Source organism: Cupriavidus sp. SS-3 (assembly GCF_035818815.1).
Taxonomy (GTDB): domain Bacteria; phylum Pseudomonadota; class Gammaproteobacteria; order Burkholderiales; family Burkholderiaceae; genus Cupriavidus; species Cupriavidus taiwanensis_C.
Genome location: NZ_JAYLVT010000010.1, coordinates 108,409 through 165,075 on the forward strand (window position 1 = coordinate 108,409; position 56,667 = coordinate 165,075).

The 56,667-nt window shown below is 64.3% G+C and carries 49 protein-coding genes (2 of these 49 cut by a window edge); 30 read left to right on the top strand and 19 right to left on the bottom strand.

What is annotated here, in order from left to right:
- Nucleotides 1-207: the 3' portion of a DUF350 domain-containing protein gene (locus tag U9J39_RS17035; RefSeq protein ID WP_326347573.1), read on the top strand. Its footprint begins 192 nt before the window's first position; only the last 207 of its 399 coding nucleotides appear in the window; its start codon lies off the left edge, out of view; it ends in the stop codon at nucleotides 205-207.
- Between the two features lie 28 nt (nucleotides 208-235).
- On the top strand, nucleotides 236-838 hold the full coding sequence (locus U9J39_RS17040; RefSeq protein WP_326347574.1) for a hypothetical protein: 603 nt from the start codon (nucleotides 236-238) through the stop codon (nucleotides 836-838).
- Between the two features lie 272 nt (nucleotides 839-1,110).
- On the opposite strand, the gene U9J39_RS17045 is transcribed toward U9J39_RS17040, so the two are convergent.
- Nucleotides 1,111-1,893 carry a GntR family transcriptional regulator gene (locus U9J39_RS17045; RefSeq protein ID WP_326347575.1) on the bottom strand — a complete coding sequence of 261 codons (783 nt, stop codon included), beginning with the start codon at nucleotides 1,891-1,893 and terminating at the stop codon, nucleotides 1,111-1,113.
- Between the two features lie 95 nt (nucleotides 1,894-1,988).
- On the opposite strand from U9J39_RS17045, the gene U9J39_RS17050 reads away from it, so the two are divergent.
- From U9J39_RS17050 to U9J39_RS17060, 3 genes are all read left to right on the top strand, one after another.
- The gene (locus U9J39_RS17050; protein WP_326347576.1) at nucleotides 1,989-2,771 is read left to right on the top strand and encodes an SDR family oxidoreductase; all 783 of its coding nucleotides are present in this window, start codon (nucleotides 1,989-1,991) and stop codon (nucleotides 2,769-2,771) included.
- Nucleotides 2,772-2,841: 70 nt separating this feature from the next.
- A complete protein-coding gene (locus U9J39_RS17055) occupies nucleotides 2,842-3,774 on the top strand; it encodes a 3-keto-5-aminohexanoate cleavage protein (protein ID WP_326347577.1) in 933 nt (310 codons plus the stop codon).
- Between the two features lie 119 nt (nucleotides 3,775-3,893).
- A complete protein-coding gene (locus tag U9J39_RS17060; RefSeq protein WP_326347578.1) occupies nucleotides 3,894-5,201 on the top strand; it encodes an MFS transporter in 1,308 nt (435 codons plus the stop codon).
- A 122-nt stretch (nucleotides 5,202-5,323) separates the two neighbouring features.
- Here U9J39_RS17060 and U9J39_RS17065 read toward each other — a convergent pair whose 3' ends face one another.
- Together U9J39_RS17065 and U9J39_RS17070 are read right to left on the bottom strand one after the other, a co-directional pair.
- Nucleotides 5,324-6,358, bottom strand: a complete 1,035-nt coding sequence (locus tag U9J39_RS17065; protein WP_326347579.1) for an esterase — start codon at nucleotides 6,356-6,358, stop codon at nucleotides 5,324-5,326.
- Nucleotides 6,348-7,748, bottom strand: coding sequence for a 2-hydroxycarboxylate transporter family protein (locus U9J39_RS17070; protein WP_326347580.1), 1,401 nt, complete (start codon nucleotides 7,746-7,748; stop codon nucleotides 6,348-6,350). Before U9J39_RS17070 ends, U9J39_RS17065 begins: the two co-directional genes overlap by 11 nt.
- 118 nt (nucleotides 7,749-7,866) lie before the next feature.
- Between U9J39_RS17070 and U9J39_RS17075 the strand changes: the two genes are divergently transcribed.
- The 3 genes from U9J39_RS17075 (at nucleotide 7,867) to U9J39_RS17085 (ending at nucleotide 12,505) form a co-directional block, all read left to right on the top strand.
- Nucleotides 7,867-8,835 carry a LysR family transcriptional regulator gene (locus U9J39_RS17075; RefSeq protein WP_326347581.1) on the top strand — a complete coding sequence of 323 codons (969 nt, stop codon included), beginning with the start codon at nucleotides 7,867-7,869 and terminating at the stop codon, nucleotides 8,833-8,835.
- On the top strand, nucleotides 8,822-9,655 hold the full coding sequence (locus U9J39_RS17080) for a YdcF family protein (protein ID WP_326347582.1): 834 nt from the start codon (nucleotides 8,822-8,824) through the stop codon (nucleotides 9,653-9,655). The genes U9J39_RS17075 and U9J39_RS17080 overlap by 14 nt, the downstream gene beginning before the upstream one ends.
- Nucleotides 9,656-9,862: 207 nt before the next feature.
- Nucleotides 9,863-12,505: a bifunctional diguanylate cyclase/phosphodiesterase gene (locus U9J39_RS17085; RefSeq protein WP_326347583.1), complete on the top strand. Its 2,643-nt coding sequence runs from the start codon at nucleotides 9,863-9,865 to the stop codon at nucleotides 12,503-12,505.
- 163 nt (nucleotides 12,506-12,668) lie between these two features.
- Here the strand turns inward: U9J39_RS17085 and U9J39_RS17090 are convergent, their stop codons facing one another.
- Nucleotides 12,669-12,998, bottom strand: coding sequence for a DUF1484 family protein (locus U9J39_RS17090; RefSeq protein WP_116293920.1), 330 nt, complete (start codon nucleotides 12,996-12,998; stop codon nucleotides 12,669-12,671).
- Nucleotides 12,999-13,677: 679 nt separating this feature from the next.
- Between U9J39_RS17090 and U9J39_RS17095 the strand changes: the two genes are divergently transcribed.
- The 7 genes from U9J39_RS17095 to U9J39_RS17125 all read left to right on the top strand — a co-directional run bounded on the left by U9J39_RS17095 (nucleotide 13,678) and on the right by U9J39_RS17125 (nucleotide 25,224).
- Complete coding sequence (locus U9J39_RS17095; protein ID WP_326347584.1) at nucleotides 13,678-16,320, top strand: sigma-70 family RNA polymerase sigma factor; 2,643 nt, start codon at nucleotides 13,678-13,680, stop codon at nucleotides 16,318-16,320.
- A 32-nt stretch (nucleotides 16,321-16,352) separates the two neighbouring features.
- Entirely contained in the window at nucleotides 16,353-17,810 is a 1,458-nt protein-coding gene (locus U9J39_RS17100) for an ATP-binding protein (protein ID WP_326347585.1), read from the top strand.
- Nucleotides 17,807-20,716: a Z1 domain-containing protein gene (locus U9J39_RS17105; protein ID WP_326347586.1), complete on the top strand. Its 2,910-nt coding sequence runs from the start codon at nucleotides 17,807-17,809 to the stop codon at nucleotides 20,714-20,716. The genes U9J39_RS17100 and U9J39_RS17105 overlap by 4 nt, the downstream gene beginning before the upstream one ends.
- On the top strand, nucleotides 20,700-21,710 hold the full coding sequence (locus U9J39_RS17110) for a PD-(D/E)XK motif protein (RefSeq protein ID WP_326347587.1): 1,011 nt from the start codon (nucleotides 20,700-20,702) through the stop codon (nucleotides 21,708-21,710). Before U9J39_RS17105 ends, U9J39_RS17110 begins: the two co-directional genes overlap by 17 nt.
- A complete protein-coding gene (locus U9J39_RS17115) occupies nucleotides 21,707-23,524 on the top strand; it encodes an AIPR family protein (protein ID WP_326347588.1) in 1,818 nt (605 codons plus the stop codon). The genes U9J39_RS17110 and U9J39_RS17115 overlap by 4 nt, the downstream gene beginning before the upstream one ends.
- Before the next feature lie 54 nt (nucleotides 23,525-23,578).
- A complete protein-coding gene (locus tag U9J39_RS17120) occupies nucleotides 23,579-24,043 on the top strand; it encodes a very short patch repair endonuclease (RefSeq protein WP_326347589.1) in 465 nt (154 codons plus the stop codon).
- Between the two features lie 176 nt (nucleotides 24,044-24,219).
- Nucleotides 24,220-25,224 (top strand): DNA cytosine methyltransferase, encoded by a 1,005-nt coding sequence (locus U9J39_RS17125; protein ID WP_326347590.1) that lies wholly within the window; start codon nucleotides 24,220-24,222, stop codon nucleotides 25,222-25,224.
- 264 nt (nucleotides 25,225-25,488) lie between these two features.
- Here U9J39_RS17125 and U9J39_RS17130 read toward each other — a convergent pair whose 3' ends face one another.
- The 4 genes from U9J39_RS17130 to dnaA form a co-directional block, all read right to left on the bottom strand.
- Nucleotides 25,489-26,577 carry a restriction endonuclease gene (locus U9J39_RS17130; protein ID WP_326347591.1) on the bottom strand — a complete coding sequence of 363 codons (1,089 nt, stop codon included), beginning with the start codon at nucleotides 26,575-26,577 and terminating at the stop codon, nucleotides 25,489-25,491.
- Nucleotides 26,578-26,806: 229 nt separating this feature from the next.
- Nucleotides 26,807-29,332 (bottom strand): DNA topoisomerase (ATP-hydrolyzing) subunit B, encoded by a 2,526-nt coding sequence (gene gyrB / locus U9J39_RS17135; protein WP_326347593.1) that lies wholly within the window; start codon nucleotides 29,330-29,332, stop codon nucleotides 26,807-26,809.
- A gap of 253 nt (nucleotides 29,333-29,585) precedes the next feature.
- Complete coding sequence (gene dnaN, locus U9J39_RS17140) at nucleotides 29,586-30,701, bottom strand: DNA polymerase III subunit beta (protein WP_012351345.1); 1,116 nt, start codon at nucleotides 30,699-30,701, stop codon at nucleotides 29,586-29,588.
- Between the two features lie 368 nt (nucleotides 30,702-31,069).
- Nucleotides 31,070-32,815, bottom strand: a complete 1,746-nt coding sequence (gene dnaA / locus U9J39_RS17145) for a chromosomal replication initiator protein DnaA (RefSeq protein ID WP_326347594.1) — start codon at nucleotides 32,813-32,815, stop codon at nucleotides 31,070-31,072.
- Nucleotides 32,816-33,632: 817 nt separating this feature from the next.
- Between dnaA and rpmH the strand changes: the two genes are divergently transcribed.
- The 5 genes from rpmH (at nucleotide 33,633) to tam (ending at nucleotide 37,465) form a co-directional block, all read left to right on the top strand.
- Nucleotides 33,633-33,767 carry a 50S ribosomal protein L34 gene (rpmH, locus tag U9J39_RS17150; RefSeq protein WP_008650850.1) on the top strand — a complete coding sequence of 45 codons (135 nt, stop codon included), beginning with the start codon at nucleotides 33,633-33,635 and terminating at the stop codon, nucleotides 33,765-33,767.
- Between the two features lie 172 nt (nucleotides 33,768-33,939).
- On the top strand, nucleotides 33,940-34,404 hold the full coding sequence (gene rnpA, locus U9J39_RS17155; RefSeq protein WP_115679023.1) for a ribonuclease P protein component: 465 nt from the start codon (nucleotides 33,940-33,942) through the stop codon (nucleotides 34,402-34,404).
- A 10-nt stretch (nucleotides 34,405-34,414) separates the two neighbouring features.
- A complete protein-coding gene (gene yidD / locus U9J39_RS17160; protein ID WP_326347595.1) occupies nucleotides 34,415-34,696 on the top strand; it encodes a membrane protein insertion efficiency factor YidD in 282 nt (93 codons plus the stop codon).
- Between the two features lie 21 nt (nucleotides 34,697-34,717).
- Entirely contained in the window at nucleotides 34,718-36,388 is a 1,671-nt protein-coding gene (gene yidC, locus U9J39_RS17165; protein WP_326347596.1) for a membrane protein insertase YidC, read from the top strand.
- Nucleotides 36,389-36,694: 306 nt separating this feature from the next.
- Entirely contained in the window at nucleotides 36,695-37,465 is a 771-nt protein-coding gene (gene tam, locus U9J39_RS17170) for a trans-aconitate 2-methyltransferase (protein ID WP_326347597.1), read from the top strand.
- Between the two features lie 31 nt (nucleotides 37,466-37,496).
- Here tam and U9J39_RS17175 read toward each other — a convergent pair whose 3' ends face one another.
- Together U9J39_RS17175 and U9J39_RS17180 are read right to left on the bottom strand one after the other, a co-directional pair.
- A complete protein-coding gene (locus U9J39_RS17175; protein ID WP_326347598.1) occupies nucleotides 37,497-37,883 on the bottom strand; it encodes a VOC family protein in 387 nt (128 codons plus the stop codon).
- A 37-nt stretch (nucleotides 37,884-37,920) separates the two neighbouring features.
- Entirely contained in the window at nucleotides 37,921-38,358 is a 438-nt protein-coding gene (locus U9J39_RS17180; protein WP_062796033.1) for a PaaI family thioesterase, read from the bottom strand.
- Nucleotides 38,359-38,537: 179 nt separating this feature from the next.
- Between U9J39_RS17180 and U9J39_RS17185 the strand changes: the two genes are divergently transcribed.
- From U9J39_RS17185 to U9J39_RS17205, 5 genes are all read left to right on the top strand, one after another.
- A complete protein-coding gene (locus tag U9J39_RS17185) occupies nucleotides 38,538-39,353 on the top strand; it encodes a CHAD domain-containing protein (RefSeq protein ID WP_326347599.1) in 816 nt (271 codons plus the stop codon).
- Between the two features lie 91 nt (nucleotides 39,354-39,444).
- Nucleotides 39,445-40,872 (top strand): tRNA uridine-5-carboxymethylaminomethyl(34) synthesis GTPase MnmE, encoded by a 1,428-nt coding sequence (gene mnmE, locus U9J39_RS17190; RefSeq protein WP_115681351.1) that lies wholly within the window; start codon nucleotides 39,445-39,447, stop codon nucleotides 40,870-40,872.
- 147 nt (nucleotides 40,873-41,019) lie between these two features.
- The gene (locus tag U9J39_RS17195; RefSeq protein ID WP_326347600.1) at nucleotides 41,020-41,601 is read left to right on the top strand and encodes an OB-fold putative lipoprotein; all 582 of its coding nucleotides are present in this window, start codon (nucleotides 41,020-41,022) and stop codon (nucleotides 41,599-41,601) included.
- Nucleotides 41,602-41,632: 31 nt separating this feature from the next.
- Nucleotides 41,633-41,833 carry a hypothetical protein gene (locus U9J39_RS17200; protein WP_115711480.1) on the top strand — a complete coding sequence of 67 codons (201 nt, stop codon included), beginning with the start codon at nucleotides 41,633-41,635 and terminating at the stop codon, nucleotides 41,831-41,833.
- Between the two features lie 142 nt (nucleotides 41,834-41,975).
- Nucleotides 41,976-42,518 carry an Sbal_3080 family lipoprotein gene (locus U9J39_RS17205; RefSeq protein WP_115711478.1) on the top strand — a complete coding sequence of 181 codons (543 nt, stop codon included), beginning with the start codon at nucleotides 41,976-41,978 and terminating at the stop codon, nucleotides 42,516-42,518.
- Nucleotides 42,519-42,619: 101 nt separating this feature from the next.
- Here the strand turns inward: U9J39_RS17205 and U9J39_RS17210 are convergent, their stop codons facing one another.
- The 3 genes from U9J39_RS17210 to U9J39_RS17220 all read right to left on the bottom strand — a co-directional run bounded on the left by U9J39_RS17210 (nucleotide 42,620) and on the right by U9J39_RS17220 (nucleotide 45,786).
- The gene (locus tag U9J39_RS17210) at nucleotides 42,620-43,597 is read right to left on the bottom strand and encodes a M14 family metallopeptidase (protein WP_326347601.1); all 978 of its coding nucleotides are present in this window, start codon (nucleotides 43,595-43,597) and stop codon (nucleotides 42,620-42,622) included.
- Nucleotides 43,598-43,703: 106 nt separating this feature from the next.
- Nucleotides 43,704-44,690, bottom strand: a complete 987-nt coding sequence (locus U9J39_RS17215; protein ID WP_326347602.1) for a Bug family tripartite tricarboxylate transporter substrate binding protein — start codon at nucleotides 44,688-44,690, stop codon at nucleotides 43,704-43,706.
- Between the two features lie 130 nt (nucleotides 44,691-44,820).
- Nucleotides 44,821-45,786, bottom strand: a complete 966-nt coding sequence (locus U9J39_RS17220) for a LysR family transcriptional regulator (protein ID WP_326347603.1) — start codon at nucleotides 45,784-45,786, stop codon at nucleotides 44,821-44,823.
- Between the two features lie 93 nt (nucleotides 45,787-45,879).
- Here U9J39_RS17220 and U9J39_RS17225 point away from each other — a divergent pair, with 93 nt between their 5' ends.
- Nucleotides 45,880-46,713: a MerR family transcriptional regulator gene (locus tag U9J39_RS17225; RefSeq protein WP_115711470.1), complete on the top strand. Its 834-nt coding sequence runs from the start codon at nucleotides 45,880-45,882 to the stop codon at nucleotides 46,711-46,713.
- 21 nt (nucleotides 46,714-46,734) lie between these two features.
- Here the strand turns inward: U9J39_RS17225 and U9J39_RS17230 are convergent, their stop codons facing one another.
- The 6 genes from U9J39_RS17230 to U9J39_RS17255 all read right to left on the bottom strand — a co-directional run bounded on the left by U9J39_RS17230 (nucleotide 46,735) and on the right by U9J39_RS17255 (nucleotide 52,670).
- Nucleotides 46,735-46,899, bottom strand: a complete 165-nt coding sequence (locus U9J39_RS17230) for a rubredoxin (protein ID WP_062796017.1) — start codon at nucleotides 46,897-46,899, stop codon at nucleotides 46,735-46,737.
- Complete coding sequence (locus tag U9J39_RS17235; protein ID WP_326347604.1) at nucleotides 46,896-47,771, bottom strand: metal-dependent hydrolase; 876 nt, start codon at nucleotides 47,769-47,771, stop codon at nucleotides 46,896-46,898. The genes U9J39_RS17230 and U9J39_RS17235 overlap by 4 nt, the downstream gene beginning before the upstream one ends.
- Nucleotides 47,772-47,817: 46 nt before the next feature.
- Nucleotides 47,818-48,780, bottom strand: coding sequence for an alpha/beta fold hydrolase (locus U9J39_RS17240; protein ID WP_326347605.1), 963 nt, complete (start codon nucleotides 48,778-48,780; stop codon nucleotides 47,818-47,820).
- Nucleotides 48,777-49,667, bottom strand: coding sequence for an SDR family NAD(P)-dependent oxidoreductase (locus U9J39_RS17245; RefSeq protein WP_326347606.1), 891 nt, complete (start codon nucleotides 49,665-49,667; stop codon nucleotides 48,777-48,779). The genes U9J39_RS17240 and U9J39_RS17245 overlap by 4 nt, the downstream gene beginning before the upstream one ends.
- 60 nt (nucleotides 49,668-49,727) lie before the next feature.
- Nucleotides 49,728-51,323, bottom strand: coding sequence for a flavin-containing monooxygenase (locus tag U9J39_RS17250; RefSeq protein WP_326347608.1), 1,596 nt, complete (start codon nucleotides 51,321-51,323; stop codon nucleotides 49,728-49,730).
- Nucleotides 51,324-51,581: 258 nt separating this feature from the next.
- Complete coding sequence (locus tag U9J39_RS17255; RefSeq protein WP_326347609.1) at nucleotides 51,582-52,670, bottom strand: AraC family transcriptional regulator; 1,089 nt, start codon at nucleotides 52,668-52,670, stop codon at nucleotides 51,582-51,584.
- Nucleotides 52,671-52,795: 125 nt separating this feature from the next.
- On the opposite strand from U9J39_RS17255, the gene U9J39_RS17260 reads away from it, so the two are divergent.
- The 4 genes from U9J39_RS17260 to U9J39_RS17275 form a co-directional block, all read left to right on the top strand.
- Nucleotides 52,796-53,401, top strand: coding sequence for a hypothetical protein (locus U9J39_RS17260; RefSeq protein ID WP_326347610.1), 606 nt, complete (start codon nucleotides 52,796-52,798; stop codon nucleotides 53,399-53,401).
- Between the two features lie 7 nt (nucleotides 53,402-53,408).
- On the top strand, nucleotides 53,409-55,004 hold the full coding sequence (locus U9J39_RS17265) for a GMC family oxidoreductase (protein ID WP_326347611.1): 1,596 nt from the start codon (nucleotides 53,409-53,411) through the stop codon (nucleotides 55,002-55,004).
- A gap of 271 nt (nucleotides 55,005-55,275) precedes the next feature.
- Entirely contained in the window at nucleotides 55,276-56,244 is a 969-nt protein-coding gene (locus U9J39_RS17270) for a TetR/AcrR family transcriptional regulator (RefSeq protein WP_115711454.1), read from the top strand.
- Between the two features lie 176 nt (nucleotides 56,245-56,420).
- Nucleotides 56,421-56,667, top strand: the start of a protein-coding gene (locus U9J39_RS17275; protein ID WP_326347612.1) for a DUF1571 domain-containing protein. The gene runs 671 nt beyond the window's last position; only the first 247 of its 918 coding nucleotides appear in the window; it begins with the start codon at nucleotides 56,421-56,423; the stop codon falls past the right edge of the window.

Here is a 56,667-nt window from a genome sequence, read left to right on the forward strand (position 1 = left end):
TCGAGCATCCAGCACAACGCTACGTTTGCGATGTTCTTGCTGTGGGCGTTTGGGGCGTTTGCGGTGCAGGTGGTGGCTTACCTGGTGGTGGCGCGGGCGCTGGGGGGTGTCAGTGAGGCGATCTCAAGTGATAACCGCGGGGTGGGGGCGGTGATGGGGGTGATTTCGTTGTCGGTGGGGGTGGTGAATGCGGCTTGCCTTACCTGAGGCCAACTCGGTCGCCTCTCCTGACGCGATGGAATTCATCGACCTCTATGCGGTACACGAGAAGAAGGCCAGGAGTGGACTACTTACCATTCATCCTGCTCGGTGGCTCCATGCCGGTGGGGGCCTAGTTGGCTACGGCGTATTCGATCTTCTGTCGCCTGACTATCAAGCGATCCGCATAGAAGACCAACTAATATGCCATTTCAAAGAGCTGAGTCAGGTAAGTAGGGCGCGCCACAAGCATGCCCATTACTTTGCAACACCGGCGGTTGCCAAGCGGTACTGCAATTATTTGCCAAAGGGCAACATGGTCGAATGCGCCGTTCAGGACATACTTGCCATCCGAAACCCTGAAGGTCGCATTGAAGTGCATACGCCGGTTGGATTCATAGACTTGCTGCTTCCAAAAGCTATCATCGAGATCAAGAGACTCGAGAACTGGAAGCATGCGCTCGGCCAGGTGCTCGCATACTCCGCTTACTATCCGAACCACGCAAAGGTTATTCACCTCTACTCGCAAAGCCGGTCTGCGCCAGACTTGCAAGAGCCCACGCGAATTTGCCAGCAATTCGGCGTCGATCTTGTGCACTCAATTATCTATGCGAGCAATTTGGTTACGGATATCACATGATCCCGCGGGCTGACGCCCCGAACGAGGTCGTCCGCGAGGCAGGTCGGTGCCTGTGCTGCTGGGCGATGCTGTCGCACTAATTGGAATGGGCGTATTCGGCCTGATCGGCGGTGGCAGTGGCTCAGGCGTGCCGGATGGCCAAGCGGACCGTGGCGCCTGGCGCTCCCGTAAGATCATGCTGTGACTATCGCTTGCCGTCCTTAGATTGTCCAACGCCCGCCCGGACGCCTGTTCATCGTCACGGGGAGGGGCCTGCTCACCAAAAGCGCTGATCAGCGCTTCGCCCTCGCCCGCCCCGCCTTCGCGGCCCGTTTTAATGGCACCAGTGCGACGGCCGCCTCTTCGGCCTTATCCGCATTCACCAGCACCCCCGCCGAGACAATATAAGCCGCGGCACTCTCGATATCCCCACGCAGCGCCGCGCACGCCGCCGCACCGTCATGCTTGCGCAGCGCCTCGACCAGCTTGTCGTGATGCTTGACCGCGACGCGTTCCTCTACCCGTCGCGACCCCGAGCGCAGGTCATGGTTCAGGATCGGCCCGATGCGCAGCCACTGTGACTCGATCATCTGCAGCAGGATCGGCATGCGCGCCGCCGCGTACACGGCAAAGTGAAAGGCCTGGTTTGCGGCGATGACATCGGCGCCGTCTGGATTGCGCTTGGCCATCTCTTCGGCAAAGCGGCGGTGCAGGGTCTGCACCTGCTTCAGTTCCTCGTCGGTGATGCGTTCGGCCGCGGTCGCGGTGGCGAGCCCTTCGAGTTCGATCCGGATCTTGGTGATTTCCTCGAACTGGCTGACGCTCATGCGTGGCACGCGCAGCGCGCGGTTGGGCGTGAGTTCGAGGGCCTGCTCGGCGACCAGCCGGTGCACCGCTTCGCGCACCGGCATGACGCTGACGCCCAGTGCGGCAGCGATGTTGCGCAGGGAAATCTGCTCGCCCGGCATCATCTGGCCGCTGACCAGCAGCTCGCGCAGCTGCGTGTAGACGTCGCGGCTGAGGGTCTGGCGGACGAGAGGCGTCACAAGGTCATTCAGGCTCATGCCGCGAAGCATAGCACATAGGGTTATTCTCTATATTTGATCTGTGATCACAGTTTTAATCTTCGTCCGGAAGGCAGGCACCGGCCTGCCCTGAGGAGATTGAAACCATGTGGAAGGATGAATCGCTCGCCGGCAAGCGCGTACTGGTCACTGCGGGTGCCAGCGGCATCGGGCTGGAGATTGCACGGGCGCTGGCCGAAGCCGGCGCCCGCGTCGCGGTCTGCGACGTGGCCGGCGACGGACTGGAGCGCGTGTGCGCCGAATTGCCGGGCGTGGTGGCCGTCAGGGCCGATGTGTCGAAGGAAAGCGACGTCGAGGCGCTGTTCCAGGCGTTGGACCAGGCCTTTGGCGGCCTTGACGTGCTGGTCAACAATGCCGGCGTTGCCGGACCGACCGGCGGCGTCGAAACGCTGTCGCTGGCCGACTGGGAACGCACGCTGGCCGTCAACATTACCGGCCAGTTCCTGTGCGCCCGCGCCGCGGTGCCGCGCCTGCGGCAAGGCCGCTCGCCGTCGATCGTCAACCTGTCTTCGGCCGCCGGGCATCTCGGCATGCCGGGCCGTTCGGCCTACTCCGCCTCGAAATGGGCGGTGGTGGGCTTTACCAAGTCGCTGGCGCTGGAACTGGGCGCCGACGGCATCCGCGTCAACACGGTGCTGCCCGGGGCGGTCGACGGCCCGCGCATCCGCGCCGTGATCGCCGCGAAGGCCGAGTCGCTGGGCAAGACGCTGGAGGAAGTGACGCGGGACTACACCTCGCAGGCGGCGCTGGGCCGCATGGTGACGATGCGCGATATCGCCAACATGGTGCGATTTCTGTGCAGCGACCAGGCGGCCAGCGTGCACGGGCAGGAGATGGTCGTCGACGGCCTGACCCAGGCGCTCAGCTAGCGCGCCCCTCGCATTCCTTGCACCGCGGGCTATCCGCGATGCGGACCACCAACATCGACAAGGAACCACCATGGCCAAGCGAGCCAAAGCCATCATCACCTGCGCCCCGACCGGCGCGATCCACACGCCCAGCATGTCGCCCCATTTGCCGGTGACTGCCGACGAGATCGCCACCGCCGCCATCGACGCGGCACGCGCCGGCGCCGCCATCCTGCACCTGCACGCCCGCGATCCCAAGGACGGACGCCCGTCGCAGGATCCGGAGCTGTTCCGGCCGTTCCTTACCAGGATCCGCGCCGAGACCGATGCAGTGATCAATATCACCACCGGCGGCAGCCCGCACATGACCGTCGACGAACGCATGCTGCCGGCCACCACCTTCAAGCCGGAGCTGGCTTCGCTGAACATGGGTTCGATGAACTTCGGCCTGTTCCCGATGCTGGAGCGCTTCAAGGATCTCCGTCACGACTGGGAGCGCGAGCACCTGGAGAACAGCCGCAACCTGATCTTCAAGAACACCTACCAGGACATCGAGAACATCCTGCGCATCGGCAATGCCAACGGCACGCGCTTCGAGTTCGAGTGCTATGACATCAGCCATCTCTACAACCTGCGCCACTTCCTTGACCGTGGGCTGGTCAAGGGTCCGGTGTTCATTCAGTCCGTGTTCGGCATCCTGGGCGGCATCGGCCCCGACCCGGAAGACCTGATGCACATGCACCGCACCGCGCAGCGCCTGTTCGGCGACCAGTTCCGCTGGTCGATCCTGGGCGCCGGCCGCAACCAGATCCCGCTGGCCACCATCGGCGCAGCGATGGGCGCCAACGTGCGCGTCGGCCTGGAGGACTCGCTGTGGATCGGCCCGGGCCAGCTGGCCGCGTCCAGCGCCGAGCAGGTCACGCGCATCCGCACCGTGCTGGAAGCGCTGAACATCGACGTCGCCACGCCCGACGAAGCCCGCGACATCCTCGACCTCAAGGGCGCTGCAGGCACCGCGTTCTGAACCGCCGGGCCGCCATGGCGCGGCCCGGGCAGGCATCGATCACCGAAGACATCAACCAGGCCGAATGGCAGGCCCGTGCCACGGGCGCGGCGCCGTATCCGCCGATGGAGACTACGCACATGCAGACCGTACCCGCCTCGGGCGCACCGCCGCTGGCCGCGCCGACCGACCGCCCGCTGACCGCGCTACTGTTCCGCAAGCTCATGCCCTTGCTGGTGCTGTCGTACGTGATCAGCTTCCTGGACCGCACCAATATCGCGCTGGCCAAGACCCACATCGCGGTCGACCTGAACATCTCGGCCGCGGCCTACGGCCTGGGCGCCGGCCTGTTCTTCCTCAGCTACGCCTTCCTGGAAATCCCGAGCAACCTGATCATGCATCGGGTCGGCGCCCGCTTCTGGATCACGCGCATCATGGTGACGTGGGGCCTGCTGTCGGCGGCAATGGCCTTTGTCCAGGGCGAGACGTCCTTCTACATCATGCGCGTGCTGCTTGGCGCGGCCGAGGCGGGACTTTTCCCCGGCGTGATGCTCTACCTGACCTACTGGTTCGGCCGCGAAGACCGCGCGCGGGCGGTGGGCTACTTCCTGCTGGGTGTCTGCATCGCTAACATCGTCAGCGGCCCGCTGGGCGGCGCGCTGCTGGCCATGGACGGCATCTGGGGCTTCAAGGGCTGGCAATGGATGTTCGTGCTCGAGGGCCTGCCCGCGGTGTTCCTTGCCGCCGTGGTCTGGAAGAAGCTGCCCGACGGACCGGACAGCGCGCCATGGCTGACGCCTGCGCAAGCCCAGGCCGTGCGCAGCCGCCTTGCCGCGGAAGCCGCCGATGCCAGCACCGGCAAGGCCGGCCATTCGTTTTTGGGCGCCATGCGCGACCCGCAGGTGTGGCTGGCGATCTTCATCTACTTCTGCCACCAGATCTCGATCTACACGGTGATCTTCTTCCTGCCGGGCATCATCGGCACCTACGGCAAGCTGACGTCCGTGGAGATCGGCCTGCTCAATTCCCTGCCTTGGATCGCTGCCGCCATCGGCGCCGCCTGGCTGCCCCGCCACGCCAACACCCCGGGCCGCGGCCGCCGACTGCTGTGCCTGGGACTGGCCGTGATGGCTGGCGGCCTGCTGATCGCCGCCTTTGCCGGCCCGGTGATGGCGCTAGTGGGCTTCTCGCTGACCGCGCTGATGTTCTTCGTGGTGCAGTCGATCGTGTTCCTGTTTCCGTCGTCGCGGCTGAAGGGTGTGGCGCTGGCGGGCGGGCTGGCGCTGATCAATACCTGCGGGCTGATTGGGGGATTCATCGGGCCGTCGGTGATGGGGCTGATCGAACAGGCGACCGGTAGCACGCGTAATGGACTGATCATCATGGCTGCGCTGCTGTTGGTGGCGTGTGCGGTGGCGCCTGCGTTGCGGCAGGGGCAAGAGCGATGAGAGGGGGTGCCGGAGCGCCGCCTCAATCGCCTATGGATCTTCGCCGCTTTTGGCCGTAATCGATCTTCCAGTTGCGACGGCGAGCCGGCGTGGTCAGCACGCACCGCCGTCCCAAACGGCATTCATGCTGGCGACAAGCGTCGCCCTATCCTTTGGGCCGGGCCGTCGCCCGCCACCGCACGATGGATCCAATCATGGACCAGCCCGGCAATAAGCAGGTTGTTGTCGTCCATCATCGGTAGATGCGAATTCCCGCGGATGCCCATGGCCGGCAAGTCAAATTCAGTGACACTCGCCCCCGCTTGCCGCAGGGCCGACAACCATTCGTCCACTTGCCGGCGATATATCGTCCATAACGCGTTCTGCGCAATATAGTCGCCCCACAAAACACAGTGAGGGATGCCGCGCAATCGGCTTGCATCGTCCACTGTTGTCGATGGCGCGCCGGCAGGCTCAATGAGGATCAGTCCCCTTACCAGTTCGGGCACCGACAGCGCGGCGTACTGCGCCAGGCGGCCGCCTTCACTGTGCGCGAGGATCACGCATGGGCCAACCCGCCGGATCAGTTCCACATAGGCGTCCAGGGCCATGCCGCCCGTGCTGGTCCACCGCGCCACGAACTGCTTGGCGAGTTCGTCCAGCGCGTGTATCGGAAACCGCTGCCCTGCGAAGGCCTGTCGCTTCGCATTCGCTGCGTCGTATCCCGCCACGGGTCCAAAACGGAATATGTCCCACGCCTGCTCCAAGGTCCGGTGCTCCGGCATCTCCGACACCACGTACGCCGGCGCCCACGAAGCCCTGCCACGCTCTACCGCGTCGCTCACAAAGGTGTCGTATCCCTTGCGCATGAAGAAGTCATGCCAGCCCGGCCGGCCATCCGGTGTGCATTCCCACGTGGCACCGGTCATGCCGCCGCCGTGCCACATCAGCAAAGGGTATTTGGCCGTGGGCGCAGCGAGGACGAACTGTTGGACATAGAGCTGCCCCACCTGATAACGCCCATTCGGATTGGAGACACGTGGCTGGACCCCCGGCACCGTGGCCACGTGCCGATGCGGCAGGTCGACCAGGTCGACTGGCCGTCCGCCGACATGAAAGCCACGCACCGCTCTGAGCGCGACGAGGCTGCTTGCATCGACCGAGGTATCAGTGAACATGGCGAATTGCGATAAGAGCCAACGTTACGGTAATGGCGCCGCCGATGCGCGTCGCTATCTGCGCAAACGGCATCAGCTGCATCCGGTTTGCCGCAGTGAGAATGGCGATGTCTCCGGCACCGCCCTGGCCGCTGTGGCAACCGGTAACGACCGCGACATCGATGGGATACATATTGACGAAGCGCGCCACGAAGAACCCGCTGGCGATCATGGACCCCACCGTGGCAAACACCGTGACGACGGTGGGCACGGTGAACGCGCTGACAAACTCACGCCACGGCGTCAGTGCGACGCCCAGCGCAAACAGCAATGGCCAGGTAACGATGCCGGAGAAGAACTGATACACACCCTTTCCGCCTTGCTCCAGCGCGGGCGAGATGGCGCGCCCAAGTTTGGCCGCGACGATCAGGAACAGCATGGTGATCGGCGCCGGAAACTCCAGGACACGCTGGACCAACACGCCAACCAGATAAAACGCGACGATGGTCACCATGGCTCCGGCAAGGCCGGCCGGATCAAACACCGGTGCCGTCGGAGACGTCGCGGACGCCGCCTTCTCGCATGCAGTCGTTTGCGAGCCGCGCTGCAGCACGCCTTCTCCTGTCAGTTGCGGAAAGCGCTTGCCCAGGACATTGAGCAGCCCGCACAGCAACACTGCGGTAAAGCTGCCAAGCATGACCACGGGAATGATCTGCGCAAACAGGTCCGGCTGTTGCTGTCCCGTAATCAGCGCGTACCCCATCGAGAGCGGGATGGCACCTTCGCCAAGTCCTCCGGCCATGATGGGGACGACGACAAAGAAGAATGCCCGGTAAGCATCCAGCCCCATCGTCATGCCGGTCAGTGTTCCGACGGCACCGGCGACGACCGAGCTGACGGTCAGCGGCACAAAGATCTTCAGGAAGCCACCGAGAAGCACCTCACGCTCCATGCTGACAATGCTGCCGACAATAATGGCCGCCACATAGAGATAAAGGAAGTTGGACGCCTTGACGAATTCCTTGATCGGCAGCACCAGCGACGGCGGAATCAGGCCGTAGTGGGTCATCGCCGATGGCACCACGAACGCAAGGATCGCAGCGCCGCCCATCAGGCTGAGCATCGGCACACGTCGACCGAGCTCCATGAAGAAGAACCCGCCCAACGACAAGACGCCGATCGCCATCGTGAGATCCGATGGCACCTTGCCAAGGATGGCGAATCCCACCACGATCGGCAGCAGCGCGAGATACACCGGCAACGGCACAACGCCAACACGACGATCCAGCAGGCGCCACCATTGCGCACGCAGCGCAGACATGGGCGGCGCAGCTGGCTCAACCGCAGCGACCAGGGAAATCTCTGCGGCTGTATGCGAAACAGGGTCTGGTAGCACGATGTCCTCCTCCATTTGTTTATGAGCGCGGCCGCATGGCGTAGCGGCTTCTGGGTCTGTAGTCTGTTGCGCGTCGACTATGACGTCCAATATCTGTTTTGTTGGGGGGCATAAATTCGTACTATGGCAACCTATGCAGAACGCCCGCAAACTGGACATCTCCCGCCTGATCGCCTTCATCGCAATTTGCGAAGAGGGCAGCATCACGGCCGCGGCGCGCAGGCTCGGGATTGCCCAGCCGGCGTTGACCGTTACCGTGAGCCGGCTGGAGGATGTGCTGGGGACGGTGCTGCTGACGCGAGGCATTCGCGGCGTCAAGCCGACTGAAGCGGGACAACGCCTGCTGCGGCGCGCCTACGAGATCGTGAATCTCGTCGAGTCCACGTTCCAGGAGCTGCAGGAGTGCACAACCGACCCTGGCGGCGAAGTTTCCCTGGGCCTGCCCTCTTCATCTGCCGCCGTAATCGCCCTGCCTCTGGTCGATCGCATCTCTACCCGCTACCCGAAAATTCGCCTGCGCCTGGTGGAAACGTTCTCCGGCTACCTGTGGAACTGGCTATCCGAAGGGCAGCTTGATCTGGCGGTGGTGTTTGACCGGACGGCAACGCCGGAAGTGCATTGCGAACCCATCGCCAGCGAGGACCTGCAACTGGTAGGCGGGCCGGGATCGCTGCCAGACACAGGCATGGTGCAGGCAAGGATATTGGACAGGTATCCCCTGGTGATGCCGTCGCGCCTGCATGCCATTCGGTCAACCCTGGAGGCCCATGCCGCGCGCGAGAACGTGTCACTAGACGTTCGCGTTGAAATAGACGCCGGCCAACGGCTGATACGGCTGGTGGAAACCGGTGGCATGTTCAGCGTTCTCGCCAGAAGCGCGGTGACACGGGAGATTCTGCAAGGGACGCTGGCGGCGTGCAGGATCGATCCGCCCATTACGCGCACCGTATGCCTGGGACAGCGGCGCGCACGCATGGCAGACCCGGCGGTCCGCGCCGTTATCGCAGAATTGGCTGCGGAGGCCAGGGCGTTGATCGATGCCGGGATCTGGAAGGAAGCCAGTACGGATCAACCGCTGATGTATGAGTATGCCGATGGATAACCAAGCAACCAACTACCTGGAGATCCCTGCATTGAAACGAAACACCCGCTGGATACGCCTTGCCCTGGCGCTGGTCGGTGCCGTGCTGCTCGGCGATGCCGTCGCGCTGATGAGCATGGGCTTGTTCAACTTCGGCATCGCGTTGCCGGCGTGCATCGGCATCGTGTTCCTGCTGCTCGCATTGTGTTGGAATGGCGTGGCGCGATGGCGGAAGGCGGACCGGCGGCGGCAGTGGCTTTGGCGTGCTGGATGGCTTGCGTTTGCTGCGTGGCTGGTCACGGTCGGGATATTCTTTTATGGCATCCGCAGCGGCATGGGCGTTTCCGTACCCGCGGGGATGCCGGTGAAGGCCATCGTCATTCTTGGATCTGGTACGCCTAACTGCAAGGCGTCGCCGACGTTGATTGCGCGGCTGGATCAGGGACTGGCGCAGGCGCGAAGGTGGCCGGACGCCAAGGTCGTTGTGAGCGGTGGGCAGGACTTTGGGCTGCAGTGTGTCGAGGCGGACATCATGGCCGATTACCTCGTTGCACGCGGGATAGCGGCGGACAGGGTGATTCGCGAAGGACGCAGTACCAGTACCGAAGAGAACCTGGTGTTCAGCCGGCGGTTACTGGAGGAGCAGGGCATCGATGCCACCGACTCCGTTGTGGTGGTAACCAGCGACTTCCATGTACGGCGGGCGGTGCAGATTGCCGGGAAGGCTGGCTTCGGCAAAGTCGCCGGAGTCGGGGCGGGAACGCCGATCTACCTTCGATATAACGCCTGGCTCCGCGAGTACTTCGCAGCGATCAGCGGATGGGTGTTGAGGGAGTATTGAGGCTTCTGCGTCCATGTCGTACCGCACATCCTTTTCCTATCGCATTCGCGACCGGAGCATGATCGCGACGTGACGCTTTCGCCTCACCCCAACCCGACTCCACCCGCTGAGCACAGGACTAAAGTGCGTCCTGCTTGTCGGGCTCGCTGACCTCGACTAGCCTGCTATGGATGTCAATCCACTTCGCTGCACTGCGATACCCATTTGATGCCAGAACGCCCGACCACCCGCTATGACAAGGCGCTGCAGCGCCTGCGCGCGGTCTTTTCCCCGTTGAACCTGGCGGCGGCGGCGTGGCTGATTGCAACATGGGCGTTCGCGGCGTTCCAGCTCGTGAGCGAGCGGGACCGCTTGCTGCACGACGCCGCGAAGCGTACCCAGGCCCAGGCCCAGGCGTTCGGCGCGTACTCGAAATCCAGCATCCTGCGGCTGTCCGAGTTCCTGCTGGACCTGCGGGCCAGCTGGCTGGCCGGCCAGCCGGGGTTCATCGAAATGGTGCGTGAGCGGCAGAACCTGGTGGTGGACCTGTCGTTCCAGGTGTCGGTGATCGACAAGCATGGCTTGCTCATCTACTCGTCCATCGCCGGGCCTGCGCCCACTGAGAAGGTCGACCTGAGCGGGCGCGAGCATTTCCGGGTCCACCAGAACGCGGGCGGGCGCGACATGCTGTTCATCAGCGACCCGGTGAAGGGCAAGGTCTCGCGCAAATGGTCGATCCAGTTCACGCGCCCCATCCTGCGCGCGGGCAGCTTCGACGGGGTCATCGTGGTCTCGGTCAGTCCGGAGCAGTTCGCCAGCTTTGCGCAGACCTTCACTGACCGCGATGGCGAAGTGGCGTCGGTCATCAAGACTTCCGGCATGGTCCTTGCGCGCGTGCCGGCGCTGGAGGGTACGCTGGCCAGGGCGGTCAGCAACAGGCCGTACCTCGCCAGCGGGTCGCCCCCGACCGGTAGTTATCGGGCGATGTCGGGCTCTGAAGGCGTGGAGCGGGTCTTTGGCTATTACCGTTTGCCGGAGTTCGGGCTCAATTTCGTGGTGGGCGAGGCGGTCAGCCTGGTGCTGGCGCCCTACGAGGTCTATCGCCGCGTAGCCCTGGCCGGTGCCATGGCTTCCACGCTGCTGCTTGCGCTGTTGTACTACAGCCTGCGCCGCTCCATGGCGGAGCGACGGCGCCATATGGAGGAAATGCGGCTGGCTTCGCTGGTCTATTCGTCCAGCAGCGAGGCCATGGTGGTGACGTCGCTCGATGGCACCATCATCGACGTGAATCCGGCCTTTGCCGCCGCCACCGGCTATACCGCCCAGGAGATCCGGGGCCGCCCGGGCTATGGCATCAGCGGGGCAGGCAATGCGGCAGGGCTGGTCGAACGCCTGCGGGCCACCGTGGCAGCCACGGGCAGATGGAGCGGCGAACTCTTCATCCGCCGCAAAGACGGCAGCGAGTTTCCCGCCTACCTGACCGTGGATACCTACCTGGCCCACGCGTATGGCGAGCGCTGCCGCGTTGCGCTGATCCATGACATGACCGAGAAGCGCCAGGCGGAGGAAGTCATCCGGCACCAGGCCAATTTCGATGCGCTCACGGACCTGCCCAACCGCCGCCTGTTCTTTGACCGGCTGGAGCAGGAGATCGGGCGTTCGCGCGGCACGCAGGATGCGGTGACGCTGCTGTTCATCGACCTGGATCGCTTCAAGGAGGTGAACGATACCCTCGGCCACGACCAGGGCGACCAGTTGCTGCTGGAGGCGGCGCGGCGCATTGCGGCATCGGTGCGCGCGACAGATACCGTGGCGCGGCTGGCCGGCGACGAGTTCACCGTGATCCTGCCCGCGGTGGGCGATGCCGGCGTTGCCGGGGACATTGCCCAGGCGATCCTGCAGCGGATTGCCGCGCCTTACCGCCTGGCCGGCGAGCTGGTGGTGGTGTCGGCCAGCATCGGCGTGGCGACCTGGCCCAGGGACGCCGACAACGCCGAGGCCCTGCTGGTGTGCGCCGACCAGGCGATGTTTGCCGCCAAGGCAGAGGGCCGCAATCGCTGGAAGGTCTTCTCGCAGGCGCTGCTGCAGGTGGAGCGGGAGCGCCTGCGCATCACGCAGGACCTGCGCACGGCGCTGGCGTCCGGGCAGTTCGCGCTGCACTACCAGCCCATTGTCGATCTGCGCACGGGCAAGGTCTGCAAGGCCGAGGCCCTGATCCGCTGGGACCATCCGGTGCGCGGGCCGATCCGCCCGGCCGATTTCATTGCTGTTGCGGAAGAATCCGGCCTCATCATCGACATCGGCCGCTGGGTGCTGACCGAAGCGCTGGACCAGCTTGCGCGCTGGCAGGTGCTGCTGGGCAAGGACTTCCAGATCTCGGTCAACAAATCACCCGTGGAGTTCAGCGCCCCTGCGAGCGGGCCCGAGTCCTGGTCCAGCATGATCGAGCGCAGGAACGTGCCGGTGGGCAGCCTCGTCATCGAGATCACCGAAGGCTCGCTGATGGAGCAGAACGCCGATGTCATGGACCAGCTCTCCCGCTTCCAGGCGGCCGGCATCGAGATCGCGCTCGACGACTTCGGCACCGGCTACTCGTCCTTGTCGTACCTGCGGCGCCTAGATATCGACTACATCAAGATCGACCAGTCCTTCATCCGCTCGCTGACGCGGGGGCCGGACGACGTGGCTTTGTGCCATGCCATTATCAGCATGGCGCATGCGCTGCGCATCCGCGTGATTGCGGAGGGGGTGGAGACGGAGTTGCAGCGGGACATTCTGGTGGCTGCTGGTTGCGATTACGGGCAAGGGCACTTCTTTTGTTCGCCGGTGGAGGCTAGGGCGTTTGAGGCGTTTGTGAGTGCGGTGACTTGAGGCGGGGCGGCGTTCTTCCGTAGGTTTCGGTGATCCGTGCTTGAGCTTGGCTGGACACCGAAACTTCAACTTGCAGCACAACCTCCAGGCCACAACCAGAACGGCGCGAGACCAGCTCGCGCCGTTTTACTGTCAGGCCTGCATTGCGCAGGCCTGTCCCTCGTCAAGCAAGCGCCTGCAGGCGATCAGCGCACCGGTCGATCTGCCGCTTAAGCGGCGAAATCAGGGCGTGCAGGCCGATGCTGTCAGGGATATCGCCGGCCTGCAGGTCCAGCAAGGTCAGGACGGACTGGAAGCCTGCGCTGACGCGTAGAAGGTCGTCGCTGACTTCGAGGATGTGGTCCTCGAGGGTGACGGCTTTGCTGGGTTGCGGTGGGGCAGCCTTGGCGCGGCGGCGGAACTGGGCGCGGTCAACTTTGGCCAGGTTTTCGGCTAGTTGAGCTTGCTTTTGGGCGAGGGTGGGCTCTTGGGGAGCCGGGGTGGTGCTAGTCATTGCGACCTCCGTGTGTAAGAGATGGAGGCTCGCCGTCCGCTGTCAATCGGGTGGGCGAGCACAGGGCAGGGTTGACAGACCGGCACACACAAACCGGCGAGCCAGAAGGCTCCCCCGCCGCGGCCCGCCCGTATGGGCGTGTGCTGGCGAAAGACGAGAGGATACCGCTTCGCTGCTCGTCCGGTGTGTTGGTCAGGCTGTCAAACCTGGTCGACCATTCTGGTGGCGACACATCAGTCTCGCCATAAGGCCTTCACGGAGCTATGCGCAAACTCTCAAAGCGAGATGCGGATTGTCATCGGCCGCGGAAGGTGCAATGCCCACGGACCTACCTGGAATTCATGAAGGTGGAAAACGCGGAATAAGAAGGTAGAATGCCAGTAACAGTGTGTTACAAACCTGCTATCCCTGTTAGCGGCTACTTGCATCCGAAAAAATTAGAAGAAGCGGTCATGTCTCCGAAGAACGAGTCGATTTGGCGAAGAGTAATTCACGAGACCTTTGCTCGTGGCGCTGGCCTGATTCTCGTCCCTTTCCATGGCACCTGGTTTCCGGCACGTTTGCAGGACGTGGGACAGCAGCCTCAGCAGATCCGCATTGCCAATGTGCAACGAGATCCTTCCGCCAAGCGGGCCATCGCGACTCGAGAAATGCGGGCCGCGCAAAGAAGTTTGGCGGATTGGACATCAAGGCGATGAAGGATTCCGCGGTCGACAAAGGCAACAGCAATATGCGAACGCGAGAGACAAACGTTGCCGGCCCTGAGCCTCTCAACCGTTTCCTCCGAATGGCGGTAATGGCCGGCGTCGAAAGTGCAGTTCAAATCCACATCGACCGAGGCGATGATCTTGACGCTCGCGATGGCAGCGGCATGACGCCTCTCATGCTGGCTGCGGCTCGCAACAGAGCCTCCATCTGCAAACTACTCCTCGACGCTGGCGCCAGCAATGCATTGTTAGACCCGTCGGGGCGCACAGCTCATGCGATTGCCCTCGCAGCTAGTGCACATGAGGCTGCCGCAATACTAGGGATCGCCCAAGAGTTGCGCTCTCCTCACCAACCCGAGCCGGACCTAGATCCCCTTCCCATTGTAAGGCGCTCCAACTTTTTGGATCCCATCCAAATGACTCCCGAGGAAGGCAAAGGCCCCCCCGCGACGAAAACGCTCGGATCACCTTTGGATAGCGCGAACATTACCGCCGCCGTCAGTACAATGATCGATTCCGACGAGCTCTCGGAATTCGACTTGTCAGAATGGGAGGCCGAAGAAGAATGTCTTCCCCCTGAGGTCGACATATCGGTCGTGAAAGCCGCCGATGCGATTCAACTCGCCATCTCCAACCATGAGCCGATCGACTCTTCGGCAGAATGGGACGACATTGATGCCTACTTGCCCGAGCAAGCTTTGCCGCTCGCTCGTGTGGATGACGAGGAAACTCGCACACAAATACGCACGCTTTTGCTTCGCGCTATTCGTGAGGGTAGTGTGCCAAGCCTGGACGTGGCGGACCTGGCAATTAGTGCTGACCGATTGTGTAACCCCGAAGCAGAACGGCTGCTGATCAGAATACTAAATGACCTCGGAGCGGAGGTGGATGAACGCTTCGAATACGCTACAGCATTCGAGAGCTTCAAGGTTTTTGTGAGGCCTGACGAAACGAGCAGTGAAGAAAAGATCATTGACGAGGCGCTGGCCGCTATGGATAGCGCGATCTCACCTCGCAACGAGCCGCTGCGACTGTATCAACGAGAGTTTCAACGCCTACGACTAATCTCTGCGAACGAAGAGGTCGAACTTGGTAAAGCCATGGAGGGCGCCTTGGCCGCCGCCCTAGATGCCCTGGCGGCTTGGCCTCAAGGTGTCCAATGGACACTGACCGCTGGACTCAAGGTCAAGAATGGCCTGCGCCCGCTGACGTGGATGTCGCTCGGTGGAGTATCCGACATTGAGCCATCCTTTGCGGACGATGTGGATGCAAGTCCGGCGTTGCTCGATTTGGAAGAAAGCGTCCCGGAGGACAATGACGAATCTCCGATTGAGATTTCACCGCAACTTTACGAAGCGACATTTGCAGAAGCTCTCGATCGGTTAAGCATCCTCCCCATTAGTACCAACGGGCACGGACCTTCTTGGCACGCTGCCCGTGACGCCCTAGCAGCGCTCCGGCTCACTCGCGATTTTCTATTAGTTTTGGCAGACAACGACGCTGCGAAAACATCCGAGGCTGGCATTCGATATGCTCGGACCATGCGCAGCTATAAGCGAGCGCGAGATGCGATGATGAGTGCCAACCTAAGGTTGGTATTTCATATTGCGCAAAAACATCAATACTGTGGGGAGCCCCTGGATGATTTAACCCAGGAAGGAAATCTCGGCCTTCTAAAAGCCGTCGAGCGCTATGATTGGCGACGCGGATTCAAATTCTCCACTTACGCAAGCTGGTGGATCCGTCAGCATATCGGACGATATATTGCCGACAAAGGCAGAACCATCCGCGTCCCGGTCCATGTCTACGCGAAGCTTCAGCGCCTCCAACGAGAAATGCTGACGTTCGATTCAATTTTTGGGCGAGAACCAAATCCTGAAGAAATCGCGGCGAGCATGGAGATGCCCGCACATAAGGTTGCCGCACTTTATCACATAGCACCTGCGCCCTTGCCCATCCATGAAGTTTCAGTCGATGATTTAATTGCTGTCGAGACCAGTGAGAATCTCGCATTACAATCTCCCGAGAACCGCGTGTACGCGACCGAACTCCGTCGGTCGATCGATGACTTCCTCGCCACGTTGACACGCAAGGAAGAACAGATCATCCGCATGCGCTATGGAATTGGCACGCCTGACGCACTGACGCTGGAGGAAGTTGGCCAGCGCTACGAGGTCACCCGCGAGCGTGTCAGGCAAATCGAAACCAAGGCCCTCCAAAAACTAAGTCGTCCCAATAGACGAGACGCCTTTGCGAGAACCGCCCTTGGTATCACTAAGGTCAGTGAAAGAAGCAAAGCTGTAGTTGAGGGCAATTCAATCCCCGACGTTGAGTCTACCGACCAATCCGAGGAGCTCGGTCTGCGCCCTCCCGAGGTTGATTTCAAGTCCACCCCTGGAAACCCCAATACCCGCGCAGGACATTCTTCACGCCTCGGGCAACTTCTGGCGCGTGCCGCGCAACTCGGCGTCGCGATCGACGATGAACGCGATGGTCAATCGGGGAAGATTTGGGTGAATTTGGTAGGCACTTCAGATAAACCAAAACGACTGCTGGCTCGCCAGCTGCTCAAATTCGGATTCAAGTCCTGGCCCGGAAAGGGCTACTGGATATGACGCAAAAAACCCGGAAGGCACCACCGCGTGCCATGGCAATGCTCGAATCGCTCCGCGGACTGGGCTATTCGACGGCGACAGCCCTTGCAGACATCGTGGATAACAGCATCTCCGCTAACGCGACAGAGGTGCGTATTGACTTCAAATGGGATGGCCCAAGCAGTCGCATCGCGATCCTTGACAATGGCCGAGGCATGAACGATGGGGAACTCGAAGGAGCGATGCGCCTAGGAGACAAAGACCCCTTGGCCGTGCGGGATGCGAGTGACCTGGGACGCTTTGGCATGGGCCTAAAGACCGCCTCGCTCTCCCAGTGCCGTCGGTTGACCGTCGCGAGCGTTAGAGATGGCGTCCAAAGCTGTCTGCGATGGGATTTGGACGCAATAGCCCTTAATCCCGACAACGACTGGCTTCTGTATGAAGGTCCAGCTGAAGGCTCCCATGCATTTCTCTCCAGCTTGGAAAGTCTGAAGGCTGGAACTCTCGTGCTATGGGAGTCACTCGACCGAGTCGTGACTGCTGACCACACCGTCGACAACTTTAACGACCTCATCGACAACGTCGAATCACACTTGGCAATGGTCTTTCATCGACTCATTCAAGGTCCAAGCGCCAAGCTCAAGTTGCTTCTCAACGGTCGCCAGGTTTCACCGTGGGATCCGTTCATGGCAGGACATCCCGCCAAGCCCTGGGCTTCGCCGGTCACCAAGCACCAAACGAAGTATGGGAGCGTTTCGGTCCAGTGTCATGTCTTGCCTCACCGCGACAAACTCACCAATACCGAGTTCGACGACAACGCTGGCCCGTCCGGCTGGACAGCCCAGCAAGGCTTCTATGTGTACAGAAACGAGCGTCTCCTGGTGGCTGGAGGATGGCTGGGTCTAGGCAATTCGCGTGCGTGGAACAGGGAAGAAGCTCATCGTTTGGCACGCATCCGCCTGGACATTCCCAACACTGCCGACGCCGACTGGAAGATTGATGTCCGCAAGTCGACGGCGCGGCCGCCTGTGTCTCTACGGCCTTGGCTCACTAGATTGGCCGAAAACACTCGTGATCGTGCGCGACGAGTGTTTGCCTACCGCGGTTCGCCGGTCCCCGCCGCAGGCAATCAGCCGATCGAGCAGGCTTGGCGAGTCGAGAGGTTAAGAACCGGATTGCGATATCGGATCGACGAATCGCATCCGTCCGTGGCCGCGGTTTTGGACGGAAGCGGCGCACAGAAACGGGTTGTGCTAGCAATGCTTCGCGTGATTGAAGAAACAGTCCCAGTGCAGCGCATCTGGCTGGACACAGTGGAGAACAAGGAAACCCCGAGGACTTCCTTCGAAGGTGAACCCAATGCAGCTGTGATTGAGGTCGCAAGCGTACTCTTCAACGATCTGATCGAGCGTAAGGGCTTGAACGTCGAAGAGGCCAGAAAGAGGATGCTTAGAACCGAACCCTTCCAGAAGTACCCAACGCTGATCTCCAAGCTAGAGAGGAACAAATGACCGTAGCAGAAGAGGCCGTCGCGCAAGCGGAACTGCTCGAAAACGTTATTGCCACCGCGCAAAGATTGCTGAAGGCTGAAAAGGACAAGTCGAAAATAACCCCATCCTTCATTGCCGAGAAGGTTCACCTGGCGGCGATGATGTTCGCGGGTGACTCGCCAAACGCGGTGGATCAAGGCAAGGCTGTTAGCACGCTAATTCAGCGCTTCAGTCATTGGATCGGCAAGGCCACCGCCCTGAAGGACAACACCGGGCATTTCGATTGGCTTACGGCCGCGCGCAAGCGCGATTGGCATTACTGGCGACGGTATAGGGATTTCCTTGAATCTAAGCTTTCCGACACCGTAGTTGAGGGCCTGGACGAGGCTACCGACGACATCCTCGGACTGCTCGAGGATCCGCAACGGGCCGACCCTTGGGACCGTCGCGGCCTTGTTGTAGGTCATGTGCAATCGGGCAAAACCAGCAACTACTCCGGACTCATCTGCAAGGCAGCCGATGCTGGCTACAAGATCATCATCGTGCTCGCGGGCATGCATAACAATCTGCGCTCGCAGACTCAGGTGCGGCTCGAAGAGAGCTTCCTGGGTTACGAGACCACTATCGACCGCGACGCCGGCATACCAATCGGTGTGGCCGAATTCGGTGAGGATTTGAAGACCAACTCGGCGACCACGCGCTCGGAAAACGGCGATTTCAACAAAGCCATCGCCAAACACTTCCGCGGCATTTCCCCAGAAGAGCGACCATGGCTATTCGTCGTCAAGAAGCAGAAGACAGTGCTCACCGCGCTACTGAATTGGATTCAGACTCGTGTGGGTGATACCCCAGTTGCAGCCAGTGACCGCAAGCTAGTGACAAAGCTGCCACTTCTCATGATCGACGACGAGGCGGACAACGCTTCCGTGGATACGGGCGAACAGATGTTCAACGATGACGGAACACCGGACGAAGAACACCAGCCAAAAACTATTAACAGCCTCATTCGGCAAATCTTGCACGCCTTCACCCGAAAGGCCTACGTCGGCTACACGGCCACGCCTTTCGCCAACATCTTCATCCATCACAAAGGTGCGACAAAGAACGAAGGTCCCGACCTCTTCCCTCGCTCGTTCATCATCAACCTCGCCGCGCCGTCGAACTATGTTGGTCCCGCACGCATGTTCGGCAAGATGACCAAAGAGGGACGGATGGGCGCCCTCCCACTCTCCCGGCACATCCTTGACCACTACGACCCGAAAACGGATTTTGGATGGATGCCGCCCAAGCACAAGAAGAACCATGTGCCGACCCACAACGGACAAGAGGTCATTCCGCCCTCACTGCGCGAAGCCATCTGCTCCTTCGTCCTAGCCTGCGCAGCGCGCGAGCTGCGTGGGCAAGGGAACGATCACAGCTCCATGCTGATTCACGTTACTAGATATGTGGATGTGCAAAGCCAAGTTCGAGACCAAGTCGAAGAAGCTGTGCGGAGGATGCGCCAAAAGATTACTCGTAACAACGACGCGGACGGCTTGCTCGATCAATTGCGGAAGCTCTGGGCGGACGATTTCATTTCGATCACTCAAAAAGTTTCCGAGCTCTCTCCCCCCGAAGAGCGCCCGCCCGAAATGCCCAGCTGGGACGATGTGCTTGCCACGCTGCCTGATATTCTCAACGATATCGAAGTTCGCTCCATCAATGGCACCGCGAAGGATGCGCTCGACTACGCAACGCCAGGCGCAGCGCTCAAAGTTATCGCTGTGGGCGGCGATAAGCTGGCCCGTGGCCTGACACTTGAAGGCCTGTGCGTGAGCTACTTTGTCCGAACCACCAAGATGTATGACACGCTCATGCAGATGGGCCGCTGGTTCGGCTATCGTCCCGGCTACCTCGACCTATGCCGTCTCTACACTTCGCCAGACTTGGTGAAGTGGTTTGGCCACATTGCCGACGCATCGGAAGAGCTGCGCGAAGAGTTTGATTTCATGGCGGAGGCTAAGCTTACACCGGAACAATATGGTCTCAAGGTGATGTCGCATGAAGTGCTCACAGTCACTTCGCCCTTGAAGATGCGGAATTCTGAGACACTATCTCTGACCTATAGTGGCACGCGCCCGCAGACCATCCTCTTCCATCGTGATGCCAAAGTTCAGCAGCAAAACCTGGAAGCCACAGATGCCTTGATCGCCTCGCTCGGCAATCGCTGGGATAAAGCACCAAAGTACGCCCGCGATGGTGACGCCGACTCCTGGCCAAACGCGCGCCTCTGGAAGAATGTGGACGTGTCCAAAGTGCTCGCATTCCTTGAAGCCTACACAACGCATCCCAATGCAACGAGTGCCAAGGCTGCCGTGCTTGCCGAATTTATCGCCAAGATGGTGGACACCGGGCAATTGAGGGAGTGGAGCGTCGCGCTGCTTGGTGGCGGCGACGGCATTGGTAATGCACATGCATTTCCAGGTGCATCCGCGGTCGAAGAATTTTTCATTCGCAAGACAGAGGATCCTGTCGAGCCTGAAAAACTGGATCCCAAAAACTTTGCCATCGGTGTGCTCACCGACCCGAAGGACGAAGGTATCGACGTGGATGATGATACTTGGCGTCATGCCCTCGCGCTTACCCGGGCAGCCTGGAAACCTGATCCCGCGCGAGGCCGCAACTCGCCCCCGACAGCGCCCAGCGGTAAAGGTATTCGCGAAGCACGTGGAGAACTAGGCGGCGAGGTGGACCGTGGACTGCTGCTGCTCTATCCACTCACTCCCCATTTTTACAGGGACGGCAAGCCGGAAAGGCTCATCGTTCCCGGGTGGAACAAGCCCATCATGGCCTTCGCTATCGCCTTTCCAGCTAGCAAGAACCCAATCAGCGTGGAATACGAAGTCAACCTACTTTACTGGATGCAGGAATATGGCCCGTCCGAGTGACGAGTTTGTGATGGCGTGGTCGTCGCTGTCCGGCGACGACTCCGCGCCGGGTTGGCATACAATCGCCCTGCCTTCTGCCGGCTCAGTGGGTTTGCGCGCCGGCAGGCGCTCGCCTGACAACGCCGAGGCGATCTTGCTTGGCTTCCCTTCAGTCCAATTGGCAACTTCCGAAAAGCTGCCCGAGGGGCAAGGCTTCGCAGTCGAGCAAACCGAACCCGACAGCACGGACCGGCTCTGGCTTGCTCTGACTCGCAGGGCCGCAGGCAGCACGGAACTCTTCCTGGCCATGGCCTGCGACGTGGTAGGAGCTCTGGACGAATCAGCCGCGAACGGAACCGGCGACGCCAAACTGTTGCAGATCTTCATCAAACGGGTCGGTGCATGGCAGGAGTTCATGCGCAAGGGTTCCTATTTGCTCAGCCCCGAAGCAGAGATCGGTCTGGTTGGAGAGCTCACGGTACTTCGAACAATCATCGATGGAGCTGTACCGTTGGCAGTCGCCGTCGAGTCGTGGGTGGGGCCGCTCGATGCCCGTCAGGACTTCGAACTCGGCACCGGGGCTTTGGAGGTCAAGGCCACGCTATCGGCCGACGGCTTTCCCGCCAGGATTGGCTCGCTCGATCAACTTGATGACTCGATACGCCAGCCGCTATTCCTTGTCGGCGTTCGCTTTCGGCAGAACGAGAGTGGCCTAAGGCTACCTGACTTGATCGCCGCAATACGCAAGTCATGCAGCGACGATGCCGAGGCCGAGCGCCTTTTTAGCGAGCGGCTGCTCGCGGCTGGGTATTTCGACGCGCACGCGGAGCGATATGCCCGGCGATTCGCACTCGCCGAGACGCTGGTGATCGAAGTTCAAGACGACTTTCCTAGGCTGACCTTTGGCAGGGTGCCCGCCGGGATAACTCGTGCCACCTATGAAATTGATCTAGGAAAGGCCGGCGGCGACAACGTTACAACAGTACATGCACTGAAGAAATTGGGGGCGATATGAGTTTGAACCTGTCGGAGTTCCTGCGCGAGACGCAGGAAGCGGTTCGTTCGCAGATGCGAGACGGAGCGCTGTATGAAGAACTGGTATTCGCTGGAATCGTGATGGATCACATGTCCGAGATTGGCATGACCTTCGAACCGGTCGAGTGCCACTTCGAAGGGAAAGTTGGTAATGCGAACCTAAGGCTGAGCGGCTATTCAGTGTCCGACGATAGCGACCAGCTAGATCTGTTCGTCAGCCTCTATTCGGGCGTTGACGCTCCTACACCCATCCCGGATTCAGAAACCAAGACAGCCGTCGAACAGTGCCTGCGTTTCCTGACGCATTGCGCTGAGGGCAAGATGGCGCCGAAGCTTGATCCGTCCAGTGACGTGCGCTCGCTGGCCGAGACGCTTCAGGCTATCTATAACGACCTGGAGCAGATCCGTGTCTACGTCATCACAGATCGAGTAGCCAGGTCCAAGAGCTTTAGGACACGTGATATCGGTGGTAAGGCAGTGCGCTTAGAAGTGATGGACATCGAGCGGCTGTATCGACATTGGTCCGAAGGTAAGCCACGCGACGAACTGGTCGTGGACTTCACCGACGTTTCTGGCGCTCCGCTACCCTGTATTTTTGTGCCCGGCCAGAACGACGACTACGACTACGCAATGACGGCCATTCCGGGCGACGCTTTGCGACTGCTCTATGAAAAGTTCGGCGCACGCCTACTTGAAGCCAACGTCCGGTCCTTCCTCAGCGTCAAAGGGAAAGGAGTTAATTCCGGCATCCAAAACACTCTGCGCACGGCTCCGGAGCGCTTCATGGCCTACAACAACGGTATCGTGATTGTGGCCGACGAAATGCGCCTCGGCAAAGCTGAGGACGGCGCCTCTGGCATCGCTTGGTTGAAGGGCCTACAAATCGTCAATGGCGGCCAGACTACTGCCTCGCTTTATTTCACAAGAAAGAAGTATCCAGAAACGGACCTCAGCCGTGTAAGAGTGCCGGCAAAGATCATCGTGATGAAGGCTCAGGACTCGGCCAAGGAGGAAGCGCTGGTCTCGGACATCTCGCGCTTTGCCAACAGCCAGAACGCCGTCCGGCAATCCGATCTTTCAGCAAACAAGCCCTTCCACGTCGAAATCGAAAAACTATCGCGCTCGGTCTACTGCCCCGACGGTGTCGGTCAGTGGTTCTACGAACGCGCCGCTGGAAGCTATAACACATTGCTGGCTCGTGAAGGAAGCACGCCCGCGAGGCTTAAAGCTCTAAAGGAGGCGATCCCTACCGCTCGGCGCATCACCAAGACTGACCTTGCCAGGTATCTGAATGCCTGGGACCGAAAACCGGATATCGTTAGCCTTGGGTCGCAGAAGAATTTCGATCGCTTCATGGCGGCACTCTCGCCGGTCGACGGTCAAGATGTGCCTCTTCCGACTGTCGCAGATTTCAAATCGATGGTCGCAAAGGCAAAGATCTACCGAGACGCGCAGAAACTCTTGCGTCCCATGTTCCAAGCCTTCCAGGCCAATATCACCGCATACACTATCTCCGTGATCTCCGATAAGCTGGGCAGTCGTCTCGATTTGGAGCATGTTTGGGCGAACCAGGCTGTTTCTCCCGAGCTGCTATCTCAAATCGCAACCTGGGCGAAGGAAGTCAACGACGTACTGCATGCGACAGCGGCGGGGCGTATGATCTCTGAATGGGCCAAGCGAGCTGAATGCAAAGATGTCGTCATGAACTACGGCTACTCCGAGGCAGCGACAAACATTCCGGAACTCAAGACCGTGTTGGCGACCAAGGTGTCTGAGCGGGCCAAAGTAGCCTGAATACTTGGCTACCAGGGAAGTACTTCGTGAGTTGAGCAAAGTGGTGGCTTTGCAATGGCGGACGTCGTTGATTCAGAAACGCGCAGCAGGATGATGGCGGGAATCCGGGGCAAGGGAACAAAGCCGGAAATGCTTGTCCGCCGTGTTATGTTCGCAGCCGGATTGCGTTTCCGCCTTCATCGCAAGGACTTGCCGGGTGCGCCGGATATTGTTTTACCAGGCAGAAAGGTAGCCGTGTTTGTACATGGCTGCTTTTGGCACATGCACTCAGGGTGCAAATTTGCGAAGATGCCCAGCTCTAATACGGACTTCTGGCACACGAAGCTTAGCGGGAATGTCGAGCGCGATCACAGGGTTGTGGAGGCCTTGCGCACGTCCGGCTGGCGAGTACTGACAGTATGGGAGTGCGCGACACGTGACGCACGCATTGCACCCACGCTCGGGCAGCGAGTCCTTAACTGGCTTGACTCCGACGATGACGTCGGAGAGATTCCACCAAGTACCCGTAACACTTCATAGAAAAATCATTGGGCTTGCGCTGACACAACGGTTGGTTGCGCTCCCTCCCGCCTCATCTTGAGCGGCGAGAGCTGCCGTTCAGAGCGCGGAGACGCATCCTACTCCCAAGTACTTGGGGTATACTCGCCGCCAGGCGAACGCCTACCTTCACCTTAGACCTGGGCGCGCGAGATACCATGCCATCCTTTGTAGATTTGTTCTGTGGCGCAGGATTTGGAGCGCGCGGTGCTGTCCAGGGCGGCGGCATCCCTTTGCTTGGCCTGGATGCCTGGGACTTAGCTACACGGACTTATAAGGCCAATTTTCCTGACGCGGCAATCATTACAGAGCGCATCGAGAACGTTGATATTTCTGCGCTCGGCCGCAAATACCGGCCGGATGTTCTGCTGACATCCCCAGAATGCACATCACACTCAATTGCACGCGGCGCCAAACCAGGTTTGGAAAGTAGCCGCGAGACAGCCATTGGTATCGTCCCATGGGTTGAGGCAATGAAACCTCGCTGGGTCATTGTCGAGAACGTCAACCGCATGAAGAAGTGGGATCGGCATGATGAGCTGGTGCAGACCATCGAGAAGTTGGGCTATAGGGTCAGCGACTTAGTTCTGAATTCTGCTGATTTCGGCTCAGCACAAGCGCGACGCCGTATGTTCTTAATTTGTGACAGACTTCAGACGACCGTAACCGGCGAGCAGCTGAAGGGCATGGTTAAGCGCAGTGCCAAGACCGCACATGATGTGATTGACTGGAAGGCCGGATACAGAACAACACCCCTCTATCGGGCCGGACGCGCACAGGCAACCCTTGATAGAGCCCAGCGAGCTATTGCTGCACTGGGGCGCAGGGTGCCGTTCATTATTGTCTACTACGGCTCTGACTATGCTGGTGGATGGCAAACTCTGGATGTCCCTCTACGAACGGTAACTACCGTAGATCGCTTTGCTTTAGTCACTTGGCGTGGTGACGTTCCATATATGAGGATGCTTCAGCCGGCTGAGTTGGTAACAGCAATGAGTGCTCACCAGAAGCACCAGCTGCCATTTGGAAATCGCAGGGACAAAGTGAAGCTCTGTGGTAATGGCGTTTGCTCGGATGTGATGACTGCTATCTTCAAATGGATTGGGAAATCGCAGAAGCAGTCCGTAAAGGATATTCGCGCCGTGAATGCAGCATTGGCTTAGGCTAAGCTTATGAATTCACCCGGTAGAGTTGCAGACTGTCTGGATCTCTACTTGGAGGAATGGCTCAATGACCATCTACAACGACATTTCACGGTCGAATGTGGAGCTCTTAGAGCTAATCAGATCAGCGGACCTTTACGCGTGTTTCCTTTATTGCTTTCCCCGCAGCGAGCTTCCTGATCAGCTCGCACAAAAGTGTCGTTTTATCCTGACATGCATTATTCGTTTCAAGGAAATTGGATCTTCATATGTAGTGAAATTCGATCAGCTATTCACGGTGAGAGTGAGCCCTTCGAGCCATTGATTTACTAGCGAAGGAGTGCTATAGCCTGCGTCTCGTAACAACTGAACAATATCGCGAGCAGTGACGAAAATTACTGGATGACCATCATCCACAACCTCCTTATAGGCTTGTGAGTCCACATAGGAAGTAGTCACTAATACCCCGAACTCTCGATGCTTAATACGACTAATTAAGCGAGACACGTGAGTAACACCTACCGCATTTGTGTTGCTGTAGCATTTCGCCTCAAGTGCAAAAGCAGCCTCAATTGATGCGGCTCCACGACCAAGACGAAGCGTTCCTATTCCGTCACGACCACCGTCTCGCCACGGACGAGTCAAATCGATACGAACAACATTCTGCAAGAGCAGCCTAACGATTGCCGCGGCACAAACCTCAAAGCCGAATGCATTGTGATGATATTGCTTCTTGATTACTTCAATTAATGCACAGTCTTCGTCGCTCGAAGGCAATTGTTGGCGCTTGGTCCTTACGAGGTGCGTTCTTGGCGCCTCCAATGGTTTTACCACACCTGTCGATACCCAAGTTCGCCAAGCGGTTGGCGCGTTATCAGCATGCTCTGTACCGCTGCCTACCGCGTGAATCCAAGTCCGATCGATCACTGCGGCATCTAGAATAGTGAAGACTGCGCGATAGTTCTGGAATCGCTCGTTGCCGGCAGTCTTCCATATTGCCACTAGATCTTCTGTTGAAGGCATGGCCGGATGACCGGGTACAGCTAGACCACGAAACCGAAACGATCTGCCAGGGCTCTCAGTGGTGAAGACCAGGATAGGCGGCACTCTGTCGCGACACCCCATATGCGCCAATTCGAACACATGTCTTAGCAGAAGATTGCCATACCTTGGAGTGTCATGAAGCTGGCGGCCAGGCTCTCTGTTGTCACCATAATAGACAAAGCGCCCTGTCGTTGGATCGAGCTCATCGGGCCAATCAGGCTCGGCCAAGTTGGAGGTTAAAACAAGTAAGGCCGGCTCTTTGTTAGTCCCTCGGTAGCGGAATCCGCCTTGTCGGCTAACCCCCACGAGTGGCACCAGGGGGTCCGCCATCCCGCCCCGCTCCGTTCGATATCCCTTGTATACAGCGTCAACGATCAGATCCGCCGACGAAAGATCTTCCCCACTATATTGTGTCAATGCGCCTACCCCGATTTCTTTTCTTATATTTTGCTATTTTATTATTGAAATCGAAACGATTGTCAATCGGGGCCAAATAAAAAGCCAGCGTCGAACAACGCTGGCCTTATTTGAAGTTACAGCCAAATCCGGCTGTCACAAATCAAACATCAATATTCCGCGCCACTAACGCATTGGATTCAATAAAGTTCCTACGCGGCTCCACCTCATCCCCCATCAGCGTGGTGAAAATCTGATCCGCCGCAATAGCATCCTCAATCTGCACCTTCAGCAGACGCCGCTGCGTAACATCCAGCGTCGTCTCAAACAGCTGCTCAGGGTTCATCTCACCAAGACCCTTATAGCGCTGTCGCGAAACCCCACGCTCAGCCTCAGCCAGCAACCATTGCATAGCCCCGTGGAAGTCGTTGACAGTCTGATCCCGCAGCTTTTCACCTTCACCACGCTGCACCTTGGTACCTTCCGGCGTCAGGCCCTGGAACGTCTTAGCAGCATTGGACAGCGCAGCGTAATCCGCCCCATGAACAAAATCCGCATCCAGATGCGACAACCGCACGTTGCCATGGTGGCGGCGCGCAATCATCAAGCGATGCTTGTCGGTCTTTTCGTCAAACTGTGCGTACACGTCCGCGGTGCCGTCGTCATTCACGGCCGCCCCAATCAACGTCTTGGCATGCATCTCAGCCAGCTTAGCCTTCAGCGCCACCGCTGAAGCCTCCGCCGCCGCCGCACTATCCAGATCCAGCGTCACGCCATCAGCAATAGCCCGCAGCGCGTCGGTATCAACAACGCGAGACAAGCGACCAATCACCCCTTCCGTCAGCTGATACTGACGCGCCAGTTCAGTCAGCGCATCCCCGCTGATTTCCGACCCATCCGGCCGAACCAGCGACGCCTTCTCCATCGCCAGCTTCAACAGATAAGCATTGAGCTCGACATCATCCTTGATATACCGCTCTTCCTTCCCATGCTTGATCTTGTACAGCGGCGGCTGCGCGATATACACATACCCGCGCTCGATAATGTCAGGCATCTGACGATAGAAGAACGTCAGCAGCAGCGTGCGGATGTGCGATCCATCCACGTCCGCGTCAGTCATGATGATGATGCGGTGGTAGCGCAGCTTGTCCAGGTTGTAGTCGTCCTTGCCGATGCCGGTGCCCAGCGCGGTGATCAGCGTCAGCACTTCCTGGCTGGACAGCATCTTGTCGAAGCGGGCGCGCTCTACGTTCAGGATCTTGCCCTTCAGCGGCAGGATGGCCTGGAACTTACGGTCGCGGCCTTGCTTGGCGGAGCCGCCTGCGGAGTCGCCCTCCACCAGGAAGAGTTCGGACTGGGCGGGGTCTTTTTCCTGGCAGTCGGCCAGCTTGCCGGGCAGGCCCATGCCGTCCATCACGCCCTTGCGGCGGGTCATTTCGCGGGCCTTGCGGGCGGCTTCGCGGGCGCGGGCGGCGTCTACGATCTTGCCGCAGATGGTCTTGGCGTCGTTGGGCGTTTCCAGCAGGAAGTCGGTCAGGGCCTTGCTGACCAGTTCTTCCACGGGCAGGCGCACTTCGGACGAGACCAGCTTGTCCTTGGTCTGCGAGCTGAACTTGGGCTCGGGCACCTTTACGGACAGCACGCAGGCCAGGCCTTCGCGCATGTCGTCGCCGGTGGTTTCCACCTTGGCTTTCTTGGCGACTTCGTTTTCTTCGATGTACTTGTTGATGACGCGGGTCATCGCGGCGCGCAGGCCGGTCAGGTGGGTGCCGCCATCCCGCTGCGGGATGTTGTTGGTGAAGCAGAGCACCTGCTCGTTGTAGCCGTCGTTCCACTGCATGGCCACTTCCACGCCGATGCCGTCTTTTTCGGTGTTGGCGTAGAAGATGTTGGGATGCAGCACGCTCTTGGCGCGGTTGATGTACTCGACAAAGCCCTTCACGCCGCCGGAGAAGGCAAAGTCTTCTTCCTTGCCGGTGCGCTGGTCGACCAGCTTGATGTGGACGCCGTTGTTCAGGAACGAGAGCTCGCGGATGCGCTTGGACAGGATCTCGTAGTGGAACTCGACGTTGGTGAAGATTTCTTCATCGGCCAGGAAGTGGACTTCGGTGCCGCGCTTGTCGGTGGCGCCGGTGATCTTCATCGGCGAGACTTCAACGGGCTGGCCGTCGGGGCCGGGCACGGTCTCGATGATGCGGTTCTGCACTTCGCCCTTGGCGAATTCGATCAGGTGGACCTGGCCGTCGCGGCGCACGGTCAGGCGCAGCCACTTGGAGAGCGCGTTCACGCAGGACACGCCCACGCCGTGCAGGCCGCCGGAGACCTTGTAGCTGTTCTGGTTGAACTTGCCGCCGGCGTGCAGCTCGGTCATGGCAATTTCGGCCGCGCTGCGCTTGGGTTCGTGCTTGTCGTCGAACTTGACCAGGGGCGGGATGCCGCGGCCGTTGTCGACGATGGAGATCGAGTTGTCGCTGTGGATGGTGACCTGGATCTCGGTGCAGTAGCCGGCCAGCGCTTCGTCGATGGAGTTGTCCAGCACCTCGAACACGAGGTGGTGCAGGCCGGTGCCATCCGACGTGTCGCCGATATACATGCCCGGGCGCTTGCGTACCGCCTCCAGGCCTTCCAGGATCTGGATCGAGGAGGCTCCGTAGGTGTTTTCCTGTTGCGGTTTCTGCTGTTCGGTCATGTCTTTCCTACTTACGGCGAATGCGGAATCGGGGCCGGGCGGGCATGGCTGGCATGCCGGCGGCGGGGCGCGATGGGTCCGCATGGCGGGTTACTAAAAACGGCAAAAGGGGCGGATCGTCGTAACGATCCTGCCCCCGCGGCGGGATATTCATCCCCTGGACGTACCGGCCGGGGCCGGGTGTCGTAGCGTGCCGTTTGCTGCTCCGGTTGCTGTCTGCGCTGGTTGTGGCACAGGTCCTGTCACCGGATCATCAGATGCGCATCGGCATGACGACGTACTTGAAGTTGTCGTCGTCCGGCACGGTGATCAGCGCGCTCGAATTCGAGTCGCCGAGGCTGACCTGCACCTGCTCGGTCTTCAGGTTGGCAAGCACGTCGAGCAGGTAGGTCACGTTGAAGCCGATATCGAGCGCGTCGCCCGAGTAATCGAGTTCCAGCTCTTCCTGCGCCTCTTCCTGGTCGGCGTTGGTGGAGCTGATCTTGAGCATGTGCGTGTCGAGGATGCAGCGCACGCCCTTGAATTTGTCGGTGGTCAGGATCGCGGTGCGTTGCAGCGCCTGCTGCAGCTGCACGCGGTCGATCGCGAAGGCGTTCTTGTAGCCCTTGGGAATCACGCGCTGGAAGTCCGGGAACTTGCCTTCGACCAGCTTGGAGATCAGTTCGATATTGGCGAACGTGAACTTGACCTGGTTGGCGGCCAGCTGCACCGTGACCGGATCGTCGTTGTCTTCCAGCAGGCGCTGCAGTTCCAGGATGGTCTTGCGCGGGATGATGACTTCCTGGCGCGAGCCGACACCAGCCGCTTCGTTTTCCAGCTCGACGCCGCAGTACGCCAGGCGGTGGCCGTCCGTGGCGACTGCCATGACCTTCTTGCCTTCCACCACCAGCAGCATGCCGTTCAGGTAGTAGCGGATGTCCTGCTGCGCCATGGCGAAGTGGACCATCGCCAGCAGGTGCTTGAAGGTCTTCTGCGGCAGGCTGACGCTGGCGTTGAATTCGCTGGCTTCGGCCACGGTCGGGAATTCTTCGGCGGCCAGCGTCTGCAGGGCAAAGCGGCTCTTGCCGGATTGCACGGTCATGCGCTTGTCGTTGAGCGACAGGGCGACGTCGCCGTCGGGCATGGCGCGCAGGATGTCGAGCAGCTTGCGCGCGGCCACGGTGGTGGCGACGCTGTCATTGCCGACGCCGCATTCCGCATGCGTGGTGATCTGGATTTCGATGTCGGTCGACAGGAAGGATACGTTCGACCCGGACTTGCGAATCAGCAGGTTGGCCAGGATCGGGAGGGTGTGGCGGCGCTCCACGATGCCGCTCACGATTTGCAGCGGACGCAGCAGGTTGTCTCGCGAGGTTTTGACCAATTGCATTGAATTTATCCTTCGTCGTTTGTAATCGGCGACCGCAGAACGCAAACAACTCCAAATTCACTTAGGAATCAAGGAGTTAATGTGCCATTGTACCAAGGATAAGCCGCTGCGGTGAAGCGGGGCGGGACCGGCCGGCGGGCCAGCTGTGCCCAAAAAGCCACGCTGGCGCCAACCGTTCTTGCCATCCCGTCCCGACTCACCGCAAAGCCTTATCAGTGGCCACTTTCCGGACACTTGCCCCGGCGACGCTGACGTTAATTCCCCAGGCGCCACGGGATGTCCGTGGCGCGCACCCTACAGTATGCCAGCCCGGCGGGCTGGCCCTTCAAAACGCCGTCCCGGGAGCCGCCCCGGGTACCAGCCGGCGATCAGCCCTTGAGCGTCTGCTCCAGCACGTGCAGCTCATGGTTGAGCTGCGCATCCTTGCTGCGTTCGTCGGCAATCTTGCGCACGGCGTGCAGCACGGTGGTGTGGTCGCGGCCGCCGAAGAGTTCGCCGATCTCGGGCAGACTCTTCTGCGTCAGCTCCTTGGCCAGGTACATCGCGATCTGGCGCGGCCGTGCAATATTGGCAGGCCGCTTTTTCGAATACATGTCAGCGACCTTGATGTTGTAGAAATCCGCGCAGGTCTTCTGGATGTTCTCCACAGAGATCTGGCGGTTCTGCACGGTCAGCAGGTCCTTCAGCGCTTCGCGCGTCACCTCGATGGTGATGTCCTTGCCGTGGAAGTTGCTGAACGCCAGGATCTTGCGCAGCGCGCCTTCCAGCTCGCGCACGTTTGAGCGCAGGTGCTTGGCGACGAAGAAGGCGACCTCTTCCGGAACGTTGACGTTCTCGGCAGCGGCCTTCTTCATCAGGATCGCCACGCGCATTTCCAGCTCGGGCGGCTCGATCGCCACGGTCAGGCCGGAATCGAAGCGCGAGATCAGGCGGTCGTCGATGCCGGTGATTTCCTTGGGGTAGGTATCGCTGGTGATGATCACCTGCGCCCGGTTGGCAATCAGGGCCTCGAAGGCGTAGAAGAACTCTTCCTGCGTGCGGTTCTTGCCGGAGAAGAACTGGATATCGTCGATCAGCAGCAGGTCCAGCGAGTGGTAGTAGCGCTTGAACTCGTCGAACGCCTTGCGCTGGTAGGCCTTGACCACGTCGGACACGTATTGCTCGGCGTGGATGTAGCGGATACGCGCGCGCGGGTTCTCCATCAGCATGTGGTTGCCGATGGAGTGGATCAGGTGGGTCTTGCCCAGGCCCACGCCGCCATAGAGATACAGCGGGTTGTAGGACTTGCCCGGGTTGTTGGCGACCTGGATGGCGGCGGCGCGCGCCAGCTGGTTGGCCTTGCCGGTGACGAAGTTGTCGAAGGTCAGGATCGGGTTCAGGCGCGAGCGCTCATGGACCGTGTCGCTGGGCTGGTGGCCGGGCATCGGCGTGGCGCCGTTGCCCATCGCGGCATGCGCGTGCTGCGCCTGTTGCGGCGCGCGGTAGGAGCGGGCGCTGGCTTCGGCGGGGTCCATCTGGACCACGTCGATCTCGCCGAGGTCGGCGTGGTGCTGCGGGTGGTGCTGGCCCATGCCCTGGCCGCGCGCGCCGGCCGGAATCGGGGCGGCGGAGGGCATGCCGGCCGGGTTGCCATACTGCGGCTGGCCCATGCCATACGCGGGCGCGCCGGGGTACTCGCCGTAGCCGGGCTGCGCCGGCTGGCCAGGCATGGCAAACGGGGCCTGGCCACCCATCGGCTGGACGGGCTGGGCGCCGGGATAGCCACCCATGCCCGTACCCGGTGCTGCGTGATGTTCCATGCGGTCCATGCCGCCCGCGCCCATGCCGGGCTGGGCCGGCTGCATGTAGGCAGCGGCACGCCCCGACGCGGCGGGATCGAGCACGAACTGGACGCTGACCTGCGCTTCCCAGTATTCGCAGGCCAGGGCGGTGATGCGCCCCGAAAACTGGCTCTTGACCCAGTCGAGCTTGAAACGGTTGGGCGCAGCAATCCGCAGCGCATGCGTTTCTTCATCGAACGCAACGGGCGCCAGCGGCTTGATCCACGTTTTGAACTGTTGCGGCGTCAGTTCGCGCTCGAGTTGCGCGGCTGCCGCCTGCCAGAAATCTTGCATTGTTTGTTGTTAAGTAATCGCACCCGTTGCCGCCTTGCCGGCGGCCCGGGTACGCCACGGGCGGCGTATGCGCCGCGTGATCCGGGCCGCCTCGGCTCTATTGGGAATCCATTCCCACGGTCGAGGCCGCCGCGGCATGCCATGCAGCCGCCAGCGAGCCTTCCGGTTCGCCGCACTGGCGTGCGTAAAGTCATGCGTTGCCGCGGTGGGAGCCCGGGTTGCGCCTGCGCCACGCAGCCCGTGTTGTGTTTGGACCCGGATTGTACCCCCGCCCCTGAGTTATCCACAAAGGATAAGTCTGTGGACAACTTGTGCAAATGCAGTGGATTGATGTGCACAACCCCTGCTGCGACGCGGGTTTCCGGGGTGGGGAAACGGGCAAAGATTCAGGAAAAACAGGGACTTCGCCTGTGGATGACAGACCTAGAGGTGTCCTTCTGGGCACTAGCGGTTACCCACTGGCCGTTGTGGACAATGGCGCACCACGCGCCACCAGGCGGTGTGGTGATTGTGCCGTCGCACACTGACTGTCGCCTTGACAGCGTCGCGGAAAATCGTTTAAATGGCGGGTTCTGCGATGCGGCAGGGGATCACGTATGCGCATCGCCGGGTCTGGCCTGTCCGTGCCGTCCGCGCCCACAGGCTACCTGCCTGCAGCGCGCGCCCTTCGGCCGGCAGCTAAGACAGAACCAGAATCGTCGGACACGCCGCTGCAGTTCCCTCGCAAGCGGCAACCCCATGCGAACCATACGCGGCGGCCACGGCACCCCGGCACCGGCCGGAGTCGGGCGAGCCAAGATCAACCAGAGAGTGCAACATGAAACGTACCTACCAACCTTCCGTTACCCGCCGCAAGCGTACCCACGGTTTCCGCGTGCGCATGAAGACCCGCGGCGGCCGTGCCGTCATCAACGCTCGCCGCGCCAAGGGCCGCAAGCGCCTGGCCATCTGAGGCCCGGGCGACCGGCCTGACGGCGCGCCCGGCGCCGGCTGCAGCGTACCGCAGCCGTGCCGCGCGGCCGTCAATGCCCACCGCCCCGGCTTCAGGTCGGCCGGCAGCTTGCCGCAGGGCGCCGCTTCGCGCCAGCAGTCTTATTTGCCAGCGCTTGCCAGTGTCACCCAGCGTGTCAGCCCATGCCTTCCCCAAAGCCGCGAGGCTTACAAAGACGGATGAGTTTTCATCCGTTTTTGCTTTGCGGCCCCGGCGGCGCAGCACCCACTTCGTGCTCTATGTACGCCCCAATGACCGGCCGGAAGGCCGCCTGGGCGTGGTGGTGGGCAAGAAGTTCGCGCCGCGCGCCGCCGAGCGCAACCTGGTGAAGCGCATGGCGCGCGAGCTGTTCCGCCAGCGCCGTGAACAACTGGCGGGCCGCGACGTGCTGCTGCGCCTGCAAGCGAAGTTCCCGCGCGTGGAATTTGCCACGCGCGCGGCGGTCCGAAGGGCATGCGCGGCGGAAATCGCCAGCCTGCTCGACGTAGCGGCAAAGCCACTGCCGCCGCCCGCGCCGCCTGCCTCGCCCCCGGCACCGCCCACCGCGGCGCCGCCGGCGAGCCCCTCGCCAAGCCAGCCACCAGGCCAGCCAGCCTGACCGCCCCGCCATGAAGCGAATCCTGCTAGCCCTGCTGCGCGTCTACAAGATCGCCCTCAGCCCTTACCTGGGCTCGCAGTGCCGCTTCCTGCCGACCTGTTCCGACTACGCGCGCGACGCCATCGTCCATCATGGCGCCGCGCGCGGGAGCTGGATGGCCGCCTGCCGGCTGTGCCGCTGCCATCCTTTCGCCCAAGGCGGGTATGATCCCGTGCCGGGCACGGAAGCAGACCCGCCAGTCCATGCCGCCACAGGCCATGCGCCCGTGGCAATCCGTCTGCCCAGACCCTGATTTTTCCGACCACAGCCAGACATGGATATCAAACGCACCATCCTCTGGGTCATCTTCTCGATGTCCCTCGTGCTGCTCTACGACAACTGGCAGCGCGCCAACGGCCATGCGTCGATGTTCTTCCCGAGCACGACGCAGCAGCAGGCCGCTTCGGCGCCGGCCGCCAGCGGCGCGGCCGCGCAGGGCGACGTGCCCAAGGCCAACGTCCAGCCGGGCGCAGCCGCGCCGGCCGCGGGCGCCGCGCCGCAGGCCGCGGCCCAGCCCACCGGCGAGAAGATCGTGGTGACCACCGACACGGTGCGCGCCGAGATCGACACCGCCGGCGGCATCGTGTCGCGCCTGGAGCTGCTCAAGGAGCATGAGAAGGACGGCAAGCCGGTGGTGCTGTTCGAGCGCGACAACGTGCGCACCTACATGGCCCGCTCGGGCCTGATCGGCGGCGACCTGCCCAACCACACCACGCTGTTCACCGCGGCCCCGGGCCCGCGCACGCTGGACGGCGCCGAGCAGCTGCAGGTGGTGCTGAGCGCCGAGAAGAACGGCGTGAAGCTGGTCAAGACCTACACCTTCCGCAAGGGCAGCTACGTGGTCGACAGCAAGTTCGACGTGACCAACGCGGGCACCGCGCCGATCTCGCCGACGCTGTACCTGGAACTGGCGCGCGACGGCAGCAAGGTCGAGCAGTCGCAGTTCTACAGCACCTTCACCGGTCCGGCGGTCTACACCGACGCCGACAAGTACCACAAGATCGACTTCGAAGACATCGCCAAGGGCAAGGCCACCGTGCCGGCCGCCGCCAATAACGGCTGGGTGGCGATGGTGCAGCACTACTTTGCCTCGGCGTGGATTCCGCAGACCGGCAAGGAGCGCAGCTTCTACGTGCAGCAGATCGATCCGCACCTGTACCGCGTGGGCGTGCAGCAGCCGCTGGGCGAACTGGCCCCGGGCGCGAGCGTGAGCACCGATGCGCGCCTGTTCGCCGGCCCGCAGGAAGAGCACATGCTCGAGAAGATCGCCCCGGGCCTGGAACTGGTGAAGGACTACGGCTGGCTGACCATCCTGGCCAAGCCGCTGTTCTGGCTGCTGGAAAAGCTGCACGGCTTCCTGGGCAACTGGGGCTGGTCGATCATCGCGCTGACGGTGCTGATCAAGCTGGTGTTCTTCCCGCTGTCGGCGGCGAGCTACAAGTCCATGGGCAAGATGAAGGACCTGCAGCCGCGCATGACCGCGATCCGCGAGCGTTACAAGAACGACCCGCAGAAGATGAACCAGGAGATGATGGGCCTGTACCGCACCGAGAAGGTCAACCCGCTCGGCGGCTGCCTGCCGATCGTGATCCAGATCCCGGTGTTCATCGCGCTGTACTGGGTGCTGCTGTCGTCGGTCGAAATGCGCGGCGCGCCGTGGCTGGGCTGGATCAAGGACCTGTCGGTGCCGGATCCGTTCTACATCCTGCCGATCGTGATGGCCGTGTCGATGTTCGTGCAGACCAAGCTGAACCCGACCCCGCCGGATCCGGTGCAGGCCAAGGTCATGACGATCATGCCGCTGGTGTTCTCGGTGATGTTCTTCTTCTTCCCGGCCGGCCTGGTGCTGTACTGGGTGGTGAACAACATCCTGTCGATCGCGCAGCAGTGGCAGATCAACCGGATGCTGGGCAAGGGCAAGACGGCCGTGGTGGCCAAGAGCTGAGCCTGTTGCAAGATGCGGTGATGGAAAGCCCGGCAGAGATGCCGGGCTTTTTGTTTTTTCCCGACCGATGGCCTGTGCCTGCCACCGGTTTGCTCCTCTCTCACGCGCGCGGGAGAGGGGCCGGGGGTGAGGGCAGGCGCTGGCATACCGACGCGCGCTGCTTCGTTGAAGCTCCGGCCCTCACCCCCATCCCTCTCCCACTTCGCGGGAGAGGGGAGCCGCGCTCATGCGGTGTTGGCTACGGCCTGCGGTGCCGGCTACTGCAGGCGTATCCTACTGACCTGCGCCCGATATCAGGAGATCCCCATGAGCTGGTCCGCCCACCAATACGTCGCCTTCGAAGACGAACGCACCCGCCCGGTCCGTGACCTGGTGGCAGCCATTCCCAACGAGATCGCGCGCAGCGCGGTGGATATCGGCTGCGGTCCCGGCAACTCCACCGAGGTGCTGCTGGCGCGCTATGCCGGCGCCTCGGTAACCGGGCTGGACAGCTCGCAGGACATGATCGACGCCGCGCGCAAGCGCCTGCCCGACGTGCAGTTCCGCGTGGCCGACATCGGCGCCTGGGACGAGCCCGGCCCGTACGACGTGATCCTCGCCAACGCGGTGCTGCAGTGGCTGCCCGACCACGCCCGCTTGTTTCCCGAACTGGTGTCGAAGCTTTCCCCGGGTGGCACGCTTGCCGTGCAGATGCCGGACAACCTGGAAGAACCCGCGCACCAGCTGATGCGCCGGGTGGCGGCAGAAGGCCCGTGGGCCGACAAGCTTGCCGGCGCCAGCAAGGCCCGCGCCGAACGCGCGCCGGCGCGCTGGTACTACGAGCTGCTGCGCCCGCTGTGCCAGCGCGTGGACGTGTGGCTGACCACCTATCACCATCCGCTCGCCGGTGGCCCGGCCGCGGTGGTGGAGTGGTTCAAGGGCAGCGGCCTGCGCCCGTTCCTGCAGCCGCTGGACGAGGCCGAGCGTGCCGCCTACCTGGCCCGCTACCAGACCGAGATCGCCAACGCGTACCCGGCGCTGCCGGACGGCTCGGTGCTGCTGCCGTTCCCGCGCCTGTTTATCGTGGCGACGCGCTGAACCCGCCGCTGAATCCGCCGCTTAATCCGCATCAAGCGGGCTTGTGGCAGACCGCCTCGATGTTGTGGCCGTCCGGGTCCAGCACGAAGGCGCCGTAGTAGTCGGGGTGGTAGTGCGCGCGCAGGCCGGGTGCGCCGTTGTCGCGCCCGCCCGCGGCCAGTGCCGCGCGATGGAACGCATCGACGGTCGCGCGGCTGTCGACGCGGAACGCCACGTGCACCGGCGGCTGGTTGGGCGTGCCGCTGTGGATCCAGAAATCGGGATGGCCGGGCGTGCCGAAGCCGGCGACATCGGTGCTGCCGGTGACGCTGGCCGGGAACTCCTTGTCCAGCACGTAGCCGATGGCGCCCAGCGCGGCCTGGTAGAAGGCGCGGCTTTTCTCGTAATCGCTGACGCTGACGCCGGTGTGGTCGATCATGGGTGGCTTCCTTTGTCGAGATGGGAGAGAGAGGATCTCAGGCCAGGTCCAGCACGCTCATGGTGGCGTTGAGCCGGCTCACCAGCACGGATTCGCCGTGGACGTCGGCAAACACGTCGGCCTCGACCACGATGATGGAGCGGCCAGACTTGAGCACATCGGCCCGGCAGCGCAGCCGTTCGCTGCGCACGGCCCGCAGCAGGTTGATCTTGAATTCCGCGGTGACCACGTGCTGGCCCGCTTCCAGGATGGTGGATGCGGCCGCGCCGGCGGTGTGGTCGGCCATGGTGGCCTGCACGCCCGCGTGGACGATGCCGCCGTGCTGCAGGTGGCGCGCCGTGATGGCCAGCGTGGACTCGCACCAGCCGGGCCCGCAGTCGGCCAGCGCGATGCCGACGTCGTTGACGAAGGCGGCCTGGCGGAAGCCGGCCTCGATGGTGTCGCGCAGCAGAAGCCGTTCCTGTTCGGTGGTCATGGCGGTTTCCTCGTGGGTCAGGGGTGCTGGTCCTGGCGAATCTGCGCATTCCAGCCTGAAGGACAGGGCGTGTCAACCGCCAAAGCGGCGCTGGCGCCGCATACCGCCCAAGCGCGTGCTGTCGCCTACACTGAAGGCATCTGCGTCCCGCGTGCGCGCCTGACCGCATGCAGTCCGCCATGAACGCCGACGCCAATTCTCCCAAGCTGCGCCGCAAGGCGCGGCCCGCCGCAGCCTTTGCCGCGCTGGCGCAAGCCAGCCTGGCGCGCATCGACGCGTGCCTGGACCCGCTGCAGCGCCGCGACGACCCGGAAGACCTGCACCAGCTGCGCATTGCCCTGCGCCGGGCGCGCGCGGTCGTGTGGGCCATGGGCCCGGCCTTGCCGCGGCAGGAGCGCGACCGCTGGAAGCGCGACTTGCGCACGCTGGCCCGCGCCACCACCACGGTGCGCGACTGGGATGTGTTCCTGGCCGAGACCATCGGCCCGGCCCGCGAACTGGAGCCGCAAGACACGATACTGGCCGCCATCGCAGACACCGCCCGGCAGCGCCGCGAGACCGCGCGCGCCGCGATGCTGGCGACACTGGCCACTTACCGCGACTGGCCACTGCCCGCGCTGCATCGCGACCTTGCGCACCTGGCGCAACTCGCCGCGCGCGCCCGCGGCGACGACGCCCGCCTGGCCACCTTTGCGCGCCGGCGCGTGCGCCGCGGCCGCAAGCAGCTACGGGCACTGGCCCGGCATGCCCGCAAGGGCGATCCCGCCGCGGTGCACGCGCAGCGCATCGCCGGCAAGCGTCTGCGCTACGTGATCGAAGCGCTGGCGCCGGTGCTGCCGGCGCGCTATACCAGGCGCCTGCACGGCAAGCTGGTCAAGCGGCAGGCCCGGCTGGGCCGGCAGGTCGACGGCATCGTCGCGCGCCGCCTGATGGCCGAGTGCCTGGACCTGCAGGCGATGCCGGACGAGGCGCCGCCGTTGCCCGGCGCCAGCTGACCGTCCCGCCAGCCATGGCGGCCCGCCATAGCGTTCCAGCGCGTTCCCGCGCGTGCCACGCCAACCGCACCCGATCTGCGACAATACCGCCATGACTGCTCCCCAGCTTCCCATTGCCGCCATCGCCACCGCGCCCGGCCGCGGCGGCATCGGCGTGGTGCGCGTGTCCGGCCCCGATGTCGGCCCCGTGATGCGCGCCGTCTGCGGCCAGGCACTGAAGCCGCGCCACGCCACCTACCTGCCGTTTCTCGATGGCAACGGCAAGGTCATCGACCACGGCCTGGCACTGTATTTCCCGGCGCCCAACTCTTATACCGGCGAGGAAGTGCTGGAGCTGCAGGGCCACGGCGGCCCGGTGGTGATGCAGATGCTGCTGACGCGCTGCCTGCAGGCCGGCGACGGCATCGGCCTGCGCCTGGCCGAACCCGGCGAGTTCACGCGCCGCGCCTTCCTCAACGACAAGCTCGACCTGGCCCAGGCCGAGGCCGTGGCCGACCTGATCGAAGCCAGCACCGAGGCCGCGGCGCGCTCGGCCGCGCGCTCGATGGAGGGCGAGTTCTCCAACGCCATCCGCCAGCTGGTGGACAAGGTCATCCACCTGCGCATGCTGGTGGAGGCCACGCTGGATTTCCCCGAGGAAGAGATCGATTTCCTGGAGCAGTCCGACGCGCGCGGCCAGCTTGCCACCATCCGCGATGAACTTGGCGCGGTGCTGGCGCAGGCGCGCCAGGGCGCGCTGCTGCGCGAGGGGCTGTCGGTGGTGCTGGCGGGCCAGCCCAACGTGGGCAAGTCGTCGCTGCTGAACGCGCTGGCCGGCGCGGAACTGGCCATCGTCACGCCGATCGCCGGCACCACGCGCGACCGCGTGCGCGAGACCATCCAGATCGACGGCATCCCGCTGCATATCATCGACACCGCCGGCCTGCGCGAGGAAGCCACCGACGAAGTCGAGCGCATCGGCATCGAACGCACCTGGGACGCCATCCGCCGCGCCGACATCGTGCTGCATCTGGTCGACGCCACCGACTACCTGCGCCACGGCCTGTCCGAGATCGACGACGCCATCGACGACAAGCTCAGCGGCCAGCTGCCGCCGGGTGCGCCGATCGTGCGCGTGGTCAACAAGATCGACAAGGCCCCCGCGGTGGGCGAGGTCATGTTCGGCGGCAACCGCCCGCACGTGGTCGCCGCCAACGGCCCCAACCCGACCGAGATCTGGATCTCGGCGCGCACCGGCGCCGGCATCGAACTGCTGCGCCGCGAACTGCTGCGGCTGGTGGGCTGGCAATCCGGCAACGAAGGCACCTTCCTCGCGCGCGAGCGGCACCTGACCGCGCTGCGGCAGGCGCAATCGCACCTGGACGTGGCCGCCGAACAAAGCCAGCGCCAGGCCCAGGCGCTGGACCTGTTCGCGGAAGAACTGCGGCTGGCGCAGGAGCACCTGAACAGCATTACCGGCGAGTTCACCAGCGATGACCTGCTGGGGACGATTTTTACGCGGTTTTGTATTGGGAAGTAGGGTGAGGCAAGCCGGCGTGTCCCAACGGCTCCGCCCACGCGGCAAGGCGATGTGGCCGGCGTTTCCCGACGCCGTACGCGCTTCTGCGGCAGGCAGGGCGCATAATTCGCCCTTCGCCCTCCGCTCTCACTACGCAGGACCTTCCCGATGTTGAACCGCACCCAGCAGATCCTCGTTGCCATCGTCGCCGTGGCCGTCCTTGGCATGTTGTGGTTTGCCGGCAATGACCGCCGCGACGATGTCGGCGGTGCCGTGCCCGACACGCCGGCCGATGCGCAGGCCGCGGCCAGCGCGGTGCCGGCGAGCGAGGTGCGCGGCGTACCGCGCAACGGCACGCTGGACCCGGTCAGCATCGACCCGCAACGCCCCGCCGACCGCCTGCCGCAACTGCAGGCCGATGCGCTGCTGAAGGCGTACCGCGACAATGCCGCGCAAGCGGATCGCAATTACCTGGACCAGTACCTGATCGTCGAAGGCGTGGCCAGCGGCATCCGCCGCGAGGGCGAGCAGGTCTTTGTCGACATCCGCACCAACGACCCGGGCGCCAATGTGCGCGCGCTGCTGCTGCCGCGCCAGATCTGCGGCCCGGCCGGGCGCGAGTGCGAAGTGGAAGCGCGCGCCACCATGGTGCGGCGCGGCCAGAAGGTGGCGGTGGAGTGCAACGGCGCCGGCCTGGCCGACGGCATGCCGCTGCTGCGCGATTGCCTGCTGCGCGGCGGCGCCAACTGATCGAACCCCGTCGATTCCGGAGTTACCTGCCATGCAATCCGTGCTGTCCGTCCTTGCCATCCTGGTCATGGTGGCGACCGTCGTCGGCGTGATCTCGCCCGCCTGGCTCAGCCAGACGCTGCTCGGCGGCAAACCCGTGACGCGCGTGCAGGTGGCGGTGGTCGGTGTGTGCCTGGCCGCGCTCTGCCTGGTGCTGGTGGGCCGGCTGGCGCAGGGCGGCGCGGGCGGCTGAGGCGCCATCCGCCACGCCAGAAGCGGCCGGTTTGCGCTTCTGTTCGGCCGATTGGATTGGCCTGCCGGCGCCTACAGTGTGAAGGTATGCGGTGGCCATTGCGCCTTGTCGTGGCGCGCCGCCCAGCCCTCCAGGACATTCCATGAACCATGCACTGCTGGCGGCCTGCGTGGGCCTGCTGCTCACCGGCTGCTCGACCTACCAGGCCGTGACGCCGGTCGACCGCCTTGACCCCACCGATCCCGTTGTCGCGTTCCAGCTCCCGGCCGGCGGCGGCCCGCTGGGCAACTACGGCGCCCACGGCACGCTGCTGTGCGTGGTGGTGAACCCGGTCAGCGGCAATGACTTTGTCGAGAACTTCCTGTCGTCGCTGCGCCGGCGCAATTTCGAGGTGAAGGTGCTGCAGGCGCAGACCTCGATCGCATCGTGCCCGATGGTGGCGCTGTACACCGCGCGCGGCGCCTGGTTCTGGAACACCTACCTGAACAACGCCGACATCACCGTGTTTCTCAATGGCGACCGGGTCGGCAAGGCCATCTACAACGCCAACCGCAGCGCCGGCGGGCTGAACCTGAGCAACTTCGTGCAGCCGTCGTCCAAGCTCGATGAACTGGTCGAGCAGCTGTTCCCCGGCATGCTGCCGCCTCCGCCGCCGGAGGACACGGCGCCCGCGCCGGCCGCCTAGCCCTTCCGCTTACCCCACCTACAGTCAACCGGAGGGCCGCGCCATGAGCCTGTGCACCGCATCCTGCCGGGCGCAGCCGCGCCCGGCCCAGCGTATCCGGGTCAGCGTTCCAGCCGGCCCAGGCGCACTACGGTCACGCCCCGGCGCAACTGGCGCAGCGACGGCATCACCAGCACGCAATCCGGATACGGCGTCACCACCGGCTCGCCGTCGCGCCAGCCGATTACGGTCCCGGCCTCGGTAAAGGTCTCCAGCCCGGTGTAGGGGCCGGCAAAGCGGAAGTCCATGCTGGTGGCCACCACCGGCTCGGTCACGCGCACCACGCGCTGCGCGGCGGTCAGCGGCTGCAGCCAGCCGGCCGGCAGGTCGCTTGCGTCGACGATGCCGGCATGCAGCAGGAAGCGCGCGGTACTGTCCTGCGCCACCGTCACGGCGGCGGGCTCCCAGTGCTGGCCGCATTCGATCAGCAGCGCGTTGCGCGGGCTGGCGGCATCGCCAAAGCCATCGTAGTCGCGCATGCGGCGGCCTTCCGGATGGCCTTCGTCGACGATCACATCGGCCGGCGCACCCAGCGCGCGCGACAGGGCGATGCCCTTGTCCAGCGGGCCGGAGACGATCAGCGGCCGGCTCTTCTCATGCATCGAGTGCAGGTCCAGCAGCAGGTCGACGGTATCGATCACCGGGCGCATGGCGCGTGCGCGGCGCAGTTCCGAGGAATCGAGGCCGGCGTCATCGAGCACCTTGGCGGTCCAGACCCGGTTGAAGTCCTGGTCGACGAAGCGAGAGGCATCCGGGCTGGCGGGATCGAAGCGATGGTACGCATCGACGTTGGCAAAGGCCAGCGTCAGGCGGCCGCGGCGCGGGCGCAGGCCGTGGTCCAGCAGCGCCTTGACGGCGATGGCGCCGCAGACCTCGTTGCCGTGGGTCAGCGCGTTGACCATCACGTGCGGGCCGGGCTGGCCGCTGTCGAAGGTGTAGAGGTAGGGGATGCCGGTGTTGCCGGCGGCGTAGGGGCGGATGTCGGGGAAGGCGACGTCGACGGGGTAGGCTTCGAAGGGTGCGGTGGGCTGGCGGGTCATGGAGTCGGTGCGTTCAGGGTGCCTGGCAGGTCGGTGCCTGCCGGGTCATGTGATAGGGACAGGGAGTGTGCAGGCGGCAAGGAGCGGTGCCGCCTCGCCATCCCCCTTACTGCTGGATCCCCGCCGTCTGCACGATGGTGCGATAGCGCCCGGTCTCGCGCTTGATAAAGCTGCCGAACTGCGCCGGATTGGCGGGCGCCACTTCCACGCCGGCCTCGGCCAGCTTCTTCTTTACGTCCGGCATCTCCAGCACGGCCTGCATCTCGGTGTTCAGGCGCGCCACCACCGGCTGCGGCAGCTTGGCGGGGCCCATCAGGCCGAACCAGACGCCCATGTCCACCCCCTTGAGCGCCGGCGTCTCGGCCAGCGCCGGCACGTTCGGCGCCACCGGCGAGCGTTTGGCGCCGGTCACGCCGTAGGCCTGCACGCGGTTGGCCTGGATATGCGGCAGCGCCGACGACAGCACCATCACCGCCAGGTCGATCTGACCGCCGAGCAGGTCGGTCGCCATGGCCGAAGCGCCCTTGTAGGGCACATGGGTGATATTGACCTGGCCCTGCTGCTTGATCAGCTCGCCCGCCAGGTTCAGCGGGGTGCCGACGCCGGACGAGGCGTAGGCCAGCTTGCCCGGCTGGGCCTTGGCCAGCGCGATCAGCTCGGCGGCGTTCTTGGCCGGCAGGCCGGGCTTGCCGACCAGCACCATCGGCTGGGTGCCGACAAAGGTCACCGGCGCCAGGTCCTTCTCGCCGTCATAGCGCACCGCCGGGTTGGTCAGGCGCGCGATCGACACTTCACTGCCCGAGCCCATCAGCAGCGTGTAGCCATCGGCCTCGGCCTTGACCACCTTGGACGCGCCGATAGTGCCGCCGGCGCCGCCCAGGTTTTCGATCACCACGCTCTGGCCCAGGCGCTTGCCCAGTTCCGGGGCGATGGTGCGGGCCACCAGGTCGACGCTGCCGCCGGCGGTGTAGCCCACCACCAGCGTGATCGGCTTGCTTGGCCAGGCATCGGTCGCGGCGGCGGCAGTGGAAACGGCGCCGGCACAAGCGGCAAGGCAGAGTGCGGCAGCGGCCGCGCGCAGGGTGGTCTTCATGGTATTGGCTCGGGGTCCCGGAATCATGGTTGTGGACCGATGTTAGAAGCGCGGGACCGGCGCGGCGTGCGGCTTTGGCAACCCCGGTTGCCGATTCGGCAATGGCGGCAATACCAGCGCGGGGGACGATTCAGCGGGGCGCCTGCACCGCCGCCTGCCAGAAGGCCTCGGCCAGCGGCCGCATCGGCGCGCGCGGGCGGTACAGGCGGATGTCGAGCGCCAGGTCGCCGCCGTCGCCACCGTCGTGCCCGCGCGCGGCGTAGATGGCGCGCACCAGCCGGCCATCGCGCAGGTCGTCGGCAATCAGCCGCGCCGGCAGCCACGCCAGGCCCATGCGCTGGCGCACCATCTCGTGCACCGACTCGGCAAAGTCGCTGACCGCGATCACGTCCAGGCGCGGCGCCAGCTTGCGGCGCGCGATCTCCTGGTTGACCATGCGGCCCAGCGTCAGGGTCTCGGCGTAGGCGATCATCGGCACCGGCGCGGGCGCGGTCTTGCCGGCGACCTTGCCCGTCCCCAGCCGGTGCAGCGGCGCGCCGCGCGCGTCGGCCGCGCTGACGCACACCAGCCGCTCCACGCCGGCCAGGTGGAACTGGTAGCGCGCGTCGTCCAGCATCACCGGCAGGTCGGGCGGGCTGTAGCACAGCAGGAAGTCGGCATCGCCCTCGGCGAACATCGCCAGCGCGTCGTGCATCGGGAAGGTCGACAGGCGCGTGCGGAAGCCCGCCGCGGCGGGATCCTGGCGCAGCGCCTCGCGCAGGCCCGCGAGCCAGGCCGGCACCATCGAGCGCGCCAGCGTCTTGCCGGTGGCAATGGTCACGGTGCTGGCGTCGGCGCGATGGGCGGCGCGCAGCGCCAGGCGGGTGTCATCGAGGGTGCGCAGCGCGCTCTGCGCCGCTTCCAGGAACTGGCGCCCTTCGGCGGTCAGCCGCACCGGGAAGGCGCTGCGGTCGATCAGCGGGGCGCCGGCCCAGACCTCCAGCGCCTGCATGCGCCGGCCAAAGGCGGGCGGGGTCACGTTGCGCAGCTCGGCGGCGCGCGCGAGGCTGCCGGCCTGGGCCAGGCAGACGAAGTCTTCGAGCCAGCGGATATGCATGGAAACGGCGGTCAGGGTTGGGGGCAATGCCTTCATTATCGGCAAAACCCGCCGCCACTTTGGCGGCCGCGTTCCTCGGTTAGAATTTTTGGCATGACACTGACCCGGCGCCGCCAACCCTCGCCTCCGTCCCGCCCGGGGTCCGCCGCAGCCGGACCGCCGCCCGCACCGGAATACACCATCGACGAACTGGCGCGCGTGGCCGGCACCACGGTGCGCAACGTGCGCTCGTACCAGGACCGCGGCCTGATCGACCCGCCGCAGCGGCGCGGGCGCGTGGGCATCTACACGCAGGCGCACCTGGGACGGCTCAAGCTGATCCACCACCTGCTGGCGCGCGGCTACACGCTGGCCAATATCACCGAACTGCTCAAGGCCATCGTCGAAGGGCATGACCTGCGCTCCATCCTTGGGCTGGAAACCGCGATCAGCAGCCCGTGGACCAACGAGACCCCGCGCCACTATTCCTACCTGGCGCTGGCGCGGCTGTTCGGAAGGGCGATCTCGCGCCCCGCGCTGGCCAAGGCGATCTCGCTGGGGCTGCTGGAACCGGACGGGCTGGGCTACCTGGCACGCAGCCCGCGCGCGCTGGCCGCCGGGGCCGAGATCGCCCACGCGGGCTTTGCGCTGGAAGACGTGCTGGAAATCATCGCGCAGTCACGCGGGCATTTCCAGGCGGTGTCGGACCAGATCGTCGCCACCGTGGTGCGCGAGCTGGACCGCTTTGGCGTTGGCAAGCTGCCGCCGCCGCAGGACGTGCCGCGACTGGTGGACATCCTGTGGCGCATCCGCCCGCTGGCGCTGGTGATGGCCGAGACCGAGATGATGCGGGCGCTGGAGATCTCGGCCAACAAGTACCTGGGGGACCGGGTGGCGGCGATCATCGAGCATCTGCACGATGAAGAGGGCGGGGGCGCCAAGCCTTAGCCCTCATCCACCCATTGCCGCCTATACCGCAACCATGTCGAAATCCGCTTTCGCCATGCCGCAGTCCGGGCAGCTCCATTCCGGCGGGACCGCGCCCCACGGTGTGCCGGGCGCGATGCCGTGCTCGGGCATGCCAAGCGCTTCTTCATAGACGAATCCACAGATGCGGCACTGCCAGATCGTCATGCCGCCCCCCGCAGCGAAGGCGCCCGGGTGGAGACGCCGGCGGCGCGCGCGGTGTCTTCGATCTCCTGGACCAGCGGATCGATGCGGGCCAGCTCGGCGCGGTTGTCGTCGTCCCAGGGATGGAAGCCGGGGCGGAAATAGCTGAGCCACTCCGGGATCATGCGCGGCAGCGCGCCCGGCGCGGCCCACAAAAAACGCAGCGCGGTGCCAAACCCGCTCAGTTTGTTGCGGCAGCCCTTGTCGCCCAGCACCAGCGCGATATGGAACACGAACACCATGGCCCAGAACGTCACCGTGGTGGTCAGCATGGTGAAGGTGCGCACGAAGTAGCGGTACGGGCCAGGCTTCATCACCGTGTTCCAGACGTCGTAGGCCACCGCCTTGTGCTCGGTTTCCTCCAGCGCGTGCCAGGTCCACACCTGCCGGTAACCGGCCTGCGAGTTCGCGCCGAGGTGGCGCACGTCCTTCAGCACGCCGCCGGCCAGCATCGCGGTGTAGTGCTCCAGCGCGATGGTGTGCGCCAGCTGCCATGACCTGGGCAGGATTTTGCGCAGCAGGTCCAGCAGCTTCCACACCGCCCGGTCCAGCGCCGCGGCGGGCAGCCCGGCATCTTCCATCAGCCGGTTGTAGAGGATGTGCTCGCGCGTGTGCATCGCTTCCTGGCCGATAAAGCCGGCGATGGCGCGGCTCAGCTCGGGATCCTTCACCTGGTCGCGGTAGTTGCGCACGCTGTCCATGAAGAAGCGCTCGCCGGCCGGGAAGAAGATCGACAGCGTGTTGAGGAAATGGGTGACGTGGCGGCCCCGCTCGTGCCAGTCGCTGATGCGCTCCGGCGGCAGGTGGGGATGCACGTCGCGGCGGACTGGCATCATGGCGGTCTCCTTGGGTGACAGCCGGCGCGCGCGGCGCCGGCGCGATTCATTGGCGGTCCAGGAATGGCAGCAGGTCTGCGGCCACGCGGTGCGGGTCTTCTTCCATCGGCACGTGGCCCAGCCCCGCGTAGCGGCGCAGCTGCGCGCCGGGGATGCGCTCGGCGAAGGCCTGTGCGTGCGCCGGCGGGATCCAGCGGTCGCGCTCGCCCCACAGCACCAGCGTGGGCGCCCGCACGCTGCCGAGCAGGTGGGTGTCGAGCTGGGCGAAGTCGAGCTTCGGCACCATCTTGCCGACCGCCTCGCGGCTGCCTTCGGCATAGAAGAAGTCCACGTAGCGTCGGAAGGTGGCTTCGGGCACGCGCGCGGCGTCGCCGTAGACGTCGCGCGTGGCGGCGCGGATGATGCACTCGGGCAGCAGCCACGGCGCCGACCACCGCACCGGCGCATGGCGGAACAGGTCGATATAGACCGGCAGCTTCATCGGAAAGCCGGCGGCATCGATCAGCACCAGCTTGTCGACCGCACCGGGCCGGCGCACCGCGAGGTCCCACGCGATCAGCCCGCCCAGCGAGTTGCCGATGACGCTGGCGCGGCGCACCTGCAGCGCCGCCAGGAAGGCATCGATGAAGTCGCGGTAGCGGTGCACGTCCATGGTCTCGATGCGCCCGCGCCCATCGCGCAGCGGCCCGGTCAGCCCGAACGGGGCCAGGTCCAGCCGCAGCACGCGATAGCGTTGCGCCAGCGCCGGCACGATGCCCTGCCACGTATGCAGCGACGCGCCGAAGCCGTGGATCAGCACCACGGTGTCGCCGTCGGCGGGGCCTTCGTCGGTGTAGTGCACCATCGCATCGAGCACGCGCACCCAGCGCGAGGCCGGCAGCGCATGGCGCTGCGCCAGCGTCGCGCGCGACAGGCTGAACAGCCCCACGCGGCCCTGCCCGAACCAGCGCGTCAGCGCGCCCGGCGGCGCCAGCAGTGCGGCGTCCGCATCCATCGCCAGGCGGCTCATGGACGCTCTCCCTGGCCCACCGGTGCGGGCGCCACCACGTTGCCCAGATCGCGCTTGCGCCGCGTCTCGCGCACCACCAGCGACTGGTAGGCGGCGGGCAGCAGCCGCGCCATGGCGTCGGCGGCGTAGGCGTCCGGCCCGATCAGCACGCGCCGGCGGTTGCGCCGCACGCCCTCCAGGATCACGCGCGCGGCCTTGTCGGGCGAGGTGATGAAGAATTTCTCGAACTCGTCCTTGCCGTGCTGCGCGTCGCGCACCAGGAAACCGTTGACGCTGGCCGAGACCCGGCTGGCCTGCGCGATATTGGTCTTGATGCCGCCGGGGTGCACGGTGGTGGCCGACACGCCGCAGTCCATCAGGTCCAGCTCCTGCCGCAGCGATTCGGTAAAGCCGCGCACCGCGAACTTGCTGGCGTTGTACGCGCCCATGCCGGGCTGGGCGAAGATGCCGAAGATGCTCGAGGTATTGACCACGTGGCCGTCGCCGCTGGCCTTCAGGTAGGGCAGGAACGCCTTGGTGCCATACACCACGCCCCAGAAGTTGATGCCGATGATCCATTCCAGGTCGTCGTAGCTCATGCCCTCGACCGTGCTGGACAGCGCCACGCCGGCGTTGTTGAAGATCAGGTTGATGCGGCCGTGCGCGTCGGCGGCGGCCGCGGCCCACGCATAGACCGCGGCGCGGTCGGCCACGTCGACGGTGTGCTGGCTGATGCGGGCTTGCGGTGCCGCGGCCATGGCCTGCGCCACGGTCTGCGCCAGCCCGGCCTCGTTGCGGTCCGACAGCGCCAGCTGGCAGCCCTCGCGCGCCAGCGCCAGTGCCAGTGCGCGGCCGATGCCCGAGCCGGCGCCGGTGATCGCGGCAACCTTGTTGCGGAAGTCCTTCATGTCCGGTCTCCTTCCGGTGTGTATCGTTGTTCTGGGTGAAATCGGGGAAAGGTGCATGCGTCACGCACCCGCGGCGGTGGCGATGTCGGCCGCCGGCTGCCTCGGGGCCTCGTCCGGCACGGCGCGGCGCACCGGGTAGAGGTCGTAGTCGGTCATGCGGAAGCTGGCGGTGGCGCGGCGGAACTGCCAGGTGAAGCCCGGCCACAGCGTGGTGTTGCGGCCGCTGCGCGGGTCGATGTACCAGCTGGCGCAGCCGCCGGCCGACCAGATCGCATGGCCCAGGCGCGCCTGCAGCCGTTCGTTGAAGCGGCGCTGCACCGGTTCGCGCACGTCCACCGCCTGCACGCCGTCGCGGCGCATCTGGCGCAGCGCGTCGGCGATATAGGCCACCTGCGACTCGATCATGAACACCATCGAGCTGTGGCCCAGGCCGGTGTTGGGCCCGACCACGAAGAACAGGTTGGGAAAGCCCGCGACCGTGGTGCCAAGGTAGGCCTGCGCGCCGTCGCGCCAGGCATCGACCAGGTCGACGCCGCCGATGCCGGCGATCACGCCGCGCGGCAGCGGGTCGGTGGCATGGAAGCCGGTGCCGAGGATGATGCAGTCCGCCGGCCGGCGCGTGCCGTCGCGCAGCACCACCGCGTCGCGCTCTACGCGGGCGATGCCGGTGGTGACCACGTCGACGTTGGCGCGCGTGAGCGCCGGGTAGTAGTCGTTGGAGATCAGCACGCGCTTGCAGCCGATGGTGTAGTCCGGCGTCAGCGTTGCGCGCAGCGCCGGGTCGCGCACCTGCCGCGCCAGATGGCGGCGCGCGACGCGCTCGACCACCTTCATGATCTTCGGATGCAGCACGAAGCCCAGCACGCGCGACTCCAGCATCCAGTAGATGCCGGTGCGCACCAGCGTCTGCGTGAACGGCAGGCGGCGGAACAGCCAGCGCTCGGCGGCGCTGACCTCGCGGTCGGGCTTGGGCATGATCCACGGCGGGGTGCGCTGGTACAGGTCCAGCTGCGCCACCTGCGGGGCGATCTGCGGCACGAACTGGATCGCGCTGGCGCCGGTGCCGATCACGGCGACGCGCTTGCCGCCCAGCGCATAGGCGTGGTTCCAGTGCTGCGAGTGGAAGCATTCGCCTTCGAACGTGTCCAGCCCCGGGATGTCGGGATACGACGGCCGGCTCAGCCCGCCCATGCCCGACACCAGCACGCGCGCCCGCACCACCTTGCCGTCGGCCATCTGCAGCCGCCACAGCTGCGCGGACTCGTCCCAGGCCGCGTGGCGCAGCTCATGGTGCAGGCGCAGGTGCGGGCGCAGGCCGAAGCGGTCGGTGCAGTCTTCCAGGTAGGCGCGGATTTCCGGCTGGGTCGAGAACATGCGCGACCAGTCCGGGTTCGGCGCAAAGGAAAAGGAATACAGGTGCGACTGCACATCGCAGGCGCAGCCGGGGTAATGGTTGTCGCGCCAGGTGCCGCCGACCGAGCCGGCCTTCTCGAACACCAGGAAATCGCGCTCGCCGCGCTCGCGCAGCCGGATCGCCATGCCCAGGCCGGCAAAGCCGCTGCCGATGATGGCGATGTCGGTGTGCTCGGGGGCAGGGGGTGCCTGTTGTGGCCATTGCTGCGACAACGCCGGCGGCAACTCCGCGGGTGCATTCATGCGCGCTCCTCACCTTTACGACAGTGTTTATTGTGACATTGATGGATGTCATCGTAGGAAGCGCGGCGCGGGTGGTCAATGCCGTGAATCGAAGGATGGTTCTAATTTTTGCGGTGTGCCAGCGGCGCCTGGAGCACATCAAACGAGGCCATAAGGCGGCATCGCCCCTTGCACCGGGACATGGCTGCGTGCGTTTGAAACCGCAGGATTTTTTCAGGGCTTCGCCGATGACGAAGGCGTGGCCGCAACAAAGGGGCGCTAGGCGGCCCGGCCCTTGCGGCGCCAGCCCTGCGGCGTTTCACCGGTCCAGCGCTTGAACGCATGGGTGAAGGCGCTCTGTTCGGAATAGCCGAGCCGCATCGCGCACTGCGCCAGGCTCAGGCCGGGTTCGGCCAGGTACTGCCGGGCCAGCGCCTGCCGCACGTTATCCACAAGCTGTGAATAACTGATGCCCTGCGCCTGCAGCCGCCGCTGCAGCGTGCGCACCGGCAGGCCCAGGTGCGCGGCGACGTCGGCGATCGGCACGTCCCCCTGCGGCAGCCGCGCGCGGATGCAGGCACGCGCCTGCGCCAGCGCGTCGGCGCCCGCGGGAACGATCTGCTGCAGCTGGGTGTCGGCGAGGCGCGTCATCTGCGCCTGCATGCCGGCATCGGCCTGCAGCGAGGGCAGGTCCAGCAGGGCTCGGTCGATATGCATGGCATGGCGCCCGGCGTTGAAGACCACGGGACAGCCGAACACCTCGGCATGCAGCCGGGTATCCGCGGGCGCGGCGTGCGGGAATTCGACCTGCGTCGCCACATGCTGGCTGCCGATCAGCCAGCGCGCGAACACCACCCACGTGGCCATATGCAGCTCATGCGCATGGCGCGACAGCGGGCCATGCCGCGCTTGCCACGTCATGCACGCGGACTGCGGCGTTTCGATCAGGCGGGTGCCGCCGATGTCGTTGGCCAGCACTTCATAGCGGATGCCCTGCAGGATGGCGTCGCGCACGGTGGGCGTGGTCAGTACCACGTAGCCCATCTCGGCATAGTGGCGCGGCGCAAAGGCGGCGCCGGCGCGCAGGCCGACATCGGCGTCGCCGGTGGCCTGCTCCAGCCAGTCCAGCAGCGCGAGGTAAGCCGCGCCGGCAATGCGCGTGGCGGTCTGCGCCTGCGCCCCCGCGTCCAGCAACGCCGGCGGCACGCCGACGGCGCGCAGCTGCTCGGCCGGGGCAATGCCCTGGCGCTCGCCGTGGTCGAGCACGGCGCGAAGGTAAGCAAGCGAGACGGTGCCGGATGCGGGATCAGGCCCGGTGCCGGCCTGCATACCACCGGCACCGCCATCGGACGGGTTGGCGCGTGGCATCAAAAAACCTGTCATGCGGGATCAAGACCGGGCACCGATCTTTATCCAAACTCCGGACAGCGTCAATGCGGGCCTGCCCGCCCGCACCGCAGAGCAAAGACAAGAGACCGACGCAAGGAGACCCGATGCGCCCCAACCCTCATCACCGCCGCGACGCGGCCGCTGCCGATGCGCTGCACGCGCTGACGCGACGCGGCTTCCTCAAGGTGGCCCTTGGCTTCTCGGCCGCGCTGGCGTGTACCGCGCTGGTGCCGTCGCTGGCCGGCTGCTCGTCCGCCGATCCCGCCCCGCAGGCGGGCATGTCGTTCCTGCGCCCGGACGACGTGGCGATGTTCCGCGCGCTGCTGCCGGCCATCGTCACCGAACTGGCCGAGGCCCCGCCACCGCGCCAGGCCGCGCTGGCGCACGACGCGCTGCGCAATATCGACGCCACCTGCGCCGCCATGGGCGCGGGCGCGCGGGCCGAGCTGCGCAAGCTGTTCGGCCTGCTGGCCAGCACGCCGCTGCGCTGGGCCCTGGCCGGCATCCGCCAGGACTGGAGCGTCGCCACGCCGGCGCAGGTGCAGGCCTTCCTGGCGCGCTGGCGCGCCAGCCGGCTGGCCACGCTCAATGCCGGCGCGGTGGTGCTGGTCAAGCTCGGCAGCGTGGGCTACTACGCGCTGCCGGCCGCCTGGGCCGGCTGCGGCTATCCCGGCCCCGACGCGGCCGTCTACCGGGCGCTGCACGCCTGAACCCGACATGGCCATCGACAATCTCTACGATGCCGGCATCGCCGCCGGCTGGAAGGTGCTCGACGCCGGCACCTTCACCGCCCCGCGCACGCTCGACGCCGACGTCGTCATCGTCGGCAGCGGCGCGGGCGGCGGCATCAGCGCCGAGGCCCTCAGCCGCGCCGGCCTGCGCGTGGTGCTGCTGGAGGAAGGCGCGCTGCGCACCTCGGACAGCTTCCGCGACATGGACGAGAACCGCGCCTACCGCGAGCTGTACCAGGAGGCCGCGGCGCGCACCACCGCCGACGGCGCCATCGCCATCCTGCAGGGCCGCGCGGTCGGCGGCAGCACCACGGTCAACTGGTCGTCCAGCTTCCGCACGCCGCCGCAGACGCTGGCGCACTGGGCCACGCACCACGCCGTCACCGGCCACGGCGAGGCCGAGATGGCGCCTTGGTTCCGGCAGGTGGAGGCGCGCCTGGGTATCGCGCCGTGGGCGATGGCCCCCAATCCCAACAACGACGTGCTGCGGCGCGGCTGCCAGACGCTCGGCTGGGAATGGCACGTGATCCCGCGCAACGTGAAGGGCTGCTGGAACTCGGGCTATTGCGGCTTTGGCTGCCCGGTCAACGCCAAGCAGTCGATGCTGGTGTCGACCATTCCCGCCGCGCTGGCCAGCGGCGCCACGCTGGTGCACCGCGTGCGGGTGCGCACGCTGGACCATGACGGCAAGCGGGTGCGGTCCGTCACCGGCGAAGCGCTGGGCGCCGATGGCTATACGCCGACGGGCATCAGCGTGGTCGTGCGCGCGCGGCACGTGGTTGCCGCCGGCGGCGCCATCAACACGCCGGCATTGCTGCTGCGCTCGCGCGTACCGGACCCGCATCAGCGGCTGGGGGCACGAACTTTTATCCATCCGGTGAATATCAGCATCGCCAAAATGCCGGAACGCATTGATCCCTATTATGGCGCGCCGCAATCCGTCGCCTCCGACCACTTCCAGTGGCAGCACGGCGCGACCGGGCCGATGGGCTACAAGCTGGAGGTGCCGCCGATGTTCCCCGGCATCAGCGCGGGCGTGGTCAACGGCGTGGGCGAGGCGCTGCGCCGCGACATGGCACAGCTTCCGCATACCCAAGCGATGCTGGCGCTGCTGCGCGACGGCTTCGTGCCGGAAAGCCCGGGCGGCAGGGTGCGCCTGGCATCCGACGGCAGCCCGCTGCTGGACTATGAGATGACTGAATACGCCTGGGACGGCGTACGGCGCGCGTGGCTGAGCATGGCGCAGGCGCAGTTCGCCGCCGGCGCCGAACGCGTGCGGCCCGCGCACCTCGACGCCGCCGAATACCGCAGCTGGCCCGAAGCACGCGAAGCCATCGCGCGGCTGCCGCTCAAGCCGTTCCGCACCGCGCTGTTCACCGCGCACCTGATGGGCGGCTGCGGCATGAGCGACGACCCGCGCGGCGGGGTGGTCGACAGCCGCGGCCGCCATCACCAGCTGGCCAACCTGTCGGTGTTCGACGGCTCGGTGTTCCCGACCAGCGTGGGCGCGAATCCGCAGTTGTCGGTGTTCGCGCTGAGCGCGCAGAACGCCGACGCGCTGGCGCAAAACCTCACGTCATGATGCTTTTGCGCGAGACCGGCACGACCTGGTCTGGCTGTGCGGGCATGTGGCCAGCATGCCCGCTGCATGGCGCGTCGGATCATGCCGTGCGATGGCCCACACACATCGGTTTTTAGAATGTCCATTCCAATTCAGCGCTTGTGAAACGCCCGAAGCCGTGGATAGGCTTCGTACAGCTGTTTCAAGCATCCGTATGCCGCCAGAGCAGGGAGCGGACAGCGCAGCAACTTGCACAGGGGTTTATCGCGGTACAGAAGAGAGAAGCGCCCCCATGAAGACCGGCAAAAGCTCGGCAGGAGACACCAAGGCCCGGATTCTCGACGCCACGGAAAAGCTGTTCACCGAGGTAGGCTACGAAGCCACCTCCCTCAGGCAAGTCACCTCGCGCGCCATTGTCAACCTGGCCGCCGTGAACTACCACTTCCGCAGCAAGGACATCATGATGCACGCCGTGCTGAGCCGGCGCCTGGACCCGCTCAACGCGCGGCGCCTGGCGCTGCTCGATGCATGCGAAGCGCGCTGGCCCGGCCACGCCATCCGCTGCGAGCACGTGATGGGCGCGCTGTTCGTGCCCGCGCTGCAGATGGCGCGCGACCCGTCGGTGGGCGGGCCGTCGTTCCTGCGGCTGCTCGGACGCGTGTATTCGGATACCTCGCCGTTTATCCAGCAATACCTGCTGGAGCACTACGCGCCGGTGTACGGCCGCTTCTTCGATGCCTTCGCGCGCGCCATCCCGGCGCTGCCGCGGCACGAGCTGGGCTGGCGCCTGCAGTTCGCGCTCAAGGCACTGGCAGGCGTGCTCGCCGGCGAGGAACTGACCAGCCTGCTGCCTGCCTTCACGCAAGGCCGGCAGATGAGCGATGCGCACGTGCTGGCCCAGCTCACCGCGATGGTCGAGGCCGTGCTCAACGTGGCGCAGCCCGGCGCGGACCAGCTCTCGGCGCTGCAGTCGGTGTTCGGGCTGGGCGAGGAGCAGCAGCACGGCGGCCAGCACAGCGGCCAGCGCGCCGGCAGTGCCGCCAATGATCCGGATGCCAGCGTGGCCGCGATCGCGGCGGGCGAGGCGGCCAGCCATGCCGCCAACGCCCTCGACAAGGCCCGCTCCGGCGCACGCACCGTGCGCCATGCGGGCACCAAGCGTGCCGCCGTGACCAGCGTGCCAGTGCGCGCGCGCGAGCACACCGTGAGCTTCCCCAGCAACCCGCTGGATGACTGGATGCGCATGCGCAGCCGGACGTAGCGGCATGCGCCGCCGCCGGTTACCGCCGGCACGGCGCCGCCGCGCTCACGCAACCTGAACCGTCGATCCACCCCAGCGGGGCCGCGCCGCGGCCCTGTGGACCCCGTGCGCGCGGCCGCTTGCCGCCGGCGTTGCGGTGACCTGTTCGCTTTGCCCGTCTTGAGGAGGAAGTTGCCGTGCCAATCCCTGCACCGATCCGACCATCGAACACACTGCGCCTTGCCGTTATCAGCGGCGCCGTCATCGGCCTGCTGGCCGCGCCGCTGGCGTATCCGCCCGTGGCCATGGCCCAGCCGGCCAGCGCTGCCGCCGCCACAGGCACCGCCTATGACGACCTGCCGTCGGCACAGCAGGCCGCGCTGTTCTCGCGCCAGGTCGCCAGCGGCGAGCTCGCGCGCCTGTCCGACGCGCAGGTGCTGGCCG

What these genes read in the sequence shown, in the direction of transcription:
- U9J39_RS17040 (WP_326347574.1), top strand. Translation starts at nt 236, where the DNA reads ATGGAATTCATCGACCTCTATGCGGTACACGAGAAGAAGGCCAGGAGT.
- U9J39_RS17045 (WP_326347575.1), bottom strand. Translation starts at nt 1,893, where the DNA reads ATGCTTCGCGGCATGAGCCTGAATGACCTTGTGACGCCTCTCGTCCGC.
- U9J39_RS17050 (WP_326347576.1), top strand. Translation starts at nt 1,989, where the DNA reads ATGTGGAAGGATGAATCGCTCGCCGGCAAGCGCGTACTGGTCACTGCG.
- U9J39_RS17055 (WP_326347577.1), top strand. Translation starts at nt 2,842, where the DNA reads ATGGCCAAGCGAGCCAAAGCCATCATCACCTGCGCCCCGACCGGCGCG.
- U9J39_RS17060 (WP_326347578.1), top strand. Translation starts at nt 3,894, where the DNA reads ATGCAGACCGTACCCGCCTCGGGCGCACCGCCGCTGGCCGCGCCGACC.
- U9J39_RS17065 (WP_326347579.1), bottom strand. Translation starts at nt 6,358, where the DNA reads ATGTTCACTGATACCTCGGTCGATGCAAGCAGCCTCGTCGCGCTCAGA.
- U9J39_RS17070 (WP_326347580.1), bottom strand. Translation starts at nt 7,748, where the DNA reads ATGGAGGAGGACATCGTGCTACCAGACCCTGTTTCGCATACAGCCGCA.
- U9J39_RS17075 (WP_326347581.1), top strand. Translation starts at nt 7,867, where the DNA reads ATGCAGAACGCCCGCAAACTGGACATCTCCCGCCTGATCGCCTTCATC.
- U9J39_RS17080 (WP_326347582.1), top strand. Translation starts at nt 8,822, where the DNA reads ATGCCGATGGATAACCAAGCAACCAACTACCTGGAGATCCCTGCATTG.
- U9J39_RS17085 (WP_326347583.1), top strand. Translation starts at nt 9,863, where the DNA reads ATGCCAGAACGCCCGACCACCCGCTATGACAAGGCGCTGCAGCGCCTG.
- U9J39_RS17090 (WP_116293920.1), bottom strand. Translation starts at nt 12,998, where the DNA reads ATGACTAGCACCACCCCGGCTCCCCAAGAGCCCACCCTCGCCCAAAAG.
- U9J39_RS17100 (WP_326347585.1), top strand. Translation starts at nt 16,353, where the DNA reads ATGGCAATGCTCGAATCGCTCCGCGGACTGGGCTATTCGACGGCGACA.
- U9J39_RS17105 (WP_326347586.1), top strand. Translation starts at nt 17,807, where the DNA reads ATGACCGTAGCAGAAGAGGCCGTCGCGCAAGCGGAACTGCTCGAAAAC.
- U9J39_RS17110 (WP_326347587.1), top strand. Translation starts at nt 20,700, where the DNA reads ATGGCCCGTCCGAGTGACGAGTTTGTGATGGCGTGGTCGTCGCTGTCC.
- U9J39_RS17115 (WP_326347588.1), top strand. Translation starts at nt 21,707, where the DNA reads ATGAGTTTGAACCTGTCGGAGTTCCTGCGCGAGACGCAGGAAGCGGTT.
- U9J39_RS17120 (WP_326347589.1), top strand. Translation starts at nt 23,579, where the DNA reads ATGGCGGACGTCGTTGATTCAGAAACGCGCAGCAGGATGATGGCGGGA.
- U9J39_RS17125 (WP_326347590.1), top strand. Translation starts at nt 24,220, where the DNA reads ATGCCATCCTTTGTAGATTTGTTCTGTGGCGCAGGATTTGGAGCGCGC.
- U9J39_RS17130 (WP_326347591.1), bottom strand. Translation starts at nt 26,577, where the DNA reads ATGGCGGACCCCCTGGTGCCACTCGTGGGGGTTAGCCGACAAGGCGGA.
- gyrB (WP_326347593.1), bottom strand. Translation starts at nt 29,332, where the DNA reads ATGACCGAACAGCAGAAACCGCAACAGGAAAACACCTACGGAGCCTCC.
- dnaN (WP_012351345.1), bottom strand. Translation starts at nt 30,701, where the DNA reads ATGCAATTGGTCAAAACCTCGCGAGACAACCTGCTGCGTCCGCTGCAA.
- dnaA (WP_326347594.1), bottom strand. Translation starts at nt 32,815, where the DNA reads ATGCAAGATTTCTGGCAGGCGGCAGCCGCGCAACTCGAGCGCGAACTG.
- rpmH (WP_008650850.1), top strand. Translation starts at nt 33,633, where the DNA reads ATGAAACGTACCTACCAACCTTCCGTTACCCGCCGCAAGCGTACCCAC.
- yidD (WP_326347595.1), top strand. Translation starts at nt 34,415, where the DNA reads ATGAAGCGAATCCTGCTAGCCCTGCTGCGCGTCTACAAGATCGCCCTC.
- yidC (WP_326347596.1), top strand. Translation starts at nt 34,718, where the DNA reads ATGGATATCAAACGCACCATCCTCTGGGTCATCTTCTCGATGTCCCTC.
- tam (WP_326347597.1), top strand. Translation starts at nt 36,695, where the DNA reads ATGAGCTGGTCCGCCCACCAATACGTCGCCTTCGAAGACGAACGCACC.
- U9J39_RS17175 (WP_326347598.1), bottom strand. Translation starts at nt 37,883, where the DNA reads ATGATCGACCACACCGGCGTCAGCGTCAGCGATTACGAGAAAAGCCGC.
- U9J39_RS17180 (WP_062796033.1), bottom strand. Translation starts at nt 38,358, where the DNA reads ATGACCACCGAACAGGAACGGCTTCTGCTGCGCGACACCATCGAGGCC.
- U9J39_RS17185 (WP_326347599.1), top strand. Translation starts at nt 38,538, where the DNA reads ATGAACGCCGACGCCAATTCTCCCAAGCTGCGCCGCAAGGCGCGGCCC.
- mnmE (WP_115681351.1), top strand. Translation starts at nt 39,445, where the DNA reads ATGACTGCTCCCCAGCTTCCCATTGCCGCCATCGCCACCGCGCCCGGC.
- U9J39_RS17195 (WP_326347600.1), top strand. Translation starts at nt 41,020, where the DNA reads ATGTTGAACCGCACCCAGCAGATCCTCGTTGCCATCGTCGCCGTGGCC.
- U9J39_RS17200 (WP_115711480.1), top strand. Translation starts at nt 41,633, where the DNA reads ATGCAATCCGTGCTGTCCGTCCTTGCCATCCTGGTCATGGTGGCGACC.
- U9J39_RS17205 (WP_115711478.1), top strand. Translation starts at nt 41,976, where the DNA reads ATGAACCATGCACTGCTGGCGGCCTGCGTGGGCCTGCTGCTCACCGGC.
- U9J39_RS17210 (WP_326347601.1), bottom strand. Translation starts at nt 43,597, where the DNA reads ATGACCCGCCAGCCCACCGCACCCTTCGAAGCCTACCCCGTCGACGTC.
- U9J39_RS17215 (WP_326347602.1), bottom strand. Translation starts at nt 44,690, where the DNA reads ATGAAGACCACCCTGCGCGCGGCCGCTGCCGCACTCTGCCTTGCCGCT.
- U9J39_RS17220 (WP_326347603.1), bottom strand. Translation starts at nt 45,786, where the DNA reads ATGCATATCCGCTGGCTCGAAGACTTCGTCTGCCTGGCCCAGGCCGGC.
- U9J39_RS17225 (WP_115711470.1), top strand. Translation starts at nt 45,880, where the DNA reads ATGACACTGACCCGGCGCCGCCAACCCTCGCCTCCGTCCCGCCCGGGG.
- U9J39_RS17230 (WP_062796017.1), bottom strand. Translation starts at nt 46,899, where the DNA reads ATGACGATCTGGCAGTGCCGCATCTGTGGATTCGTCTATGAAGAAGCG.
- U9J39_RS17235 (WP_326347604.1), bottom strand. Translation starts at nt 47,771, where the DNA reads ATGATGCCAGTCCGCCGCGACGTGCATCCCCACCTGCCGCCGGAGCGC.
- U9J39_RS17240 (WP_326347605.1), bottom strand. Translation starts at nt 48,780, where the DNA reads ATGAGCCGCCTGGCGATGGATGCGGACGCCGCACTGCTGGCGCCGCCG.
- U9J39_RS17245 (WP_326347606.1), bottom strand. Translation starts at nt 49,667, where the DNA reads ATGAAGGACTTCCGCAACAAGGTTGCCGCGATCACCGGCGCCGGCTCG.
- U9J39_RS17250 (WP_326347608.1), bottom strand. Translation starts at nt 51,323, where the DNA reads ATGAATGCACCCGCGGAGTTGCCGCCGGCGTTGTCGCAGCAATGGCCA.
- U9J39_RS17255 (WP_326347609.1), bottom strand. Translation starts at nt 52,670, where the DNA reads ATGCCACGCGCCAACCCGTCCGATGGCGGTGCCGGTGGTATGCAGGCC.
- U9J39_RS17260 (WP_326347610.1), top strand. Translation starts at nt 52,796, where the DNA reads ATGCGCCCCAACCCTCATCACCGCCGCGACGCGGCCGCTGCCGATGCG.
- U9J39_RS17265 (WP_326347611.1), top strand. Translation starts at nt 53,409, where the DNA reads ATGGCCATCGACAATCTCTACGATGCCGGCATCGCCGCCGGCTGGAAG.
- U9J39_RS17270 (WP_115711454.1), top strand. Translation starts at nt 55,276, where the DNA reads ATGAAGACCGGCAAAAGCTCGGCAGGAGACACCAAGGCCCGGATTCTC.